Here is a 50,340-nt window from a genome sequence, read left to right as displayed (position 1 = left end):
CGGGGCACCTCGATGCCGGTGAGGACCTTGATGGCGGTGCGTGTGGACTCGGGCATGTCGGGGTCCAACGGCATACGCGGTTCCACCTTCCGGGCCGCCGCTACGCGAGGCACGAAAGTAGCACCGGCAGGTCCCGATGTGGAAGTAGTTGTGCTTGTGTTTCTGCTTCCGTCCCTATGTGTTGCCTTGTGTGCCTCCTGTCTGTGGTAGGTCCGCCTGGGCGCGCGTCTCCTTCGGAGGTGCCCCGCCCAGCGCTCCCGGGGCGCTGCGGACGGTTTGGCGGCGCTCGCCCTCCGTCGTCATTTCGCAACGGTTTTCCCTGAAAGGCGGGGGTGTTCGCATAGCGTTCCCTTTCAAGCGAGATGTTCTCCTGGTGAAGAGACAGATGAACCGATCGGATCCACACGGCGGCGTGGGGCGTACCGCCCTCGCGCTCGGGGGCGCGGACACCGACGGGTCGGAGGACCTTGTGAGCGGTCTCAGCGGTGGCGCCACCGCCGTCAGGCGAGGAACGGGCGTGAGCGCCACGACGGCCCCGTCCGGGGCGGGTCGGCGGCTCTCGGCCGCCGAGGGCAGAATCGCCAGGGCCGCCCTGGCGGAACTGCCGCGTGAGGGGCTGATCCTGCTCGACGCGGGGCCGATGGCGGAGCGGATCGCGTGGCTGCTGCCCGCCGGGTGCGGGCTGAACGTCCTGACCAACTCGGTCCCCGCCGCGCTGGGGCTGGCCTCGCGCCGCGACCTCTCCGTGCACCTGCTGGGGGGACACGTGAGCGCGGCGGCCGGGACCATGCCGGCCTCCGTGCGCCTGCTGGAGCAGGTCCATGTCGACGTGGCCTTCATGGTCGCCGACGGGGTGTCCCCGGGGCGCGGCCTGACCTGCTCGGACCCCGCGGAGGTGATGGCCAGGCGCGCCATGGTGCGCGCCTCGGACAGGATCGTGCTGCTGGCCGACCACACCAGGATCGGCAATGACCGCATCTCCCGGTTCGCTCGGCTGGATGAGGCGGACTGCCTCATCACCGACACCGGGACGGACCCCGACGCCCTCCGGGGGCTGCGCGGGCGGGGCCCCCGCGTGCTCGCGGTCTGATCGCTCGACCATGTCGGTGATGTCCGTTTGGGTGTTGTTTCACGTGTGTTCGTCGGAGTGATCCGACTGCGTGTCCCTTCTGAGTCCGATGTCCGGAAAGTCGACCGGATCACAGTCAAAGAGGGGCTCTGGGGGTTGTTGTGACAGGCAACTTCTCTATAAGCTCACGCAAAGACAGGTAAAAACACACTCAATACCACATTGTTTCGGTCAGGCCGAGAGCTCCGTCCCGCGCGGCTCCCCGGTCGTGCCAGCTCACGGCGGGCCGGAACCCGGACGGAAGAAGCGGCCTCCCGGGCGGAGGACCTCCCCGTCACCCTCCTCCGAAGGGAAAGGGCCCGCTCGCGCGGGCCGGCTCCGCCATGCACCAGCCCCCCTTCCCACGGCAGTGGAGAACGCACGAATGACGACAGCCGTAAGAAGAGCCGTCCGCGCCCGGAGCTGGACCGCGGTCGCGGGATGTTGCGCGGCCCTCGCCCTGTCGGCGGGTTGCGCCGCTTCCGGCGACGGGGTCCAGGCGGCGACACCGCCGCCTCCCGAACCCTCCCCGAGTGACGAGGAGGCCGCCGCGCTCGCCGCGTACACCGGCATGTGGGACACGGTCGTGGCCGCCTCCCACGAGGGAGGCGGGGTCCCCGCCGACCTGGAGGACCACGCGGCGGGCGGCGCGCTCGTGCTCATGAGCACCGCCCTGGAGGGCGCCCGTGCCGCGGGGGCGAAGGTCACCGGTGAACCCGTCCTCGACCCCAGCGTGGAGGTCGGGGGCTCCGACCGCGCGACGGTCGACGACTGCCTCGACGACTCCGACTGGAACCTCGGCGTGGGCTCCTCCACCGGGGAGGGACCGCGCCGTGTCGAGGCCACGCTCATACACGACGGACTCGCCTGGCGCGTGTCCGACCTGCGGATCTGGGAGGCGGGATCATGCTGAGACCCGTTCGACCCGCGGCCACGGCCGCGGTACTGACCCTGCTCATGGCGGGACTCCCCGCCACGGCCCACGCCGACGACGGCTCCTTCCTCGGGCAGGTCGAGTGCGGCACCTCCGGCGGCCTGGGCTGCTCGATCCTGCTGCGCTGGTGGAAGTCCCAGGGAGGCCAGCCGGGGTCCGGCGGCACCGGTGCCACCGACGGCTCCGGCACCCCGACCGGTTCCGGCGACGGGACCGACTGGAGTGCCGTCGACTGGAGCGCCGTCGACTGGGACGCGATCGACTGGTCCCAGGTGGACTGGGACGCCATCGACTGGGACGCCGTCGACTACGACGGAGACGGGGAGGCCCCCACCGACCCGGTCACCCTCATCCAGGAGTCCATGGCCGCCTTCGAACTGCCCCCGCCCCGGATCGCGACCTCCCCCGGAAACGAGTCGCTGGTCCTGGTCAACACCCCCGTGTGGCTGTGGGTCGAGTCCCAGGACTGGGAGGCCGCAGAGGCCTCCGCCGAGGTGCCCGGCTGGTCCCTCACGGTCACCGCCACCCCCACCGCGACCGTGTGGACCCTGGGCGACGGCACCGAGGTCCGGTGCGAGGGCCCGGGTACCCCCTTCGACCCGGCCGTGCACGACCCCGCCGCGGCCTCCCCCGACTGCGGACACGTCTACACCCTGCCCTCCGACAGCCGGCCCGGCGGCGTCTACGCCGTCTCCGTCGAGGTCGGCTGGGACGTGGGCTGGGAGTTCTCCGACGGGGAGGCGGGCGCGCTCGACCCGGTCACCACGGCCTCGCAGGTCGAACTCCGGGTGGCCGAATCCCACGGCCTGGTCACCGACACAGGCTCCCGATAGCAGCGAGAGAGACGACAGACGTGGTGGACACGAAGACGGCACCGGCGCCCGCGGCGCCCCCACGGACGGGCGACACCCCGCCGGTGCGGCTCCTGGGCAGCGGCCCCCGCCGGTGGCGGTGGCTGGTCCTGGCCCTGGTCCTGATGACCGTGGGCGCCCTCAGCGGCGTCCTGGCCCTGGAGCGGATGGACGACCGCAGGGGGGTGCTCGTCGCCGACACCGACCTGTCCGCCGGGCACGTGGTGACAGCGGAGGACCTGAGGGTGGCGCGGATCGCCGTCGCCGACGGCGTCTCCTTCGTCGGCGACGAGCGTATGGAGGAGGCGGTCGGCCAGACCCTCACCGTCCCGGTCGCGGAGGGCGGGATCCTGCCCGAGTCCGCGCTGGGCACCGAGGCGGCCTTCCCCGAACGGGACCGGGCCGTGGTCGGCGTGGCCCTGCGCCCCGGCCGCTTCCCCTCCTCCCTGGTCCCGGGCACGGCGGTCTCCGTCGTGGTCACCCCCGAGGAGGGCGCCACGGCCGGGGTGGAGGCCTACCGCGCCCTGGTGCGGAGCGTCCAGGCCTCCGCCGCCGACGACGGCTCCGTCACGATCGAGCTCGTCGCGGCCTCCACCGACGCCGCCGCCATCGCCTCGGCGGCCGCCGCCGAGCGGATCAGCGTCGTCCAGGTCAACCCCAGGGGAGACGCGTGATGCCCCGGACCGTGGCGCTCCTCTCCCTGGGCGGGGCACCCGGCGTCACCTGCGCGGCCATGGCGCTGGCCGCGGTCTGGCCGGGCGAGGCCGGGGCCGTCCTGGTGGAGGCCGACGCCTCGGGCGGCGACGTCGCCACCTGGCGGCGCCTCCAGCTCGCCCCGGGGCTGACCGGCCTGGCCGCGGCCGCCCGGCACGGCGGAGGCGCCGCCGACCTGGCCGCCCACACCCAGGTCCTCCCCGGGGGACTGGCCGTGTGCCCCGCGCCCGTCACCGCCGACCGCGCCGAGGGCGCGGTGCGCCTCCTCGCCCAGAACCCCGACGTGCTCGCCTCCGGAGACGGTCCCGCGGTCGTCCTGGACCTGGGCCGCCTGACTCCCGGCGCGGCCGCCTCCGGCCTGGCCGCGCGTGCGGACGAAGCCCTCCTGCTCGTCGCCGACGACCTCGCCCAGCTGCGCCGGGCCAAGGAGGCCGCCGAGCCCCTGGCCCGGAGCCTGCCGTGCCTGCGCACCGTCGTCGTCGGCGGCACCGGGGGCGTCCGCGAGATCGAGGGCGCACTGGGCCCGGACGTGTGGGGCAGGATCCCCTCCGACCCGCGCTCGGCGGCGTTCCTGCGCGGAGAGGCCAACCTGCGCAAGCCGCACCGCAGGCCGCTGCTGCGGGCCGCGGCGCGCCTGGCGGGCGACCTCGCCGGGGCCGCCGCACCCACCGACGCGGCCGCGCGGTCCGTCGCCGAGACGACGGGGGTCCCCGCATGAGCAGCGGACATGAGGCCGGCCTCGACATCACCGACGGCTTCTTCCTGGACACCGACCGGGCCCGGACCGTGGGCGAGCGGGTGGAGCGGATCACCGCCGAGGCCACCCGGCGGCTGAGCGAGGAGACGCGCGGAGCCCCCGAGGACACGCCCGAGGAGTACCGTGCCCGCGCCGAGCGCCTCATCGCCCAGATCCTCGACGAGGAGGCGGGCCGCGCCCTGGCCGAGGGCAGACAGGTGCTCGACGCCCCCACCGAGGCCTCCGTCGCCGCGGGCGCCCTGGCCCGGGTGTGCGGGCTCGGCCCCCTCCAACCGCTCCTGGACGACTCCGGGATCGAGAACATCAACATCAACGGCGTCCACGTGTGGGTGCGCCGCGCCGACGGCACCCGTGAACGGCACGACTCCCTCTTCGACGACCCCGAGGAGGTCGTCGCCCTGGTCCGGCGCCTGGCCGCCGAGTCCGCCACGGGGGAGCGGCGCTTCGATCCCGGTGCGCCCATCCTCGACATGCAGCTGCCCGGCGGCGAGCGCCTCAACGCCGTCATGGAGGTCTCCCGGCAGCCCGCCGTGTCCATCCGCCGCCACCGTTACGGCCGCACCACCCTCGAACAGCTCCGCGAGCTGGGCACGGTCGACGACACCCTGGTCGCCCTGCTGCGCGCGGGGGTGCGCTCCCGCCGCAACATGGTCATCACCGGCGGCACCGGCGCGGGCAAGACCACCCTCCTGCGCGCCCTGGCCGCCGAGATCCCGACCGACGAGCGGCTCGTCACCATCGAGGACGTCTTCGAACTCGGCCTGGACCGCGACCGCGTGGCCCACCCCGACTGCGTCGCCCTCCAGGCACGACCGGCCAACGTCGAGGGCGTCGGCGAGATCACCATCGCCGACCTCGTGCGCACGGCCCTGCGCATGTCCCCCGACCGCGTCATCGTCGGCGAGACGCGCGGCCACGAGACGGTGCCGCTGCTCAACGCCATGAGCCAGGGCAACGACGGCAGCCTCACCACCCTGCACGCCGCGAACTCCGCAGGGGCCTTCACCAAGATGGGCGCCTACGCCGCCCAGTCCGCCGAGCGCCTGCCCCTGGACGCCACCGCGTCCCTGGTGGCCGCCGCCGTGCACCTGGTCGTGCACGTGTCCGCCCTGCCCACCGGCGGGCGCATGGTCACGAGCGTGCGCGAGGTCGTGGGCGCCGAGGGGCAGAACGTGGTCTCCAACGAGGTCTACCGGCGCGGCCGCGAGGGCCCTCTGCCGGCCGCGCCGCCCAGCCCCGACACGCTCGACGTCCTCGCCGAGGCCGGGTTCGCCCCCGCTCTGCTGCACCCCGACACGGCGGGGTGGGCGCCGTGACGACACCCGTGCTCCTCCTGGCCGCAGCCGGGGCCCTGACCGGCGCGGGGGTGTGGCTGGCCCTGGCCTCGCTGGCCGCCTCCTCCTCCTCCCGGGCCTCACGGATCCCGCGGTGGCGCACCGTCCTGCTCGGCCGACAGCGGCCGCTGCGGCTGGCCGGGGCCGTCATCGGCGGTGTGCTCGTCTGGTTCGCCACCGGCTGGCCCGTGGCCGGGGTACTCGCCGCGGCGGGCTGCTGGTGGGGTCCCGCCGTGCTGGGGCCCGACCGCCGGCACCAGGAGCAGGTGACCGGTGTGGAGGCCGTCGCCGCCTGGACCGAGATGCTGCGCGACCTGATGGCCGGCGCCGCCGGACTGCACCAGGCCGTCGCCGCCACCGTGCCCATCGCGCCCGAACAGGTGCGCGAGCCGGTCGCCCACCTCGCCGAGCGGCTGCGGGCGGGCCAGCCCACGCAGGACGCCCTGCGCTCCTTCGCCGACGAGGTCGACAACCCCACCGCCGACCTGGTGGCCGCCGCCCTGGCCACCGCGGCCACCCGGCACGCCACCGACCTGGGCGTCCTGCTGGGCACGCTGGCCGAGGCGGCCCGTGAGCAGGCGGCGATGCTCGTGCGCGTGGCGGCGAGCCGCGCGCGGCTGCGCACCTCCACCCGGATCATCGTCGCCACGACCCTGGGCATGGCCGCGTTCCTGCTGCTGTTCAACCGCGAGTACCTGGACCCCTTCGACGGCTTCCTCGGCCAGGTGGTGCTCGCGGGCATCGGCAGCCTGTGGGCGGCCGCGCTGGTCTGGCTGGCCCGCATGTCCCGATTCGACCTGGGGCCGCGGGTGCTCGCGCCTGAGCCCGCCCCCGCTCGCACTCCGGAGGCCGCACGATGACCCCCGTCCTGGCCGCCGCGGCGGCGGGAGCCGCCGTCGGACTGGCCCTGTGGGCGCTGCTGGCCGCCCGCTGGGCGAGGCCCACACTCGCCGAGCGCCTGGCCGCGCCGCCCCCTCCTCGACCCGCCCTGGCCGCGGGGCCGGACACGGGCGTCCTGGCGCGCCTGGGAAGAGTCGGCGTCCCTCTCCTGGAGGGCTTCGGGATGCCGGGCCCCCGCACCCGGCGCGACCTGCGGGTGTGCGACCGCGAACCGTCCTCCTACCTCGCCGAGAAGTTCACCGGCCTGCTGCTGGGCCTGACCTTCCCCCCGCTGCTGGGCGGGACGCTCTCCCTGGCCGGGCTCCTGCCGTCCACCGGCGTGGCCGCGGTCATGTGGGCGCTGTTCGCCCTCGGGACCTGGTCCGCTCCCGACCTGTCCCTGCGCGACGAGGCGAACAAGCGCCGGGAACGGATGCGCCGCGCCCTGGCGAGCTTCGCCGACCTGGTCGTGGTGTCCCTGGCCGGGGGAGCGGGCGTCAACGGCGCTCTCACCGACGCCGGGGCCGCGGGCAACGGATGGGCCATGGCCCGTATCCGGGAGGGCCTGCGCGAGGCGGTGCTCATGCGACAGCCGCCCTGGACCGCGCTGCGCGACCTCGGTACGCGCTACGACACTCCCGAGTTCGCCGAGCTCTCGGCGAGCCTCCAGCTCGCCGGGGCCGACGGCGCGCGCATCCGCGGCTCCCTGGCCTCCAAGGCCAAGACGCTGCGCACCCAGTTCCTGTCCGAGATGGACGCCGAGGCCCAGTCCGCCACCGAGCGGATGAGCCTGCCGGTGGTCCTGCTCTTCACCGGGTTCCTGGTTCTGCTGGGCTACCCGGCGATGAGCCACATCCTGTTCAGCGCATGAGACCCCGACACACCCTGGAGACCTCCGATGAAACGCCTCACCGCCTACCTCAGCTCTCTGCTGCTCAGCCGCAGGGACGACGGCTACTCCACCGAGACGGTCATCATGACCGCGTTGCTGGTCGGTGTCGCCCTCGCGGCCGGTGCGGGCATCCTGACCTTCGTGAAGGCACAGGTCGACAGCCTCTCCGTGGAATGAGCGCGGGCCCTCTCCGGGACGACCGCGGCAGCGCCGAGATGGCCGTGGCCGCGCCCCTCCTCCTGCTCCTGGTCCTGCTCGTCGTCCAGACCGCGCTGTGGATGCACGGCGACCACGTCGCCGCGAACATCGCGCGCAGGACCGCCGAGCAGTCGCGCACCGCGGGCGGCGGCACGTCGGTTTCCGACGGGGCCGGCGGCTCCCTCCTCTCCGGCCTCGACGTCTCCGTCGACCGGGGGGACGAGGAGGTGCGCGTCGTGGTCGACGCGGAGGTGCCCAGCCTCATCCCCGGCTTCAGCTGGCCTGTGGGGCATGAGGCCTCCGTGCCCGTGGAGCGGTTCGTCCCCGCGGAGGCCGCCCCGTGAGCTCCGCGCACTCCACGGCCCGTGGGCGCGCCGACCACGGGTCGGCGTCGGCGGAGCTGGCGGTCCTCACTCCGGCCCTCCTGGCGTTCGCACTGCTCATGGTGTTCGCCGGGAGGGTGGTGGACGCGCGCGCCACCGCCGAGGAGGTGGCGCACTCCGCCGCGCGGGCGGCCTCCCTCGAACGCACGGTGGCCGCCGCGGAGACGACCGCCGAGGGTACGGCCGCCCGGTCCCTGGCCGAGCACGGCCTGGGCTGCGGCGACCACACCGTCACCCTCGACCACGGCGGGCTGCTCCCCGGGGGAGCGGTCACCGCCACGGTCGAGTGCCGCGTAGGACTGGACGGACTCACCGGCCTCGGCGTCCCGGGGACCTACACGGTCGCCGGGAGCGCCACGGTGGTCGTGGACGCCTTCAGGGGGCAGCCGTGAGACGTGCGGACGACAGGGGCCAGACCACGGCGTTCGTCGCCGTCATGGTGTCGGCCTTCCTGCTGTGCCTGGGCCTCGTGACCGACGGCGGAGGACTGCTGCGCGCCCGCGACGAGGCGGCGGTCCTCGCCCAGGAGGCCGCCCGCGCGGGAGCCCAGCAGCTCGACTGGGCCGCCTACCGCGAGGGCACGGACGAGGTCGCCCTCGACCCCTCGGCGGCGTCCGCCGCCGCGCGGTCCTTCCTCAGCGCCGCCGGTGCCGACGGGACGGTCGCGGTCAGCGGCGACACGGTGACCGTGACCTGCTCCGTGGCCTACTCCTTCACCCTGATGCCGCTGGGCGCGACCACCGTCGACGCCACGGCCACCGCACGTCCCCACACCCAGCCGACCCCCTAGCTCCCGTGAGGCGGACATGTCCCACATCCGACGGCTGAGCGCGGTCCTGCTCGCCGCAGCGGTCCTGACCGGTATCCCCTACCTGCTCCTGTGGCACCTGCCCTGGCCGGAGCTGCCGGATTCGTGGGCCGTGGCCGCGGCCCACCTGCGCGGCTGGCGGCTGCCGCCGGGCGTGTCCACCGCCCTGCTCGTCACCGTGCTGTGGGCGCTGTGGGGCCTGTACGCGGCGGGCCTGGCCGTGGAGACCCTCGCCCGCCTGCGCGGCGCCCCCCGGAGGCTGCGCCCCCTGGGGCCCCTCCAGGTCGTCGCGGCCGCCGCCGTGGGCACCGTGGCGGTCGCCCCGGCCACCGCGTTCGCCGACACGGCCGTCCAGCAGGAGGAGCGGGAGGCGGCCGGGGAGGAGGACGGCTCCGCTCCCTCCGCCCCGGAGGAGGCCGCGCCCGCGCAGCCCACCGAGCGGGTGCGCGCCGTCGCCGGTTTCGCCGTGGGATCGGCCGAACTCACGGACCAGATGCGGGAGGACCTGGCACCGGCGGCGGAGATGATCGCCTCCTACGGTGACCCCGACACGGCCGTCCGGATCACCGGTCACACCGATCCCAGCGGAAGTGCGTCGGCCAACCTGGAGCTGTCCGAGCGCCGGGCCCAGGCGGTCGCCGACCACCTCGGCGGACTCCTGGGCGAGGACGCTCCCGAGATCGCGGTGAGCGGTGCCGGGTCCGGCGAGCCCCGCGACGGGGGAGCCGCCGCCCAGCGCAGGGCGGAGGTCGCCTACACCGTCGTCCCCCAGCAGCCGACCTCCCTCCAGCCCCGGGCGGCGTCCGCCGAGGCCTCCGACGACGATCCGGTGGAGGCCTCGGTCGACACCGCCGAGGACGGCAGCGGGGTGATGGTCGTGGAGATCCCCGACGGCGCCGTCACCGGCGCGATGGCGTTCGCGGGCCTGGCCGGGGGCTACCTCCTGGGGCGGGGCGGTGCCCGCGTGCCCCGAGTCCGTCTGAGCCTTCCGCGCGTGCCGACGGTGTCCCGGCCGCGCCGCCTGGCCCTTCCGGCTCCGCCGCCCCGACCCGTCCCGGGGGAGGACATCGACGAACGGGTGACGGTGGAGCTCGACCACGTGCCCGGACTCGGGATCACCGGTCCGGGGGCCGTCGGCGCCGCCCGGCGCCTGATCGCCAACGCACTCGACCGCCTCGACCGCGATGCCGTGCGCGTACTGCTCACAGAGGCCGACGCCATCCGTCTGCTGGGTGAACGGGGGCGCGACCTGCTGCGCGCGCACCCCTGCGAGCCCGTGCGGATGGTCGGCACCATGGAGGAGGCCCTCACGATCCTCCAGCGCGAGCTGCACCGGAGCACCGGGGAGCCGCACCCGCCCCTGGCGCTGGTGGCCGCTCCCAGCCCCCGGCACGAGACCGCGCTCTCCGGCCTGCTGCTGCACGGGCAGCGCCGCGGCATCACGGCCGTGGTCCTGGGCCGCTGGCCGCTCGGCGGCAGCTGCGTCATCGAGGAGGACGGCCTCATCACCGAGACCAGTCCTCCGCTCAACCCCGTCTTCCACTACTCCTGGCCCGGTTCCACCGCCGACCAGGTCATGAACGCGGTCCGCGCCTACCGCCACTCCTCGCCCGCGCACGAGCGACCGGACGCGGCCCCGGCCGAGGCCCCGGGAACAGGGGCCGCACCGGCTCCCGAGGCGGCCGCGGAACGGTTCGAACACGTTCTGCGGATCCGTCCCCGTGCCGGGGAGCCGGAGGGAGCCGTGACCGAGGGATCCGCCCGGGCGCCCGCCCGGCCAGCCCGGGCCGGCGGTCCGGACGACCCACGTGAACCCGACCGGCCCGTCAAAACCGACCGGTCCGTCAAAACCGACCGGCCCGCGCTCACCGGCCGGATGGAGCGTCTGGAGAGGCTGGAGGGGAAGGAACGGCGGCTCCTCCGGGAGGAGGGAGGCGGCGGGCCTCCCGTCGCCGCCGAGAGGCCCGTCGCCACCGAGAAGGAGGGGACGCAGCCTTCCCGTCCCCTGGTCCGCAAACCCAAGAAGGCGGGACGGGGCAGGAACTGGAGGCCCAAGGAGGGCGGGTGAGGGCGCTCGCCCACTCCGCGCGACCGTGCCTCCCGGACCGACACGGGCATGGCGGCGCCCGTCCCGTTGGCGTCGGGGTCGGTAGGAGTGGGACCCTGGGTAGCCGCAGAGTGTTGACGTCCCGCAGACGGGACGAGGCACCAGCGTGGACCCGTGTGGAATCTTCCGGTACAAGGAGCTCGACCCATGACCCCGACCCCGACCCCAGCCGACGACACGACCGGTTTCTCCGGTCTGTCGCTACGGACCGAGCTTTTGGACGCGCTCTCCGCGCTCGGCTACGAGGAACCCACGCCGATCCAGCGCGAGGCCATCCCGCCCCTGCTGGAGGGGCACGACCTGCTCGGACAGGCTGCGACGGGGACGGGAAAGACCGCCGCCTTCGCACTTCCCATCCTCCAGCGGCTGCCTCAGGGCAACAGGGGTCCGGAACCGACGGCACTGGTCCTCGCGCCGACGCGTGAGCTGGCCATCCAGGTCTCGGAGGCGGTCCACCGCTACGGCCGGGTCCTGGGCGCGCGCGTCCTGCCGATCTACGGCGGGCAGCCGATCGGACGGCAGATCCGCGCCCTGGAGCGCGGGGTCGACGTCGTGGTCGCCACACCCGGACGTGCGCTCGACCACATGAGCCGGGGCACGATCTCCCTGGGGTCCCTGCAGATGGTCGTCCTCGACGAGGCGGACGAGATGCTCGACATGGGATTCGCCGAGGACATCGAGGCGATCCTCCAGGAGACGCCGGAGGACCGCCAGACGGTGCTCTTCTCCGCGACCCTGCCCAAGCGCATCAACACGATCGCCCAGCGCCACCTGACCGACCCGGTCCGGACCCAGGTCAAGGAGGCGACGGCCGCCCCGGGCGAGGCTCCGCTGGTGCGGCAGAGCGCCTACATGGTTCCGAGGGCGCACAAGCCGGCGGCGCTCGGGCGTGTACTGGACGTGGAGGCGCCCAAGGCCGCGATCGTCTTCTGCCGTACGCGTGAGGAGGTCGACGTCCTCACGGAGACGATGAACGGACGGGGCTACCGGGCCGAGGCGCTGCACGGCGGCATGAGCCAGGAACAGCGCGACCGCGTGATGGGGCGCCTGCGGAGCGGGACGGCGGAACTGCTCATCGCGACCGACGTGGCAGCGCGCGGACTCGACGTCGAGCAGCTCACCCACGTGGTCAACTACAACGTGCCCTCCGCGTCCGACACCTACGTGCACCGGATCGGCCGGATCGGCCGGGCCGGCCGCGAGGGCGTGGCCATCACCCTGGTGGAGCCGCGCGAGCACCGGATGCTCAAGACCATCGCCCGGGCGACCAAGAGTCGGATCCCGATCGAGAAGGTGCCGACCATCGCCGACATGCGGACCCGGCGCCTGGAGCTGACACGCGCCGCGCTGCACGAGAGCCTCCTGGAGGACGAGGGAGCTCTGGAGCACGTCCGCGTCGTGGTCGAGACGCTCGCCGACGAGTTCGACATCATGGACGTGGCGCTCGCCGCGGTGAAGCTGGCGCACGAGGCCGGCGGGCCCGCGGCCGACGAGGAGGAGATCCCCGAGATCACGGTCAGGCCCGAGCGGGAGCAGCGCGGCCGCCGCGAGGCGCCCGGACGCTCGGGAGGGCGCGGCCGTCCGTCGTCGGGCGGGATGACGCGCCTCTTCGTCGGCGCCGGGCGCAGCGCCAGGATCCGTCCGCAGGACCTGGTCGGCGCGATCGCCGGGGAGTCGGCCCTCCGCGGGCGCGACATCGGTGCGATCGAGATCGCCGACCGCTTCTCGCTGGTGGAGGTCCCCGAGTCCGCGGCCGACGAGGTGATCGCCGCCCTGAAAGGCAGCACCATCAAGGGGAAGAAGGCGGTCGTCCGCCGGGACGCGCGGTAGTCGGTCGGCGCGAGCGGCATGGACGCCGACCGCGTGGTACCCCGGCGGCCCTCGGCCGGTGCCCGTGGGCCCGGAGGCCTTCCCGGGTCAGCCGGTGCCGAGCACGGTCCGGTGGCGGGCGATGAGCTCCCCGTCCGGGGGCGGCCCCGGCCTGCCGGGGGCGCCCGTCGAGGGCCGTGGCGAGCGCACCCGGGGACACGTCCCACCCGGCCGCCGTGTTCGCCGTCCACGCGGGGTCGGCGACGGTGCTGGAGAGCCTGAGCACGCACTCGTCACCGTCCTCCTCCGGGGTCCAGCGCAGACCCTCCCCGGTGGTCAGGGCCGCCCAGACCGCTGACCGCGGGTGCTGGTGGCGGCGGGTGAAGTGCAGGGCGGGCGTGCCCGGAGCGCTCGTGTCGACGCGGACCCCGGCGGTCGTGGCCGCGGCCTCCCGTGCGGGCGGGTGGAGCCGAGGTAGCCGCCCGGACCGTCCAGCCTGTTCGCCCAGAACGCCCGGTACCGCGCGCCCCACCGGGCACGCTTACCGCGCGCCCCACCGGGCACGCTCCGGCGTTCTTCCGGCGGGGCGCGGCAGGTCAGTCGCTCAGCTCCGGTTTGCCGAACAGCACGGCGTAGCCGGAGGGGAGCTGGCTCAGGATGTGGTTGAGCTGGCCCCCGGTGATCCTGTCGGCCACGGTGGTGAGTACCGCGCTGGCGTCCCACTCCGCGGTCCTGGGGCGGGCGCCGGTGGCCGCCGCCACCCGGGTGAGGAACTCCTCGACCCCGAAGGACTCCGCGTCGAGGAGCTCTCCCTGCCGCACCGCGTCGCCGAGTTCGTCGGGGAGCTGGGCGACCAGGTGCTCGGCCCCGTTGGCCGGGAGCCGGGGCGCCAGCACACCGAGCACCGCCCGGCTCACCTGGTCGGCTTCCTCGCGGTCGGCGTACTCACCCAGCTCGCGGACCTCCTTCAGGAACGCGTCGTAGCTCATGTCGACCTCCTCGCCGCGTGTTGGCCGGTCACTGTCCAGGTCCCCTGCCCGCTCCCCGGGAAAGCGAACCTCCCGGGCCCGGCCGGGGTTCGGTCAGCTCCGGAGCACGGCCCCCGGCGGCCCCGTGTCCCGCCCCGTACGCGGCGGACCTCGGCGCCGTGTCCGAACTTCTGGGGGAGGGCGGCACTTCTGGGGGAGGGCGGCTACCGGGAACCGGCGATCGGGCAGGTGGCCGGAAGGGCCCGGGTGAGCAGGCCGGCCGCCCGGCCGGTCCGGGTATGTGTGCGTTCGGGGCATCGGGGTAACGCTCACCACAGGGCCCGCGCACGTTCGGTGAACTGCGCGGACGCAGGCGGCCGGGTACCGGCGGAGGACGCCTTCCCGGGCACCCGGAGTGCGGGGGACCCAACCACTCGGGAACCACGGACGACCGGTCCCGCGAGGCTTCGGCGGTGGTGTCCGCGCCGTCGTACCCCGCTCATCCGGGGCCGACCACCGGGCCCGTGAGCCCGTGCACCGCGACGACGCGACTGGGGTGAGGAACGTGTTCCGGAACCGGCGAGACGCGGGTGAGCGACTGGCCCGCGTGGTGGAAGGGCAGAACAAGCCGCACCCGCTCGTGCTGGCGCTGCCGCGCGGCGGTGTTCCCGTGGCGGAGCGCGTCGCCGAGAGTCTCGGAGTGCCGATGGACATCGTGGTCGTGCGCAAGATCCCCGTCCCCGGGAGCCCGGAGACGGCGATCGGCGCGACCACGGCCGAGGGGCCTCCGCTGTTCGACAGAAGGGCGCTGGACCTGCTGGGGCTCTCCGAGGAACGCCTGGCCGACATGGCCGGGGCGGAGCAGACGGAGGCGCGGCGACGGGTCCAGGCCTACCGCGGAGACGCACCGGATCCGGAGGTCGCCGAACGGGACGTCTTCGTGATCGACGACGGACTGGCGACCGGCATGAGCGCGCGGGCGGCCCTGGCCGCGCTGCGCGAACAGGGCCCCGCCTCCCTCGTGCTGGCCGTCCCCGTGGGGGCACCGGACGCGGTGCACGCGCTCGCCGACGTGTGCGACCAGGTCGTCTGCCTGGAGACGCCGTCGGACTTCGGCGCGGTCAGCCTGTGGTACGAGGACTTTCCGCAGGTCAGCGATGAGGAGGTGCTGGCCCTGCTGAACCGTGCCGGCACTGACGAAGGGAGAGCACCATGACCGCCCAGGACGTGATGGTACGGACCCCGGACGCGCGGCTCGACGGACAGCTGACCATGTTCCCCGGGGCGACCGCGGTCGTGGCCTTCGCGCACGGAAGCGGGAGCTCACGGCACAGTCCGCGCAACCAGGCCGTCGCCCGTGAACTCAACATGGCGGGGATCGCGACGCTCCTGCTGGACCTGCTCACCCCGGACGAGGAGCGCGTCGACGACGTGACCGCGCAGCAGCGCTTCGACATCGGCCTGCTCACCGGGCGGCTCACGGGAGCGGTGGACTGGCTGGCCTCCCACGAGGACACCGAGGGAGTGCCCATCGGCCTGTTCGGCGCCAGCACCGGAGCCGCCGCGGCACTGCGGACCGCCGCCGAGCGCCCGGACGCGGTCTCGTCGGTCGTCTCGCGCGGCGGCCGTCCCGACCTCGCCGGTACGGAGGCGCTGCAGCTGGTGCGGGCCCCGGCGCTGCTCATCGTCGGCGGCGCGGACAGCGAGGTCCTCAGGCTCAACGAAGAGGCGGCCGACCGGCTCGGCGGACCGAGCCGGATCCACGTCGTTCCCCAGGCCACGCACCTGTTCGAGGAGGAGGGCGCGCTGGAGGACGTGGCCGACGCCGCCGCCGACTGGTTCGCACGCATCATGGGTGAACGGGAGAGGTGAGCGGCGGGCCCGCCCGTGGGCCGCGCCGCACCGGATCCCGTGCCCCCGTTCCCGGGAGGACCGACATGACGACGGACAACACCGGAGAACCGGTACGCATCGACCCGGACGCGGTCCTGCCGCTGAACGGACCCCACTCGCTGGACCCGCTCATGGAGCGGATCGGTGACGCGCGGTACGTACTGCTGGGCGAGGCCTCGCACGGCACCGCCGAGTTCTACCGCTGGCGCGCACGGCTGACCCGGCGGCTGGTCGAGGAGGCCGGCTTCTCCTTCGTCGCGGTGGAGGGGGACTGGCCGGACTGCCAGGCGCTGCACTGCACCGTGGTGGGCGCGCAGGGGGCGCCCGAGGACCCGCGCGAGGCACTGGAGGGCTTCCGGAGGTGGCCGCGGTGGATGTGGGCCAACACCGAGGTCCTGGAGTTCGCGCGGTGGCTGAGGGCGCACAACCTGGAGCTTCCGCGGGAGCGGCGTGTGGGCTTCTTCGGTCTGGACGTCTACAGCCTGTGGGACTCGCTGTACGCGGTGCTGGGGTGGCTGCGCGAGAACATGCCCGAACAGGTGGAGCCCGCGCTGCGGGCCTACCGCTGCTTCGAACCCTACGGCGAGGACCCCCAGTCCTACGCCCAGGCGACGCGGCTGGTGCCCGAGAGCTGTGAGGCCGAGGTCGTCGACCTGCTGGCCGGGCTGCGCGGCCGGGCGCGGACGCAGGGGGCCGTCGACGACGGCCTCGCCGACTTCGCCGCGCGCCAGAACGCCGAGGTGCTCGCGGGGGCCGAGCAGTACTACCGGTCGATGGTGCGCGGAGGGCCCGACTCGTGGAACGTCCGCGACCACCACATGGCCGACACGCTCGACCGTCTGATGGAGCACCACGGCCCGCGGGCCAAGGCGGTGGTGTGGGAGCACAACACCCACGTCGGCGACGCACGGGCCACCAACATGTCCTCCGCGGGCATGGTCAACGTCGGACAGTTGGCACGTGAACGCCACGGGGAGGAGGCGGTCCTCGTCGGCTTCGGCACCTACGAGGGCCGGGTGGTCGCGGGCAGGTCGTGGGGCGCGACTCCGGAGCCGATGCCGGTCCCCGCGGCACGCGAGGGAAGCGTCGAGGACCTGCTGCACCGGTCGGTCGGGGACTCGGACTCCGCGGCGGGGCTGATGATCCTCTCGGGGGAGGGGGCGGTCCACCCGTTCCAGGAGGGGAAGGTGCTCCCGCACCGCGCCATCGGTGTGGTCTACCACCCGGGACGCGACCGGCGGGGGAACTACGTCCCGACCGTCATGGAGGAGCGCTACGACGCCTTCGTGTTCGTCGACCGGACCCAGGCGCTCGTCCCGCTGCACCCGGTCGAGCCGGACTCGGTCGAGGAGGAGACCTGGCCCACGGGGCTGTGATCCGGGCTCCCGGATCCCGCCGTCCGTCGGAGGGCGAGCGGTTCGAGAGCGCCGCCGAATGCGATACAGTTTCACCTGTTGGCGGCGCCGGAGACGGTGTCCGCGCGACGGACGGGACGTAGCGCAGTTTGGTAGCGCACTTGACTGGGGGTCAAGGGGTCGTGGGTTCAAATCCCGCCGTCCCGACAGAGAAGTAGCAGGTCGTAGAGGGGTCCGCCCGAGGGCGGGCCTCTTTCTGCGTTCCATGTGGGGTGGAAGTGGGGCTGCGACCGGGGCATGTGGGCCGTCAGCCCACGTCGTTGAGGATGTCGTCCATGGCCTTGGCCGCGGAGCGGCGCACCGGCCTCCGTTGGCGGTGGTAGACGCGTTCGGTGGTGTCGCCCCCGTCGTCCGGCGGCGGGACCGTGCCTCCCGGGCCCCTTCGGCTCTCGTCGGCGCCCTGACGGAAACCCAAGGTGATCAGTCGTACTCGAAAGGTACGCATAGGAGGGTTGACGCCGAAAAACCGCTACTTTACGATGCATGAACAATTACGAAGCGTGTTCATGATATTCAACGACAACCGCTGGCGCCACCCCCACTCCACGGCGCATGACCCCCTTGCGGAGTTCTCGTGCACGCACTTCCCGAGATGCTGGTCGTCGGCACCGGACGCTTTTCGCGTGCGCGGAATGTTAGCGCTAACAATCTGCGTTTCCCCATAGTTCCGCCGCGTCCGGCCCCGTGACCTCGGCGCTTTCGGACACCTGCCCGGTACCGATTCCGACCTCGTGGTCCACCGACCCGGCCCCGACACTCCTCACACCCCCCGACCGAGCCCGAGGAGGCTTTCCCATGACCGAACACCCGAGCACCCCCTCCGTGCCCCCCACACCCCTCTCACGCCGCAGGCTGCTGGGTGCCGCTCTGGCGACGGGAGCACTGGCCGCGGCCCCGGCCGGTGTCGCCGCGGCCGCCGCCTACCCCGGCCCCGGCCACGTGACCGGGGACGTTCGGATGCACGACCCGTCCTTCGTCAAACGGCCCGACGGCGGCTACCTGGTCGCCCACACCGGCAACGAGGTGGCCCTGAAGACCTCGGCCGACCGGACCGCCTTCAGCGACGCCGGCGTGGCCTTTCCCGGCGGCGCCCCGTGGACCAGTCCCTACACCGGCGGTGCGCGCAACCTGTGGGCGCCGCACCTGTCCCACCACAACGGGCGGTACCACCTCTACTACTCCGCCTCCACCTTCGGCTCCAACCGGTCGGCGATCTTCCTGGCGACCAGCGCCAGCGGGCACTCCGGAACCTGGCGTGACGAGGGCCTGGTCGTCGAGTCGTTCACCTCCGACGACTTCAACGCCATCGACCCCCACCTGCAGGTGGACGACCAGGGCCGCTGGTGGCTGGCGTTCGGCTCGTTCTGGTCGGGGATCAAGATGGTGCGCCTCGACCCGGCGACCGGTAAGCGCTACGACGGCGCCCTGCACGCGATCGCCGGCCGCGGCGGCGGCGCCATCGAGGCTCCGACCCTCTTCCACCGCGGCGGCTGGTACTACCTGTTCGTCTCCTTCGACCTGTGCTGCCGCGGGGCCGACAGCACCTACCGCGTCATGGTCGGCCGCTCCAGGAGCATCACCGGCCCCTACCGGGACCGTGCCGGCGCCGCCATGACCTCGGGCGGCGGCACCGAGGTCCTGGCCGGCCACGGCGGCGTCCACGGCCCCGGGCACCAGGACGTCTTCGCCGACACCGACAGCGACATCCTCGCCTACCACTACTACGCCGACGACGGCACGGCGCTGCTGGGAGTGAACTGGCTCGGCTGGGACTCCTCCGGCTGGCCCCACGTGCACTGACACCGGTCCCGGTCCCCGGGCCCGTCCGTCCGGTCCCGGGCCGCCGTCGGGCTGACCGACGCCCTCACCGGCCTCCGGCCCGCCCCGGTCACCGATCCCGGCGCGGGCCGGTCGGGGGCCCGCGCTCCGAGAACCCGTAGGCCGAGGCCGTCGACACTCCTCCACGGTCCACGGTCACGGACCGGTGCGGCGCCCGCGGCGCCGAACGCCCCCCGACCCCGCCACCGTGAGTACGGGGAGGCCGCGTGGTCCGCGCCGCCCGGCGGGCGGCGGATGCACCGGATCCGGTCCTTCAACGTGGTGGTATGTGACCCGATACCCTTTTCGGGTGGGTCGGTTGGGGGAAAGGATGACCGATATGGACGTCCTGCGCAGGAACAACGTCACAATCACCGGTGTCGCCGACGGGCCGGTGGTCGTGCTGGCCCACGGATTCGGCTGCGACCAGAACATGTGGCGCCTCGTCGTCCCGGCCCTGGCCGAGCGGTATCGGGTGGTGCTGTTCGACTACGTCGGTTCCGGAGGGGCGGACCCCTCCTCCTGGAGCGAGGAGAGGTACTCCACCCTGGAGGGCTACGCCCAGGACGTGGTGGAGGTCTGCCGGGAACTGGAGCTGGACCGGGCGGTGTTCGTGGGGCACTCGGTCAGCGCCATGGTCGGCGTTCTGGCCGCGCGGGCGGTGCCCGAGCGGATCCGGGCGCTGGTGATGGTGGCCCCCTCACCCCGCTACATCGACGACGAGGGCTACCGCGGAGGCTTCACCGCGGGAGACATCGACGAACTGCTGGACTCGCTGGAGTCGAACTACCTGGGCTGGTCATCGGCCGTGGCACCCATGATCATGGGCACTCCCGAGCGGCCGGAGCTGGAACAGGAACTGACCGACAGCTTCTGCGCCACCGACCCCGACATGGCCCGGGTCTTCGCCCGCACCACCTTCCTGTCCGATAACCGCGCGGACCTGGGAGAAGTGGAGGTCCCGACGCTGGTCCTGGAGTCCGCCCGGGACCTCATCGCCCCGCGCGAGGTCGGCGCCTTCGTCCACAGCGCGGTCCCCTCCTCCCGGCTGGTCACCCTGGACGCCACCGGCCACTGCCCGCACCTGAGCGCGCCGCGGGCCACCACGGCGGCGGTACTGGACTTCCTGGAGGACCTGTGGCCCGCCGGGTGAGAGAAGGGCCCGAGCCGCTCGGGGCCGACGCGGAGGCGGCCCTCGCCGCACTGCCGGAGGACAGCGCCGAGGAACTCTACGAATCCGCCCCCTGCGGGTACCTGTCGACGCTCATGGACGGCACGATCGTCAGGATCAACGGCACGCTGCTGGAGTGGCTCGGCCTGGAACGCGAAACCGTGGTGGGACGTATGCGCTTCGCCGACCTGCTCACCGTGGGCGGCAGGCTCTACCACGAGACGCACTTCGCGCCCCTGCTGCACATGCGGGGCGAGGTCAGCGGCATCGCCCTGGAGATGAGGACCTCCGACGGCAGCCGCCTTCCGGTGCTGGTCTCCTCCGTCGTCAGACAGGGCGGAGGAGGTAGTCCGTCGCTGATCCGCGCCACCGTCTTCGACGCCACCGACCGCCGCTCCTACGAGGAGGAGCTGCTGCGCCGCCGCAGGGAGGCCGACCAGGCCCGCGCCGAGGCGGAACAGGAGCGCCTGCGGGCCGAGGCCGACCGGGCCCGCCTGACGGAGGCGCTCGCCGTCCTGCGGAAGTCCTTCCTGCCCGACACCCTGCCCGACGTACCGGGTATGGAGACGGCCGCCTACTACCACACCGCCTCCCCCGACCAGTTGGGCGGCGACTTCTACGACCTCCTCCCCCTCGGCGACACACGCTGGGTGTTCTTCCTCGGCGACGTGTCCGGCAAGGGCCCCGAGGCCGCGACCCTGACCTCCCAGAGCCGCTACGCCCTGCGCGCCGCCGCCCTCCACTCACCCGAGCCGGCCGACGCCCTGGCCACGCTGAACACCGTCCTCCTGGACCGCTACGCCGACAACGGCGACCCCCGCTACTGCACCGCCGTCTTCGGCGTCCTCGAACCCGGCGGCGACACCGGCCGCGCCCGTGTCCGCCTCGCCTCCGGCGGCCACCCTCCAGCCCTGGTCGTGCGCGCCGACGGACGGGCCGACTTCCTGCCCACCCCCGGCGGGATGCTCGTCGGCGTACTGCCCGACGCCCACTTCGCCACCACCGGGACCACCCTCGCCCCCGGCGACACCCTCCTGCTCTACACCGACGGCCTGACCGAGGCCCGCACGGGGCCCGGGAGCGACTCCCTGTACGGCGAGGACGCCCTGCGCTCCTTCGCCGCCGACCACGCCCCCTCCACGCCCGGCGACATGGTCAACGCCCTGACCGAGCTGCTGCGGGGATTCGGCGACGGCCTCGGCGATGACACCGCCCTCCTCGCGTTCGGCGTCCCCGCCTCCCGTCCGGTGACGGACACCCCGCCAGGGAAGCCCTGAGACCTCACCCGCCGGGCGGCGGCCCCTCCGGAGCCGGGCCGCCGGGAGGTGTGCGCGGACCCGCGTCGCCGTCGCCGTCCCCGTCCGGTGAGGGGCCGCCCTCCTCCTCGAAGCCGGCTTCCACCCGCTCGACGCCCCCGCCGCTGTCCAGCAGGGGATGCTCCTCGACCTCGTAGCGCCTGATGTAGATACTGAGGAACGCCTGCAGGCTCGCGCCGATGGGGAGGGCGAGCAGCGCGCCCGGAGCGCCCATGATCGCCATGCCCGCGAGTACCGAACCGAACGCCACCGCCGGGTGCATGTCGAGCGTCCTGGCCGTGATGCGGGGCTGCAGCAGGTAGTTCTCGAACTGCTGGTAGACGATGACGAACGCGAGCACCCACACGGCCTGCCACGGGCCCTGCAACAGTGCCACCAGCACGGGGACGGCACCGCCGATGTAGGTGCCGATGGTGGGGATGAACTGCGACAGCACCCCCACCCACAGCGCGAGGGCGAACGCGAACGGGATGTCCAGGACCACCAGGACCAGGTAGTGCGCGACAGTGCAGACCAGCGCCATGAGAGCCCGGGAGTAGAGGTAACCGCCCGTCTTGGCGATCGCGATCTCCCACGCCCGCAGCACCTCGCGCTGGGTGCGCGGCGGCAGGACCGAGCAGGTCACGCGGCGGAAGCGCGGCCCGTCGGCGCACAGGTAGAAGGTGAAGAGCGCGATCGTCAGCCCGTTGAACAGCATGGCCAGGACCGTCGTCCCGGCTCCCCAGACGTTGTTGGCGATGCTCGTCGCGTACTGTTCGACCAGCCCGCTCGCGCTGGAGACCTCCTCGATCAGGTTCGTGGGGGAGAAGGACGTGTCGAACGTGGTGTTGACCCAGTTCAGCGCGGCGCGTGTCATTCCCGGCAGCTCGTCGGCGAACGCCAGCACCTGCCCGATCAGCATCGAGCCGAGCAGGCTGAGGAAGGCGAGGACCGACAGCAGTACGAGAGTCATCACCGTTCCCGTGGCCGGACCGCGCGGCCACCGGCGCTGGTGCAGCCAGTTGACCGCGGGTTCCAGCGCCAGCGCGAGGAACAGCGAGATCAGCAGCAGCACGATGATGCTCTGCAGCTGGAGGAACAGCCACAGGGCGATACCGAAGGCCGTGACGACCCACATGGTCAGCATCAGCGCCCGGGGAAGCCACCTCGGCACGGTGCTTCCCTGCTCGGGGCGCGGAGTCCGGTGCGATTCCGGTGGAGTGCTCGTGCGCAAGCTGGAACTTCCTTCTCTCAGCGGCCCTCGGGGCCCTTCCCGCGTACGGCGGACGATATCCGGTCCCTCGGGGGTGGAACCGCCATGTGGACGTCCGACACGGTCGGGGCGCGGACGCGCTCCGCCGGAGCCCTCCCGTCCAGCGGACCCACATCACAAGAACAGCATTAGGTATATGACGGTTAGATCTCGTATTGTCTCCTGTGCACCCGCCGACCCGTAGGCACCTTCCCGTTGGTGCCGTGCGATGGGCGAACCGGCGCCGGGCTCCCCCCAGCCCCGCCTCACCACCCTCTTGCCCCTCGCTCGTCGGGCTCGTTCGCGGTACGACCCATGGAGCTCGCATGAACCGGAACTTCCTCCCCTCACCGACCGACGCCTCGTCCCGTCGGGGCGTGCGTTCGGGCGCGGCGACCCTCGCGCTGGCCCTGGCCGCCGTCCTCGTCGCGCCGTCGGCCGCCCACGCCGCGCCCGACGACGCGGACATCGACGACCTCAACGGGAGGGCGGAGGAACTGGAGGAGACCTACGAGGGCGAACTCCTCCAGTACAACGAGATCAAGGAACGCGCCGAACAGGCGAAGGAGGAACTGGAGGAGGTCGATGAGGAACTGGAGGGGTCCCGCTCCAGCGTCGTCCAGATCGCCGCCAGCCAGTACAAGAGCTCAGGTCTGGACCCCACGCTGGAGGTGCTCTTCACCGCCTCCCCCGAGGACCTGTTCCAGGACACCGCCACCATGGAGCAGTTGGGACGCCAGCAGGCCGGCCAGATCTCCGAGCTCGTCCAGCTCCAGGAGGAGAGGCAGGAGGTCTCGGAGGAGGCCGACAAGGAGCTCTCCGAGGCCGAGGAGCTGATCGACACACTGGAGGAGGAGCGCGACGAGGTCGAGGAGGCCATCGAGCGCTACGAGGCCGAACAGGTCCCCGAGGAGCCGGAGGAGCCGGAGGAGCCCGCGGCGCCGTCGGGCGGGAGCACCGGCGGCACCGTCCCCGAGAGCCTCAAGGGGTGGGGCTTCGACGGTGCGACGCCGCGCATGGCCGCGATCCGCGACGAGATCATCCTCAACGTCGGCTCCCCCTACGAGGTGGGCTGCGCGCGCAGCAGCAGCGACGACCACGGGACGGGGCAGGCCTGCGACTTCATGGTGTCGGTGATCGGCACGCACCCGAGCGCGCAGAACCGGGCGACCGGGAACGCGATGGCCCAGTACGCGATCGACAACGTGGACCGTCTCGGCGTCAAGTACGTGATCTGGGAACAGCGGATCTGGCACTCGACCAACCGCCAGTGGGTGGCGATGAACAACCGCGGCAGCGTCACGGAGAACCACTACGACCACGTGCACGTCTCGTCCTACTGACGCCCGGCCTCCCGAGACGGGCTCCCCGCCGTTCGGCTCCCGCGCGCGGGGCCCCGCCCGCCCCGGGCCGGTCGGTCGCCGCGACCACCGCGTCCGAAGGGGAGGAGCGCGGTGCTCACGGCTCCACAGCCCCGAAGAAGGCCGCGCGGGCCCGCTCCCCGACCTCGCGCAGCGAGACGGGATCCGCGAACTCCGTGTGGGTACCGGCACTGCCGCAGGCGAACGCGCCCGCCACGGCCCCGGACAGGACGCACTCACCGATTGCCCGGTCCTCCAGGTAGGAGTACAGGAACGCCGCGACGAAGGCGTCGCCCGCACCGTTGCTGTCCACGACCGGGCGTTCGGGGGGTGCCGCCGGGTAGTGCCTGGGAGCGGGCTCCCCGCGCACCAGTACGTGGCAGCCCCGCTCGCCGTCGGTGGCGACGGCGACCCGTGCCCGCCCACGGTCGACGATGCCGTGCAGCACGTGGGGAACGCGGTCGCGGATCGCCGCGGCGCTGAGGAACACCAGGTCCGAGCGCAGCGCGTAGGAGAGGTGGTGCGGGTTCTCCCCGTCCCAGTCGTGCAGGTCCGTGGAACTGGAGAGGCCGAGCGCCTCGACGTCCTCGTACATGTCCCTGTTGTGGCCGATGATGGACATGTGTACGTGCCGGGAGCGTTCCAGGTGGGGCAGGTAGAAGGCGCGGGGCAGGCGCAGGTCGGCCGGGTGGCGGCCGTCGTAGAAGGAGAAGCGGCGTCCCCCGGGGTCCACCAGGTTGATGCCCCGGGGCGTGCCGTGCGCGGAGACGACCCGGCTGAAGTCGAGGCCGATCCCGGCGTAGGCGTCCAGGACCATCCGGCCCTGGGCGTCGTCCCCCAGGAAGTCGATGAACTTGGTGGACGTCCCCAGGGTGTGGCAGCCGACCGCCACTCCGTTGCCGGTGTGGGCGACGTAGTCGTGCACCGGCGGGACACCCGCGGAGTCGCCTTCGGGGACCTCCAGGGCGTCGACGCGGACGATGGTGTCCACGCCGGCCCCTCCGGCGACCAGGACGTCGTACCTCGGGTCGTTCATGAGCTCCGCTCGTTTCTCTCGGGCCTGACGGGCACGTGCCGCGGGGGTGCGCGCGTCAACGAATAGAGTCCCCCGTATGCAGATCCCGACCGACGGGGAGATCCGCTCCCTGCACCTGGAGCACGCGCCCACACGCGAAGCCTTCGACCTTGTGTACACGCACTGCCGGATCGTGTGCGAACTGGCCGAGCACATCGTCCGCGCCGACTCCCTTCCTCTGGACGTGGGCCTGGTACGGGCGGGCTGCCTCCTGCACGACATCGGGGTGTACCGCCTCTTCGACGGATCCGGAGAGCTCGACCGCGCGCGGTACGTGCGCCACGGGGTGCTCGGACACGAACTGCTGGCGGAGGAGGGCTACCCCGAGGCGCTGTGCCGGTTCTGCTCGTGCCACACGGGGGTGGGCATCACCAGGGACGACGTGCACATGCGGGGCCTGCCGATCCCGGTCGACGACTACCTTCCCGGGACGCCTGAGGAGGAGGTCGTCATGTACGCGGACAAGTTCCACAGCAAGGCGGATCCGCCGGTGTTCCTGACCGCGGGGGCCTACACGCGCAAGGTGAGCGGGTTCGGGCCGGACAAGGCCGCGCTGTTCGGGGCCATGGTGGAGCGGTTCGGCGAACCCGACGTGGCGGGGATCGCCCACGGGTACGGGCACACGGTCCTCGACTGATCTCCTCTCCCCCTCCGGCGCGGATCCGCGCCCTCGCGTGTCCCTCCCCGGATCCGGCCCCGCCCCCTCCTAGCCTGAGAGCCGGTGTGGACCGTGGTTCCGACGGCGACCGCCGAGGACGGGCAGACGCGCCTCGGCGGGGGAGGGGGAGCGCATGGACTCGTTCGGGCCGGTGCTCGTCCTCGCCGGGATCGCGGCCGCGCTGGTCCTGGGCCTCTACGCGCTCTCGGCGGCGGTACGCCTGCGGCGGACGCCCGTGTCCTGCGAACCGTTCCTGTCGGGCGCGGCCGTGACCGAGCACGCGGTCTCCCGGTACCACGTGCGCTGGTACACGGTGACACTGCTCTTCCTGGCCTTCGACATGGAGATGGTCTTCATGTACCCCTGGGTGCTCGTCGTGGCGGACAAGGGGGCACCCGCCGTCGTGGAGATGTTCGCCTTCCTCGCCGTCCTGGTCGCGGCCGTCGTCTACGCGTGGCGGGAGGGGGCGTTCCGGTGGACGTGACCGGATGGCTGCTGCGCCGCGCCGCCCCGTGCGCCTTCGTCGTCACGGCGATCGGCGGTACCGGAGCGCGGCTGGCCGTGGAGAGGGCCGTGCGCGAACGCGGCTGGCGTCAGGCGCTGGCCCCCGCCGAGGCCGACCTGCTGGTGGTGTGCGGCCCCGCGGACCCCGAGCTCGACGAGATGCTGGACCGGGTCTGGGGACAGATGCCCGGTCCGCGCGCCCGCGCGCGTGTCCCCTCCCCGGAGCGGGCGGTCGCGGCCCTGGAGCGCGCCCGCGCCGACCTGCTCGACGTCGCCGCCCAGCGCCGCGACGCCGACGAGCGCGACCGGGCCGCACGCGAGCGGGCCGAGGCCGCCGGTGAGGAGCACATGCCCGGCGGCCTGCCCATGGCGGACCGGGGCGAGGACCGCGACGGCCTGGCACTCGACCAGCTGCACCTCGCCCTCGGCCCGGCCCTGGCCGACTGGCCCGCCGGGCTGTCCCTGCGGGTGGTGCTCCAGGGGGACGTGGTGCAGGAGGCACGGGTCCACCTCGTCGGGGCACGGAAGGGCCCCTCCTTCTGGGACGCGCCTCGGGACGTGCCTCGGGACGGGCCGCGCGCCGCCGAGCGGAGCCCCGGGCGCCCGTGGACCACGGCGGCGTCCGCCCTGGACGCGGCGCAGCGCCTGCTGTCCGTGGCGGGCTGGCCCGCCGCCGCCCTGACGGGACGCCGACTGCGCGACGCGTTACTGGAGTCCGACACCGGTCCGGGTACCGGGGCGGAGCTGCGCCGCTGGCTGCGCGGGGTGCGCCGCTCGCGCCTGCTGCGCTGGGCCACCGACGGTCTCGGAGCGGTCGGAGACCACGCCCCCGAGGAGCTGCGCGGCGACGTCACCGACCGCTGGTCGCGCTGGCTGGAGCGGATCGAGACGGCGGTGGAGCCCGGCCGGTCCGCCTCCGCCCCGGTCCCCGCCCCCGGCACCGCCCGGGCGGCCCTGGACCTGGTGCCCGAACTCGTCGTCGGCCGGGAACTGGCGGCGGCACGGCTCATCGTGGCCTCACTCGACCCCGACACCGAGGCCGTCGGCGCCCGCGTCCCGGAGCGTGACACGTGAGCGGGGCCGCGCCGCTGTGGACCGTCCTGCTCGTGCCCGTGCTGCTGTTCGCCTTCGGCTACGGCGCCGCGGCGGGGACGGCGGCGCTTCGCGCGCGGGCCGCGGGAACCGCCCCGGCGGCGGGGCTGACCGCCCCGGCGCGGGAGTCGGCCCGACTGCTCGTGCAGCGGCGCAGGACGATCCCCGGCGCGGACACGCTGCTGTGGCGGCTGGGAGGCGCGCTGGTTCCGGTGGCCGCCGTCCTGGCGGCGCTGGTCGTCCCGCTCGGCTCGATGGCGGTCGGCGACCTGTCCGTCGGCGTCGTGTGGTTCAACGCCATGGAGGTGGTGCTCTGGGCAGCGCTGTGGATGCTCGGCTGGGGAGCCGACTCGGCCTGGGGCCTGGTCGGGGGCTACCGGTTCCTCGTCCAGGGGCTCTCCTACGAGCTGCCGCACATGTTCGCCCTGACCGCCGCGGCCCTGGGCGCGGGCTCGCTGCGCGTGAGCGACGTCGTCGCGGCCCAGGAGCAGGTCTGGTTCGCCGTCCTGATGCCCGCGGCCTTCGCGGTCTACCTCGTCTCGGCGCTGGCCATGGCCTTCTGGGGCCCCTTCGGAACGCCCGTGGGGCGGGACCTGGCCGGGGGAGCGGCCGCGGAGCTGTCGGGGGTGGACCTCCTGGTCCTTCGCGCGGGGCGGTACGTGTTCCTCGCGGTGGTGGCCGCGATGGCGGTACCGCTCTTCCTGGGCGGCGGCGCGGGCCCGCTCCTGCCCGGCTGGGCGTGGACGCTGGTCAAGACGGCCGGGGTCGTGGCGCTCCTGGTCTGGCTGGGGCACCGGCTGCCCGCGGTGCGGATGGACCGGTTCACCGAGGTGGGCTGGGTGGTCCTCGTCCCGGTGACCCTCCTGCAGGTCCTCGTGGTCGCCGTGTTCGTGCTGACGCGTTAGGGGGAGCAGTGACCGAGACGGTGGTGTTCGCGGTCTGCGCCGTGTGCGCGGTCGCGTCCGGTGCCGCGGTGTTCGTGGTGGACTCCATGGCCAGGGCGACCTTCGCGCTGCTGGCGTCCTTCCTCCTCACCGCCGCGGCGATCCTGCTCCTGGGCCTGTCCTACCTGGGCGTGCTGGTCGTCCTCATGATGATCATGGAGATGATGGTGATGGCCGTCTTCATGATCATGTACATGATGAACCCGGCCGGGCTGATGCCGATGACCATGGTGCACAACAAGGCCGGCTCCCTGGTCGTGTCCGTGGGGGTGTTCCTGCTGCTGGCCGCGGGGGCCGTGTTCGTGCCCTGGCCCGAGCGGACGGGCGAGCCCCCCGCCGACCCCACGCTCGCTCTGGGCGAGGCGGTCATGGGGGAGCACATGCTCGTCATGATGCTCGTGGGCCTGGTGCTGTTCGCGACCATGGTGGCCGCCACCGTGCTCACCACGCACCGGGGCCGCTACGAGCGCTACGGCGACGACCTGCGGCGCGAGAGCCCCGACGACCCGATCGGCGGTGGGCTCGACCGATGATCCTGGAGGCGTACCTTCTCCTGGCGGCCGCGCTGTTCTCGGTGGGGCTCTTCGGCGCGCTCAGCCAGCAGTCCGTGGTCATGGTGATGATGGGCCTGGAGCTGATGGTCAACGCCGTCATCGTCGCCGCGGCGTCCCTGTGGTTCTTCGTCTCGCCAGAGCGGGCCGACGGGCAGGTCCTGGTCCTGGTCGCCGTCACCGCGATGGCCGTGGAGATGGCGATGGGCTTCGCCGTCACCACGGCCATCTTCCGCGCGCGCGACGTCGACATGGTCGACATGGCCGCGGACCTCGGGGACGGTGGCGACCGGTGACGGCCTCCCTGTGGGCGCTGGTGGGCCTGCCCGCCGCGGTGGGCGCGGTCCTGCTGGTGGCGGGCAGGCGCGCCGATCCGGTCGCCGCGCCCTGCGCCGTCGCCGCCGCGGGCCTGACGCTGGTCGCGGCCGGCGCCGCGGCGGTGTTCCGGCCGGGCATGTCCGTGCCGATGCTCGCGGGCATCCCCGCGGGCCTGGCCGTGGACGGCCTGTCGGCGGTCGCGGTGCTCACCGTGGCCGCCGTCGCCACGGCGGTCGTCCTCTCCGCCTCGGCCGAGATGGGGACCGACCAGGCACGCGGCCGCTTCTTCGGCCTCATGCTGCTCTTCACGGCGGCGATGCTCACCACCGTGACCGCCACCGACCTGTTCACGCTGCTCGCGGCGTGGGAGGTCATGGGCGCCCTCTCCTACGCCCTCATCGGCTACTGGTGGGGCGAGGCCTCCCGCGTCCGCTCGGCGGCGCTGGCCTTCGTCACCACGCGGACCGGGGACCTGGGCCTGTACCTGGCCGCCGGGGCGGCCCTGGCCGGGGGCGCCGGCGCGCTCCAGCTCTCCGGCCTGGCAGCCCTGGACGGCGGCTGGCGGGACGCGGCCGTGGCCGGGGTGGTCCTCGCCGCGCTGGGAAAGTCCGCGCAGCTGCCGTTCAGCTTCTGGCTCTCGCACGCGATGGCCGGTCCCACACCGGTCTCGGCCCTCCTGCACTCGGCCACGATGGTCGCGGCGGGGGGCTACCTGCTGGTGCGGACCGAACCCGCGCTGGCGGCCACGGCGTGGGCGGGTCCGACCCTGGTCTGGGCCGGCGCGGTCACCGCGCTGCTGCTGGGGGCGGTGGCCTTCCACCAGCCCGACCTCAAGCAGCTGCTGGCCGCCTCGACCTGCTCACAGCTGGGCTTCGTCGTCATGGCGGCGGGCGCGGGCAGCGTGGGCGGGGGGATGCTGCAGTTCACCGCGCACGCCGCGGCCAAGAGCCTGCTGTTCCTGTGCGCCGGGATGTGGCTGGCCGCCCGGGGCACCCGGGAACTGGGCGGTCTGCGCGGAGCCGCGCGCCGACGCCCCCTGGCCGGGGCGGCCTTCACGGTCGGCGCCCTGGCGGTCGCCGGGCTGCCCCCGCTTCCGCTGTGGACGGCCAAGGACGAGGTGCTCGCCGCGGCGCTGCGCCTGGGGCCCGCCCCGTACGCGGCGGGTCTGGCGGCGTCGGCCGTGGGCGCGGCCTACGCCGCTCGGGCCCTGGCCGCGGTCTGGTCCCCGGCGCCGGAGGGGGAGGGCGGTGCGTTCCGGCGCGGCCCCGACCACCGGTGGTCCCCGTCCGAGGCACTGCCGCCGGCCGCGCTGGCCGCCGCCACGGTGGGGCTCGGCGTCCTGGTCCTTCCCGCGGCGGCGCGGTGGTGGCGCGCGCTGCTGGGAGCCGTGGGCGAACCGGCGCCCCCGGCATGGGAGACGGCGGTGTCCGGCCTGCTGGCCGCCGCGGTGCTCACCGCCACCTGGTGGGTGTGCGCACGCGGCCGTGCGGAGGCCGTGCCCGGCAGACGGTGGCTGGGCGGCTGGCTCGGCCTGGAGACGGCGGCCATCACCCTGCTCGTCAGGCCCGTGACGGCGCTCGCCCAGGCCCTGGCCGCCTTCGACGACCGGGTGCTCGCCCGGGGCGTGCGCTCCTGCGCGGGCGGGGTGGCACGCGCCGCTGACCTGGCCCGGAGCCGGGGCGAGAGGGGGGCCGACGGAACGGTGCGCGCGGTCGCCTCCGGTGCGCGGACCCTGGCCGCGTGGGCGCTGCGCCCCCAGACCGGACTGCTGCACCAGTACTACGTCCAGGCCGTCATCGCACTCGTCGTCCTGGCCGCCGTCGTCGTCCTGATGAGGTGAGGCGTGCTCTCCGTCGTCGTGTTCCTGCCCCTGGCCGCGGGCCTGGTACTGCTGGTCCTGCCGCGTCCGCGCGACGGGACGGTGGCTCGGACCTGGGTCGCGGCGTCGGCACTGGACCTGGCACTCGTCATCGGCCTGTGGGCGTACCACCCGTCCGCCTCCGGCTCCCCGGGAGCGGTGACCGGCCCCCTGGCCTACGAGGAACGGGTGCTCTGGATCCCCAGCGTCGGCGCCTCCTACCACGTCGGCGTCGACGGGCTCTCCCTGCCGCTGATGGCCATGACGGCGGTGCTCTTCCTGGCGTGCGCGGTCCACTCCCTGCGCCAGCGCGTGCGCACCCGCGCCCACGCCGTCCTCTTCCTGTTCCTGCAGACGGTCTCGACGGGGCTGTTCTGCGCGCTGGACCTGCTGCTGTTCTTCGTCTTCTTCGACCTGTCCATCGTCGGGATGTACTTCGTCATCGCGGGCTGGGGGCACGGGAGGCCGGCCCGTTCGGCGCTGCAGTTCTTCCTCTACACCTTCTTCGGGTCGCTGGCACTGCTGCTGGGCTTCATCGGCCTGTACGTGTCCTCCGATCCCCGCACCTTCGACATGGTGGAGCTGGCGGGCCAGACCCCGCTGGAGGGCCGGGAACCGGCGGGCGGACTGGTGCTGCTGGCCATCGGCGTGGGGCTGGCCGTCAAGACGCCCACGGTCCCCTTCCACACCTGGCTGCCTCCGGCGCACACCGACGCGCCCGCGGCCGGGTCGGCGATCCTGGCCGGGGTCCTGCTGAAGATGGGCACCTACGGGTTCGTGCGCATCGCGATGCCGATCCTGCCGGGCGCCTGGAGCGACCACGCGATGGTCATCGTGGTCGTCGGTGTGGTCTCGGTCCTGTACGGCGCGCTCGTCGCGCTCGCCCAGACCGACTTCAAGCGCATGGTCGCCTACACCTCCGTCAACCACATGGGCTACATCATCCTGGGGCTGGGCGCCGCCGGCCTGGCCACGGGCGCGCAGTCCGGCGCGGCGTCACTGGCGATCACCGGCGGGGTCACGCAGATGGTCAGCCACGGCCTGCTCACGGGCGCGCTGTTCCTGCTGGCCGGTGTGCTGCACGACCGGGCCGACACCTACGACATGGGCTCCTACGGCGGCCTGGCCGCGAGGGCCCCGCGCTTCGCCGCCCTTGCGGCCGTGGCCTTCTTCGGCTCCCTGGGACTGCCGGGCCTGTCGGGGTTCATCGCCGAGTTCCAGATCTTCGCGGGCAGCCTCGGCCCGGTCCCGGTGGCCACGGCGCTGGCGCTGCTGGGCATCCTCATCACCGCGGCCCTGTTCCTGCGCGCGCTGCGGCGACTGTTCCTGGGAGGACCGGGACCGTGCACGGACCGCGTCGGCGACCTGTCCGCACGGGAGTCCGCCGCGATCGCGCCGCTCCTGGCCCTGGCCGTCCTCATCGGCCTCCTGCCCCGCTTCCTGCTCGACCGCGTCGAACCCGCGGCCCGGGCCCTGGCCGCTCTGGTGTCCGGGTGAGCGGCATGGAGGGAGTCGACCCGCTCACCCTGCTGCCCGAGCTGATCCTGGCGCTCGCCGCGGTGGGCGCGCTCCTGCTCGGGAGCTGGACGCCCCGGCGCCGGCAGGGGCGCGTCCGCCTGTGCGTGACCGCGGCGCTGCTGGCCGCGCTGGCCGCCACGGTCGTGGCGGCGGCGACCGGGACCGGGTCGGACTCGGGCGGCCACACCGTGGACACCGCCACGCACGCGGTGCGCGTCGTGGTGCTCGTGGGCGTCCTGGCCACGGTCCTGCTGGCCGCCGACACCTTCGCCTCCCACCCGCGGGAGTCGGAGTTCCACGTCCTGCTGCTGCTCGCGGCCCTGGGCGCGGTGGCGCTGGCGGGCGCGAACGACCTGCTGGTGCTCTCCGTGGCCTACCTCCTGGCGAGCATCCCCCTCTACGCGCTGGTCGGCTTCGCCAAGGACGCCACGGGGACCGAGGCGGCGCTGAAGTTCTATCTCCTGGGCGCCCTGTCGGGGATCCTGCTGCTGACAGGGGCCACCCTGCTGCTCGGGGCGGGCGGCACCACCGGCTACGCGGGTCTGGCGGACGCTCTGCCCGAAGCGCCGCGCGCCCTCGTGGCCGCCGGTGTCGTCGCGGTGCTGGCGGGGCTGCTGTTCAAGGCCGGGGGAGTGCCCGTCCACTTCTGGGTGCCCGACGTCGCCGAGGGCGCCCCGGCACCCGTGGCCGCCTTCGTCACCACCGTGCCCAAGATCGGCGCGCTGGTGGCCCTGTACCGGTTGGGCGACCAGGTGCTGGCCGGGGCCGCGCTGGACTGGGCGCCGCTGGCCGCGCTCCTGGCCGCGGCGTCGATGACCCTGGGCAACCTGGGCGCCTTCCTCCAGACGGACGCGCGGCGCCTGCTGGGCTACTCCACCATCAGCCAGGTCGGCTACCTGCTGATGGCCGCGGCCGCGGTGGAGGGCCGGGCGGAACCGGTCCAGCCGGGGCTGCTGTTCTACCTGTGCGCCTACACGGCGGCCAACCTCGGGGCGTTCGCGGTCGTGTGCGCCCTGCGGACCCGGACACTGCGGGACCACGCGGGCCTCTTCCGCGACCATCCCTGGCTCGCGCTGAGCCTGGTCGTGTGCCTGCTCGGCCTCGTGGGCACCCCGCCCACGGCGGTGTTCGTCGGCAAGCTCGCCCTCTTCACCGCGGCGCTGGAGGCGGGCCTGGGCTGGCTCATGGTGCTGGCCGCCGTCAACACCGTCGCCAGCCTCTTCTACTACCTGCGCTGGATCCTGCCCCTCTTCCGCGCCTCCGGGGAGCCGTCGGAGGAGGGCGGCCGGCCGGAGTCCCCGGGCCGGTGGAGCACGGGCGTGGCCGTCACCGCCGCGGCCGCCTCCCTGGGGCTGGGCGTCGCGGCGGGCCCGGTCCTGGGCCTTTTGTAGCGGGCCGTACCGGACCGACGCGGTGGCCCGGCCCGGGTGGACTCCGCCGAGGCCCGGGGTGGACACTGCTGCCGTGGTCAAAGCAGCGAATGGGGAGTCCGTGCTGTCCCGGGTGGTGCGCGTCCTGGAGGCCTTCGACTCCGAGCACCCGACACTGCGGGTCTCCCAGATAGCGCGGCGCGCCGGCCTGCACGTGGCCACCGCCTCCCGCCTCGTGGAGGAACTGGTGCGGCACGGGTGGCTGGAGCGCGGTCCCGACCGCCACGTCCGCGTGGGCGTGCGCATGTGGGAGGTGGCCGTGCGCTCCTCGCCCGCCCTGGGCCTGCGCGAGACGGTCGGACCGTTCATGGAGGACCTGCACGCGGTGGTGGGCCAGCACACCCAGATCGGCGTCCTCCAGGACGAGGAGGTCCTGTTCGTCGAGCGCCTCTCCGCCCCGGGCGCGGTCGTCAACGTCACCCGGATCGCCGGACGGCTGCCGCTGTACGCCTCCTCCTCGGGCCTGGTCCTGCTCGCCCACGCCCCCGCGCCGCTCCAGGAGCGGATCCTGGCGGGGCCCTTCCACGCCTACACCGCGAACACGGTCGCCGACGCCCGGCGCCTGCGCTCCCTGCTGGCCGAGATCCGCAGGTCCGGCTACGTGCTGTCCCGGGGGTTCATCGACGAGGAGACGGCCGGTATCGCCGCCCCCGTACGCGACTCCACCGGAGCGGTGGCCGCCGCGCTGTCGGTGGTCGTGCCCAACGACGAGCGCGCCGTCCTCGCGGTCCCGGCGGTACGCACCGCCGCGCGCTCCGCCTCCCGTGCCATGGGCGCCTGAGGGCGCCGGGGCGTGTCCGGCGGATACACACCCCGCTCCCTCCGGCCCGGGAGCAGAGTCCTTCTCTCAAACAGTGAGAAGCTTCTGGTGGAGCCGGTCACACGTGGTGCATCGTCGACACACCCGGGTTCCCAGGGGCGGCGGCCGACACCGCACCCGCCCGGACCGCGGGGGCGCCGCCGACCGCGCTCGCGGGGGCGGTCGGACCGAGGCCCTCAGCGCCGCCCGCCGCCACGACGACACGCCGCGCGTTCGGGGCTTCCCTCCCGTGCGCGTGCGCCGAAGCACCAGGAGGAGAAACGACCGTGCGCACCCAGGTCGCCATCATCGGAGCGGGCCCGGCCGGGCTGCTCCTGTCCCACCTGCTCGGACTCCAGGGGATCGACTCGGTCCTCATCGAGCGCCAGACCGCCGACCACGTCCGCTCACGGGTCCGGGCCGGAGTGCTGGAGTCCGGGAGCGTGGAAGTCCTCACCCGGGCGGGTGTGGGGCGGCGGCTCGCCACCGAGGCCGACGAGCACCGCGGCGTGTACCTGCAGTGGCCGGGCGAGCGCCACCACATCGACTTCACCGAACTGGTCGGCAGGTCGGTGTGGATCTACGGGCAGACCGAGCTGACCAAGGACCTCATGGACGCCCGTGAGAAGGCCGGCCGCCCCGTGTTCTACCTGGCCTCCGACGTCACGCCGCACGGCGTCGACACCGACCGTCCCCACGTCACCTTCACCGACGCCGACGGGCGGCACCAGCGGGTGGACGCCGACGCGGTCGTGGGCTGCGACGGCTTCCACGGCCCCAGCCGCCGGGCCGTTCCCGCGGCACGGCAGCGGGTGTGGGAGCGCACCTACCCGTTCGCCTGGCTGGGTGTGCTCGCCGCCGTCGCCCCCTCCACCGACGAGCTGGTCTACGCCTGGCACCCCGACGGGTTCGCCATGCACAGCATGCGCTCGGCCACCGTCAGCCGCCTCTACCTCCAGGTCCGGCCCGACGAGGACATCGGCGAGTGGAGCGACGACCGGATCTGGGAGGCGCTGACCACCCGTCTGGGCGCGGGCATGGAGGACTGGGAGCTGCGCACCGGCACCATCACCGAGAAGAGCGTGCTCCCGATGCGCAGCTTCGTCACCACACCCATGCGCCACGGCCGCCTCTTCCTGGCCGGGGACGCCGCGCACATCGTCCCGCCCACCGGGGCCAAGGGCCTCAACCTGGCGATCGCCGACGTCACCCTGCTCGCCGAGGCCCTCACCGCCTGGCTGCGCGACGGCCGGGAGGACCTCGCCGACGCCTACTCCGACACCGCCCTGCGCCGGGTCTGGCGGTGCACCCACTTCTCCTGGTGGATGACGACCACGCTCCACCGCCACGGGGACGACTTCGACGCCCGCCTGCAGCTCTCCCAGCTCCAGCGCGTCATCGACTCCGAGGCCGCCGCCACCGAGTTCGCCCACAACTACGCCGGACTGCCCATCAGCTTCGGTTGAGCCGACCCGGTCCCCGGCGGTGTCCCGTGAGCGCCGCGCGGTCCCCGGCGGTGCCCCGTGCGCGTCGCGCTGTTTCCGGCGCCGCGGTCCGTCGGGCCCCGCGCGCGGCCGTCGCGCGGATAGCATGTGCAGCCGCGACAGAGATTCACCCGAGCTCGAAGGGAGCAGGGATGAGGGCGAACGAGATCCCCACCGAGGAGATCAAGCGGGCACCGGCGGCCTTCACAGACCGGGTCACCGCGGACGGCCGCTTCGGTCGCCCCGCCGAGCCGGGCCGCTACCGCCTGGTGATCAGCCGCGCCTGCCCCTGGGCGCACCGGGTCGTCATCACGCGCAGGCTCATGGGCCTGGAGCGGGTCATCTCCCTGGCCGTCACCGACCCCCGCCAGGAGGTCATCGAGGGCGACCCGCACTGGGTCTTCACCGAGGAGACCGGGAGCCCCGGCGGCAAGGACCCCGTCCTGGGCATCCACGCCCTGCGCGAGGCCTACCTGGCGCGCGATCCCCACTACACCGGCGGGGTCAGCGTTCCCGGCCTCGTCGACGTGGACGACGGACACCTGGTCTCCAACGACTTCGACCAACTGGTCAAGGACATGGCCACCGAGTGGGGCGCCCTGGTCAGGGAGGACGCCCCGGACCTCTACCCGGAGGCGCTGCGCGGGGAGATCGACGCCGTGTCCGGGGAGGTCTACACCGACCTCAACAACGGCGTCTACCGGGCCGGGTTCGCCCCGGACCAGGAGCACTACGACGCCGCGGTCACCGACGTGTTCGCCAGGCTCGACGCGCTGGAGGAGCGCCTGTCCACCCGGCGTTACCTGGTCGGTGACTCCGTCACCGTGGCCGACATCGGGCTCTTCCCGACCCTGGTGCGCTTCGACGCCGCCTACCACGGCCACTTCAAGTGCAACATCCGCAAGCTGAGCGAGTACCCGGCGCTGTGGGCCTACGCCCGCGACCTGTTCCAGACGCCCGGGTTCGGCGACACCACGAACCTGGACCACGTCCGCACGCACTACTACTGGGTCCACACGGCGATCAACCCGACGCGGATCATCGCCGCCGGTCCCGACCCGCGCCGCTGGCTCACCGCCCACCACCGTGAGGAGATGGGCGGCGGCCCCTTCGGCGCGGGTGCCGCCCCGGGCCCGGTCCCGGCCGGTGAACGCGTCCCCGACCTGGCCTGACCCGCCCCGCAGAGCACGGGCGTGCCCGCCCGGGGATCCGCGCCGCCACCGCACGGGACCCCGGGGAGGGGGATGGCCGTCCCTACCGGGCGGCCCTTCGGGGGCGGCGGGCGAAGCCCGGCGCGTGCTCGGGCCGGATCCCCTTCCCGATGAGGTAGGCGGGCACGAACGACAGCCAGGGCGCGAGCTCCAGGGCCGCCAGCACGGGCTTGGGCGGGCCCAGCCGCTCCCCCCTGACCATCGGATCGGCCAGCCCGCGGTGCATGAGGCGCTGCAGCGCCTGGACGGCGGCGGTCGGCAGGATCCGCCTCCTGCGGACCGCGGCCAGGTGGCGGGAGGTGAGCGAACGCTCGCGCAGCGGTCGGGCCAGCAGCGTCGCGGAGGCGACGGCGTCCTGTACGGCGAGGTTGATGCCCACACCGCCGACGGGGGACATCGCGTGGGCCGCGTCGCCGATGTACAGCAGGCCCTCCGCGTGCCAGCGGCGCAGCCGGTTGAGGCGCACGTCCAGGTGCTTGACCTCGTCCATGGACGCCAGGGACCCGACCCGGTCGGCCAGCTCCGGCATGAGTTCGGCGATGTCCCGGCGGAAGGCCTCGATCCCGCGTGCGCGCAGTTCGGCGTCGATGCCCTTGCGCCCGATGTAGGCGAGCTGCAGGTAGTCCTCGCGCGGAATCACCAGGGCGAACCGGCCCAGGCCCGCACGCGGGGTCAGTGCCGTGCGGTCCTGCGGCTCGCGGGGCAGCCGGAACCACCACGCGTCGATCCCCACGGGGAACTCACGGGGCACCAGGTTCATCTCGCGGCGGGCGAGTGACCCCCGGCCGTCACAGGCCACGGTCAGGTCGGCGCGGACCTCCCCCTCGCCCTCCGGACCCCGGTAGCGCACCCCCGCCACCCGGCCGGACTCGCGGACGAGCCCGGTCACCTCGGTGCTCATCCGCAGGGTGAAGGCCGGCTCCTCGTGACCGGCCTCGGCGATGAGGTTCAGGAAGTCCCACTGCGGGACCATCGCGATGTGGGGATGGGAGAGGGAGCGCCGCAGCCGCCGGAAGTCGGCGATGGTCACGGTGCGGTCGGCGCCGACGGGGAAGGCGGCCTCCTCCAGCCTGCTCTGGGGCAGCTCGGCGAACCGCTCGTACAGGCCCAGCTCCTCCAGCAGCTCCAGGGTGGAGGGGTGCACGGTGTCCCCGCGGAAGTCCCGCAGGAAGTCGGCGTGCTTCTCCAGCACGGTGACCCCGACGCCGGCGCGGGCCAGCAGCAGGCCCAGCACCATTCCGGCGGGGCCGCCGCCGGCGATCACACACGTCGTACTCTCACTCATCGCGACTCCAGGCTCGTGTTCGGGTGGTCCGGGTGGGACGGCCCCTCCGGGACCGCGGCGGTGCGCAGGAACGCGTCGGCGAAGACCGAACAGACCTCCTCCGCCTCGGGGAACTCCACACCCGGGACCCTTTCCAGTGCCGGGCGCAGCATGAAGTGCACGGCGAGCGGACCGAGCAGCTGTTGCATGAGCAGGGGGACCGGCAGGTCGCGGATCCGGCCCGCCGCGACCTCCTCGGCCAGCCATCCGCCCAGCCCGGCGAGCAGGCGGGGGAAGAAGAACCGGGCGAGCATGTCGACGGTGGGCCCCTCGGGACGGGCGAACACGTCGGCGAGCATGGCGGGCAGCACCCGGGGCTCGCGGCCGAACCCGCGGCCCAGCAGGTGGTGGATCCCGTGGACCCGCGCGGCCAGGTCCTCCTCCGGCCCGGCGAGGGCCGCCTCCAGGTCCAGGATGGGGCTGTAGCGCTCGAAGATCGCGCGGAGCAGCTCGTCGCGGCCGCCGAAGGTCGCGTAGAGGCTGTGCACCGAGCACCCGGCGGAGGCGGCGACCGCCTCCAGCGTGGCCGAGCCCAGGCCCTGCTCGCTGACCAGACGGGCCCCGGCCTCGATCGAGCGCTCCCGCACCGGAGGCCGCCCGCCCGGGTCCACGCCCGAGGCGCGCACCGCCCCGTCCAGCGCCCGGCGCGAACCGCCCACGCGGCGCAGCAGGGTGCTGCGGGAGACGCCCGCCTCCTCCGCGATGGCGACCAGGGGCACGTCGGCCACGTCCTTTCCCCGGCTCTCCGCGGCGCGAAGGGCCGCGTTCACGAGGTCGGCCGGGACGGGTGGGTTGCTTGGTTCTGACATCATTACCAAGGTAACACGTAATCGAGTTCCAGAAAAGGAGGAGTGCCTCACGGGAGCCCTCCGCCACCCCGTACGCTTTCTCCCGAACCAGCTCAGAGGGGAGCGCAGTGCCACCTGTCATCGGAATCTCCACCTACGCCGAGCAGGCACGATGGGGCCGGGTCTGGGACATGGCCGCGGCCCTGCTGCCGCGTGCCTACGTGGACGCCGTCGCCGCCTCCGGGGCCGTCCCGGTGCTGCTGCCCCCGGTCACCGGCGCGGCCGGCGCGGCCGGTGCGGTGGACCGCCTGGACGGTCTGCTGCTGGCGGGCGGTGGCGACATCGCCCCGGACCGCTACGGCCAGGGCGCCGGGGAGCACACCGCCGGGGTCCAGGGCGTGCGGGACTCGGCCGAGAGCGACCTGCTCGCGGGCGCACTGGCCCGGGGCATGCCGGTGCTGGGCGTGTGCCGGGGGATGCAGCTGCTCAACGTGGCCCGGGGCGGCAGCCTCCACCAGCACCTGCCCGACGCGGTGGGCCACGACGGACACCGCCAGAGGCCCGGGGTGTTCGACGGCCATCCGGTCACCGTCGACGCCGACTCGCGCCTCGCCCGGATCCTCGGCCGGACCCGGCTGGAGGTGCCCACCTACCACCACCAGGCCGTGGCCGGCCTGGGAGAGGGAGTGGTGGCCACGGCCTGGGCCGACGACGGAACCGTGGAGGCCGTCGAGTACGCCGCCGACGACCGGGTCGTCGGCGTGCAGTGGCACCCGGAGATGGGGGAGGACCCCACCCTGTTCGGCTGGCTCACCGAGCGCGCCGCCGCCTTCCACGCGGGGGGACGGCCCACCGCCCGCACGGCCCGGTGAACGGGGACCCCCACCCGCGGGTGGGGGAGACCACGCCCGGGAAAAGCCCGGACCGACGGGCTCCCACGGTGGGGTGTGCCCTAGTGTTGGCCGCCGGGGGAGGCTTTGTGGACAACGAGTGGTTCGAGCGTCGCACCTACCGGTCCTCGGACTGGACGGTCGATCGCCTGGTCGAACTCAAACGGCGGCGGGGAAGCACGATCAGCCTGGTGATCCCGGCGCGCAACGAGGCGGCGACCGTCGGCGGCATCGTCGCCCGGGTCCGCGCGGAGCTCCAGGAGGAGGCGCCCCTGCTGGACGAGATCGTCGTCATGGACTCCGACTCCACCGACGACACCGGCGCCCGCGCACGCGCCGCCGGGGCCGTCGTCCACCGCGTCGGCGAGGTGCGCCCCGAACTGGGCCACCACCGGGGCAAGGGCGAGGCCATGTGGAAGTCGCTCTTCGCCACCTCCGGCGACGTCATCGCCTTCATGGACGCCGACCTGGTCGAGTGGGACACCCACTTCGTGTCCGGGCTGCTCGGCCCGCTGCTCACCGAACCCGGCGTGAGCCTGGTCAAGGGCTTCTACGACCGGGTGCTGGACCGGTCGGGCACGGCCGGGAAGCCCCACGGCACCGGTGGCGGACCAGGCACCGAGGGCCCAGAGGAGACAGCGGCCTCCCACGAGGGCGGCCGGGTCACCGAACTCGTGGCCCGCCCCACCATCGCCCTGCGCTGGCCCCAGCTGTCGGGCGTGGTCCAGCCCCTGTCAGGGGAGTGGGCCGTACGCCGCGAACTGTTCGAGCGGCTCTCGGTGCCCACCGGCTACGGCGTCGAACTCGCCGTGCTGGTCGACACCGCCCTGCGGTACGGCGTGGACGCCGTCGCGCAGGTGGACCTGGGCCGCCGCGCCCACCGCCACCAGTCGCTGCGCGGCCTGGGCGCGATGGCCACCGAGCTGCTCGCGGTCGCCGACCGCCGGGCCGGGATCGACCACGGCACCGACGCGGTCCGGATACGCCAGTTCGGCGACGGGGAGCGGCGCGGACAGCAGCTGGACACTACGGTCCACATCGTGGAGCGCCCACCGGCGGCCGAGGTCGGCGCCGGGGACACGGAGGTCCTGGAGGGAGTGGTCGGCCGGTGCTGAGACTGCGCGGTCGGGAGTACGACGCGGACACCACGCTGGTCATGGCGATCGTCAACCGCACCCCCGACTCCTTCTACGACAAGGGCGCCACCTGGGACGGCGGGGCCGCCCTCGAACGCGTGCGCGGGGTCGTGGCCGAGGGCGCCGACATCGTCGACATCGGCGGTGTCAAGGCGGCGCCCGGCGAGGAGATCGGCGCCGAGGAGGAGAAGCGCCGCATCGTGGACTTCGTGGCCGCCGTCCGTGCCGAGTTCCCCCACCTGGTCATCAGCGTGGACACCTGGCGCGCGTCCGTGGGCCGGGCGGTGTGCGAGGCCGGGGCCGACCTGCTCAACGACGCCTGGGGCGGCTACGACCCGGAGTTGGCCGAGGTCGCCGCCGAGTTCGGCGCGGCCCTGGTGTGCACCCACACCGGCGGGGTCACCCCGCGCACCCGCCCGCACCGGCCGCACTACGGGGACGTGGTGCGCGAGGCCATCGACGACACGGTCGCCCAGGCCGAGCGCGCGGTGTCCCTGGGCGTGGACCCGGCGTCGGCGATCATCGACCCGGCGCACGACTTCGGCAAGAACACCTGGCACTCCCTGGAGCTGACCCGGCGCCTGGACGAGATGACCGCCACCGGCCGGCCGGTACTGGTGTCGCTGTCCAACAAGGACTTCGTCGGCGAGACCCTGGACCTGCCGGTGGGGGAGCGCCTGACCGGCACGCTCGCGGCGACCGCCGTGTGCGCCTGGCACGGCGCGCAGGTCTACCGGGTCCACGAGGTGACCGAGACCCGCCAGGTACTCGACATGGTCGCCACCATCCGGGGAGTCCGTCCCCCCGCACGGGCCGTTCGGGGACTGGCGTGAGGAGGTACGCGTGATCGTCGCAACCGCCGTCTGCCCGCACCCGCCGCTGCTGATGCGCGAGCTCAGCGGAGGCCAGGACGTGGCGGCCGAACTGCGCACGGAGTGCGAGTCGGCCCTGGAGGCGTTGGCCGCACGCTCCCCGGACGTGCTGGTCGTCGTCGGCGGGCACGACTCCTCGGGGAGGCGCACCGAACGGCTCGTCCCGGTCCGCGGGTACGGCGGCACGGGAGAGCGGGTCCCCCCGGAACGGACGCTGCCGCTGAGCCTGGGCGTGGCTCGGCGACTGCTCGACTCGGCCGGGTACCGCGGGCGCGTGGAGATGGCCACCGTGGCCTGGGACGCCTCCGCGGCCGAGGCGGAGGCGCTGGGCCGCCGTGTCGCCGACCGCGCCGAACGGGTCGCCCTGCTCGTCATGGGCGACGGCAGCGCCCGGCGCGGCACGAGGGCGCCCGGGCACCTGGACGAACGCGCCTTCGGCTTCGACGAGGAGGTCCGCCGCTGCCTGTCCGAGGGAGACCGGGCGGGCCTGCTGCGTCTGGACCCCGTCCTCGCCGCCGACCTGATGGTGGCGGGCCGGGCCGCGTTCCAGGTCATGGCGCACGCGCTCGCCGCGACCGGAGACCCGGTGGGGCCGGAGGTGCTCTACGCCGACGACCCGTTCGGGGTCATGTACTTCGTGGCGGTGTGGCCGTGCGGCTCCTTCTGAACGACGCCGTCCCCGGGGCGGGCTCCCCGGGGGACGCGCTCGACGCCTCCGCCCTGGAACGGCTCTACGTCTACCCCGACCGGCCGTGGCTGCGCGCGAACATGGTCGCCACCCTGGACGGTGCCGCCGCGGGCAACGACGGGCGTACGGGAAGCATCAACACCCCCGCCGACCAGGTGGTGTACACGCTCCTGCGCGACCTGGCCGACGTGGTGCTGGTCGGCGCCGGCACCGCCCGCGTCGAGGGCTACCGGCACACGCGTCCGCGCACCCGTGACCTGCTGTCCCGTGCCGTCGCCGAGGGGCGCGCCGCCCATCCGGAACTGGCCGTGGTCAGCGCTACCGGCCGGGTGCCGCCGCTGTTGGCCGACAGGGCCGAGGACGGCGGCGGGGTGCTGCTGGTGACCTGTGGGGCGGCCGGAGCCGAGGCCCTCGGCCGCGCGCGCCACGCGCTGGGGGAGGACCGCGTGCTGGTGTGCGGTGACCAGAGCGTGGACCTGCCCGCCGCCGTCGCGGCCCTGTCCGACCGCGGGCTGCCCCGGATCCTGTGCGAGGGCGGGCCCCGCCTGCTGGCCGACGTGGCCGCCGCCGGCCTGCTCGACGAGCTGTGCCTGACGGTCGTGCCGCTGCTGGCCGGAGGGCTCGAACAGCGCATCGCGGTGGGCACGGCGGCCGACCACGCCCTCGTGCCCGGCGTGGTGATCGAGTCCGGGGGCACCCTCCTGCAGCGCTGGCTGCGTTCCGGCGCCTGAGCGGGGAACCGGGCGTGCTCAGCCCCGGGGAGGACTCCCGGCGGCCCCCGCGGTGTCCCCGGAACCGCCGGTCAGGGAGGCCAGCGCGAAGTCGGCGAGCGGGAACGCGTGCTCGTCCGCGTGCTCCCGGGTGTGCTCGCGCCGGTGGGGGTCCACGGACATGGCGTGCACCAGGACCGCCCCGTACAGCGCCTCACCGAAGGGTCCCGTGTCGGTGCCCGGGGCCAGCTCACCGCGTTCGACGGCCCGTCGCGCCATGTCCGCGACCCCGTCGCGGTGGGCGCGCACGAGCTGTTCGCGGAAGGACGCGAAGGCCTCCAGGCCCGTGGCGGCGTCCACGGCCACGCGCAGGGTGACCCGTCCGGCCGGGGCCAGGAAGTGGTCGAGCAGCGCCGCCGCCAGCGCGCGTGCGTCGCCGCGCAGGCTGCCGGTGTCGGCCGGGACCGGCAGCCGGGGGTGCTCCCCGATGGCGTCGGCGAGCAGGCGCTCCTTGGTGGGCCAGCGCCGGTAGAGGGCGGCCTTGCCGACCCCGGCCCTGCGGGCCACCCCGTCCAGGGTGAACGAGGCCCAGCCCGCCCTGCCGTACTCGGCCCGTGCCGCGGCCAGTGCCCGCGGTGTGAGGCTGGGGTCGCGTGTGCGCCCCCGTCCCGTCCTCGGTGGTGTCGTCCTCTTGCTCCTTCGTGCTCGCTCGCCCATGCGGCACGTTATGCCCACACTGCCGCCGATGAAAATGCACGGCTCCGCGGGCGCCTTCCGCGACCGGGGCGGAGACGCCCGCGGGGACCGGTCAGGGCGTGCACCGTGCCGCCCGGTCCTCGGCGATCGCCAGCATCTGCTCCTGGCGCCGCTCCACGTCGGGCTGCTCCGGGCGCGCCACGTGGTGCAGCTCCCTGCGGCGGCCGTGCCGACTGGCCAGGGCCACCGACGCCGACCGCCGCATGCCCAGCGCCTCGCCCTCGGACGCCAGGGCCCCGCGCACCCGGCGCCGGTAGGCGTACCGGACCGTGAAGTACACCGCCATCGTGGTCAGGAAGACCACGGCGACCTTGAGGAGCATGCCCGGGAGTCCGCTCAGCAGCGGCGAGTCCACCAGCCAGTGCAGCGCCATCGCGAGCACCACCAGGGCGGCGGCGCCGATCGCGCGGCGCGTGCCGGGCCGCCACGCCGCGGCGGCCAGCAGACCCACCGCGGTGCCCGCGATCGCCGACATCGCCCAGTGCGAGCCCAGACCGGCCAGGCCCACACGCAGGATGAACGTCTGCACCACCGGCACCACGCCGCCGGTGCCGCCCGACTGGACCACCGCGTTCATCGAGTAGATGACGTTCTCCGAGACCTCGAAGCCCAGGCCGGCCAGGGAGCCGATCGCGAACCCGTCCACCGGGCCCCGCACCGCGCGGGGGAAGGCCACCGCGACCAGCACGATCCCGGCCAGCTTGAGGACCTCCTCGTTGAGCGGGGCGGTCAGCGCGGGGCCCCAGACCCCGGAGAAGGCCAGCCCCAGACCCTTGGCCCAGATCGACGACAGGCCGTCGTTGGCCAGGACCCCGGCGGCGGGCGCGGCGGTCAGGCCCCAGGCCACCGCGGTCAGGGAGGCGTTCAGGGCGGGGGCACGCACCGGGCGGATCCGGCGCAGCACCCAGAACCCGAAGGCCAGCGTCACCGCTCCGAGGAGCACGGCCAGCGCCGCCTCGGAGGAGAAGACGCGCGCCAGCCCCGCGAACTGCAGCGCCAGGAAGACCAGTCCCGCCGCGCACAGCACGACGACCAGCACGAGCGCGGCCAGCGACGGCAGCCGCTGGCCGCGCTCGGGCCGCCCGTCCGGGGCCCGGTCGGCGGCGTGCCCGCGACCGGGCCCGCCCCGGTGGGCCCTGCGCGGAGACGGCACCGACCCCCGGTCGGTCGCGCCCGGTGCGCTCGGCTCCTCGGATCCGTGGTTCACGAGTCCTCCCTGGTGAAGGACACCGTGCGGACGACGTCGGCGACCGCGGCGATGTCGGCCGTGGTCGCCTCGCGCCCGGCGAGGGTCATCTCCACGGCCATGCGTCTGTTGGGAGAGGGGTAGACCACAGCGGTGCCGCGCCGGGAGCCGCTCTCCAGGGTTCCGGTCAGCCCGTCGTCGCCGTCACGGGTGGAGATGGCCTCCGGCTCGCTCAACCGCGCCGACGCCTCACCGGCGCGGACGAGGCGGCTCATGCCCTCCCACAGTTCCCTGGTGCTGGGCGGCGGCGAGGCCGCGGGTGTGACCGAGTTGAGCGTCAGCTCCACGGGACCGCGGTGGAAGCGGTAGGTGTGTCCGGCCTGGCTGGCACCGGTGTTCAGTGACCATCCCTCCTGGGGGAAGGTCAGGGACGCCTGGTAACCGCCCCCGGATCCCACGGGCACGGGGTCGTCGGAGGAGACGGACTCGGAGCCGGGCAGCAGCGCGTTGACCAGCGGCCAGGCCACCACCAGCAGGGCGACGGCTCCGGCGGCCACACCCAACGGCACCCAGTTGCTCCGTGGACCGCGCCGTCGCGTGCGCGGATCCCCCTCGGTCGCCTCCGCCATGACGCCCCCTCCGTCGCGTGGTGATGGCCCGTCCGGCAAGCGAAACACCCGGGGATGGGCACGTCGGTGGCGCAGCGTCGACTTGGCACACGTTTACGACGATTTCACCATTCCGTAGTGAGGACGCCCGTGCGCGACCTGTGGCTGGCCACCGACGGTCCCGGTGAACTGTCCCGCTACGCCCGCGCCAGCGGCCCCGACACCGAACAGGTATGGCGGGGCCTGGTCTCCGTCGTCGAGCGCCTCCGGGACGGGGCGCGGCCGAGCGCTCTCTGACCCCGTTCCGGCGCATCGGCGGGTCGTGTCCGGCCTTCCGGCCCCGCGGTCGGTATCGTTCTCATAACTCGAAGCGACCGAAAAGGGATGTTGTCGGAGCCCACCCGTCCGGCGCCCCGGTCGACCGCCACACCACGGATCCGACCAGGCCATGGAGCGATCATGAAACTGCCTCTCAGAACGCGCGATCTGCCCCTGCGCATCGCCACGGGCGCGTACGTCCTCAACTCCGGGCTGGACAAGCGCGGCGCCGACGAGGAGACCGCCCAGGGGGTCCACGGCATGGCGGCGGGCGCCTACCCCTTCCTCAAGGACGTGGACCCCGTCACCTTCACGCGGCTGCTGTCGACCGCCGAGATCACCCTGGGCGCCGCCCTGCTGCTCCCCGTCGTCCCCAGCCGGATCGCCGGCGCGGGCCTCACCGCGTTCGGGTCGGGCCTGGTCGGCCTGTACCTGCGCACCCCGGGAACGCGTCGACCCAACAGCCTGCGTCCGACGGAGCAGGGCCTCGCCCTGGCCAAGGACTCCTGGCTGGTGGGGGCCGGACTCAACCTCCTGCTGGGCGGTGACGCCGACCGGGGCGCCACCCGCCGCAACCACCGCGGCCGCGGCCTCCGCCGCCCGTCGCTCACCGGCCGGGGCTGAGCGCGGGCACGAACACCCGCAGGGCCGCGCGCCGCTTGGTGAAGACGACCGTCTCCGATCCCTCCATCACCTCGCCGTCCACGGCCAGCAGCCTCGGCTCGCCCCTGATGGCCAGCGACAGCCCCGTGGTCAGCCGCTCCGAGTAGCCCTCACCGCGCGAGAACCGGCCCAGCAGCACGTCCGAGAGGGCGCGCAGCCGGGGAAAGGGCTCCCGGGCGGTGAGCACCCGCACGTCCAGCCATCCGTCGTCCAGCCGCTCGCGCAGCGCGGGCACCCGGGCGTGCGTGCGGTACTGGCAGTTGCCCACGAACGCCCACCACACCTTGGTCGGCTCGCCGTCCACCACCGCCGCGGTCGGGCTCACCTCCAGCAGGTCCCGCCACAGGGCCAGCGCGAACGCGGGCCACTTGCCGATCCGGTCCGCCCACCGGTCGCGCCGGTGCACCATACGCGGGTAGGAGCCGAACGACGCGGTGTTGAGGAAGGTCCGGCCGTCCACCTCACCCACGTCCACCCGGGCCAGCTGCCGGTCCGTGAACGCCCGCAGCGCGACGTCCACCGAGGTCAGCCCCAGGGTGCGGGCGAAGTTGTTGAGGGTGCCGTCCGGCAGGACCAGCAGCGGCCGGTCGTGTTCGAGGGACGCGTGCGCCCCGGCGTTGACGGTGCCGTCGCCGCCCGCCACCGCCAGGACCTCGGAGGTGCGCGCCGCCTGGTCCATGACCGCCGCCACGTCGTCCTCCGCGGACAGCGGGAGGATCCGCGCCTTGGGCAGCGTCCGGGCCACCCTGCTCGTGACGTCGGTGACGGGCAGGGAGGGCACCGCGCCCGCGGCGGAGCGCGGGTTGACCACCACCGTCATCCCGGAGCCCTCGGGGTCCACGTCCGCCTCCCCCTCGGGCACCGCGCCCGCGCCGAAGAGCAGCTCGGGGCGGTGCGGCACCACCATCCGGGCGAGCAGGGCCGCACCGGAGCCGATGGCCATACCGGCGAGCACGTCACCGGGGTAGTGGACGCCGCTGTGCACGCGGGAGAACGCCACCGCGCCCGCCATGGTGACGGCCAGCGCGGCCAGCGGCCGGGGCGCGTCCGACATGATCCCGCCCGCGTAGGCCACCGCGGCGGCGGTGTGCCCGGAGGGGAAGGAGGTACTGGGATAGGAGCGGTAGGGGGAACGCGCCCGCGGCACGGCCGAGTTGTCCGGACGGGACCGGTTGGACAGCTGTTTGACCACCGCGGAGACGGTGTTGGCGGTCCCCGCGGCCAGGATGGCGCGCAGGGCGGTGCGCCGTAGCCGGGGCCCGCCCGTGGCAGTGAGGGTGGCGGACATCAGGAACCAGGGCGCCATGTTGTCGGTCGCCTGCACGAACTTGGGCGTGTAGGGGTCCAGGATGGGCGGCCCCATACCGGTCACCCGGTCGTAGACCTTCTTGTCGACCTTCTGGAGGCGTCTCTTGAGGCTCATCGACCCAGAGTGTGGCGAGTGGGGTCAGATGTCCACAAAGACGCGCCCCCGGGTGGGTCTTCGTGGTGGCGGTCACACCGGTCCGCCCCATACGCCGTGGTCTTGTACCCACAGCGGGTCTGGAGCGCTTGGGGTCGAGTGGCTGTCGCAACAGACACTAGGAACCACCGCGTTGGACCTCGCCATGAGTACAAGATCACCGGGGTCGGGGCCTCGCACGTCACACCGGCGGCGCTTCCGGCCGGCCCACTAGACGGAGGGGATCTGGCCGCCGTCCACCCGCACCACCGAACCGGTGACGTAGGCGGCCTGCCGGCTGGCCAGGAACGCGGCCACCGCCCCGTACTCCTCGGGCCTGCCGTAGCGCCGGGCGGGGATACCGGCGCGGGCGTCGCTCTCGACCTCCTCCAGCGGACGGCCCTCGCGCTCGGCGCGGGCGCGGTCCAGCGAGTCCGTGCGCGGGGTGGCGATCCGTCCGGGCACGATCACGTTCGCGGTCACCCCGTCCGCCGCGACCTCGGTGGACACCGTCTTGGACCAGGAGTGCAGCGAGGCCCGCAGGCTGTTGGAGACGCCCAGGTTCGGGATCGGCGTGATCGGACCGGACGAGGTGCTCGTGATGATCCGTCCCCAGCCGCGCTCGCGCATCCCGCCGACCACGGCGTCGGTGAGCCGGATGACCGGCAGCACCATGGCTCCGTACATGTCCTTCCAGAGCCCGGCGTCCTGCCCGAGCGCGGGGGTGGGCGGCGGGCCGCCGGTGTTGTTGACCAGGATGTCCACCGGGCCCAGCTCCTCGGCCGCACGCCCGGCGATCTCGGGCGCCCGCCCGTGGTCGGCCAGGTCCCAGGTGAGGGCCAGCGCGGAGACGCCGTGCTCGGCGCACGCCGCCGCGGTCGCCTCCAGGCGCTCCTCGCTGCGTCCGGTGACGGCCACGTGCACGCCCTCGGCCGCCAGGGCGACGGCGATGGCCCGCCCCAGACCGGAGCTGGCGGCGGTGACCAGCGCGACCCTTCCCGTGATTCCCAGGTCCATGTCCCTCCTCAGGTTGGCTAACCGGTGCACACGGCATCCTGGCAGCACACCGGCTCCGCCGGGAAACCCGGGAGGGCCGCGCCCCCGCACACGCGCCGGACCGGTCAGCCCTCGCCGGGCACCACCACGGCGCGGCCGAAGACCTCCCCCTCCTCCAGCTTCCGGTAGGCGTCCAGCGCCTCGTCCATGGAGAACCGCTCGACCTCCGGGCGGATCTGCCCGGCCCGGTACATGTCCACCACCTCCCACAGTTCCCCCACCGTGCCCCAGTAGGTGTTGGTGACGTAGGACTCGTACGGGTTGGTGAAGAACGAGAACTGGTGCGTGCCGCCCGCGATCCCCACCACGGTCAGCCGTCCGCCCTGGGCCATCACCGCGGCCGCCGTGGTGATGGTCGGAGAGGCGCCGACGAAGTCGAAGGCCGCGTCCACACCCCGGCCGCCGGTGACCTCGCGGATCTCCTCGACCTGCCGCTCACCCGTCCCCACGGTGATCGCGCCGTGGGCCTCGGCCTCGGCCCGGGCCTCCTCCTTGAGGTCGGTGGCGATCACCGT

52 protein-coding genes and 1 tRNA gene (1 of these 53 cut by a window edge) are annotated in these 50,340 nt (G+C 73.8%); 41 read left to right on the top strand and 12 right to left on the bottom strand.

Annotated features, from left to right (window positions below; all coding sequences use genetic code 11):
• The first annotated feature begins 517 nt into the window (after nucleotides 1-517).
• The 14 genes from FYX01_RS21875 to FYX01_RS21815 all read left to right on the top strand — a co-directional run bounded on the left by FYX01_RS21875 (nucleotide 518) and on the right by FYX01_RS21815 (nucleotide 12,795).
• Nucleotides 518-1,090, top strand: a complete 573-nt coding sequence (locus tag FYX01_RS21875) for a DeoR/GlpR family DNA-binding transcription regulator (protein ID WP_150244344.1) — start codon at nucleotides 518-520, stop codon at nucleotides 1,088-1,090.
• A 403-nt stretch (nucleotides 1,091-1,493) separates the two neighbouring features.
• The gene (locus tag FYX01_RS21870; protein WP_150244342.1) at nucleotides 1,494-2,021 is read left to right on the top strand and encodes a hypothetical protein; all 528 of its coding nucleotides are present in this window, start codon (nucleotides 1,494-1,496) and stop codon (nucleotides 2,019-2,021) included.
• Complete coding sequence (locus FYX01_RS21865; RefSeq protein WP_150244340.1) at nucleotides 2,015-2,875, top strand: hypothetical protein; 861 nt, start codon at nucleotides 2,015-2,017, stop codon at nucleotides 2,873-2,875. Before FYX01_RS21870 ends, FYX01_RS21865 begins: the two co-directional genes overlap by 7 nt.
• Nucleotides 2,876-2,895: 20 nt before the next feature.
• On the top strand, nucleotides 2,896-3,567 hold the full coding sequence (locus FYX01_RS21860; RefSeq protein ID WP_150244338.1) for an SAF domain-containing protein: 672 nt from the start codon (nucleotides 2,896-2,898) through the stop codon (nucleotides 3,565-3,567).
• Nucleotides 3,567-4,325: a CpaE/TadZ family protein gene (locus tag FYX01_RS21855; protein ID WP_150244336.1), complete on the top strand. Its 759-nt coding sequence runs from the start codon at nucleotides 3,567-3,569 to the stop codon at nucleotides 4,323-4,325. Before FYX01_RS21860 ends, FYX01_RS21855 begins: the two co-directional genes overlap by 1 nt.
• Nucleotides 4,322-5,680, top strand: coding sequence for a TadA family conjugal transfer-associated ATPase (locus FYX01_RS21850; protein ID WP_150244333.1), 1,359 nt, complete (start codon nucleotides 4,322-4,324; stop codon nucleotides 5,678-5,680). The genes FYX01_RS21855 and FYX01_RS21850 overlap by 4 nt, the downstream gene beginning before the upstream one ends.
• Nucleotides 5,668-6,558, top strand: coding sequence for a type II secretion system F family protein (locus FYX01_RS21845; RefSeq protein WP_150244331.1), 891 nt, complete (start codon nucleotides 5,668-5,670; stop codon nucleotides 6,556-6,558). The genes FYX01_RS21850 and FYX01_RS21845 overlap by 13 nt, the downstream gene beginning before the upstream one ends.
• Nucleotides 6,555-7,448 carry a type II secretion system F family protein gene (locus FYX01_RS21840; RefSeq protein WP_223830592.1) on the top strand — a complete coding sequence of 298 codons (894 nt, stop codon included), beginning with the start codon at nucleotides 6,555-6,557 and terminating at the stop codon, nucleotides 7,446-7,448. The genes FYX01_RS21845 and FYX01_RS21840 overlap by 4 nt, the downstream gene beginning before the upstream one ends.
• Before the next feature lie 27 nt (nucleotides 7,449-7,475).
• Nucleotides 7,476-7,646, top strand: coding sequence for a hypothetical protein (locus FYX01_RS26315; protein WP_190394435.1), 171 nt, complete (start codon nucleotides 7,476-7,478; stop codon nucleotides 7,644-7,646).
• A gap of 38 nt (nucleotides 7,647-7,684) precedes the next feature.
• On the top strand, nucleotides 7,685-8,011 hold the full coding sequence (locus FYX01_RS21835; protein WP_150244363.1) for a TadE/TadG family type IV pilus assembly protein: 327 nt from the start codon (nucleotides 7,685-7,687) through the stop codon (nucleotides 8,009-8,011).
• Complete coding sequence (locus FYX01_RS21830) at nucleotides 8,008-8,442, top strand: TadE family protein (protein ID WP_150244329.1); 435 nt, start codon at nucleotides 8,008-8,010, stop codon at nucleotides 8,440-8,442. Before FYX01_RS21835 ends, FYX01_RS21830 begins: the two co-directional genes overlap by 4 nt.
• Complete coding sequence (locus FYX01_RS21825) at nucleotides 8,439-8,840, top strand: pilus assembly protein TadG-related protein (RefSeq protein ID WP_150244327.1); 402 nt, start codon at nucleotides 8,439-8,441, stop codon at nucleotides 8,838-8,840. The genes FYX01_RS21830 and FYX01_RS21825 overlap by 4 nt, the downstream gene beginning before the upstream one ends.
• A gap of 16 nt (nucleotides 8,841-8,856) precedes the next feature.
• Nucleotides 8,857-10,926 carry an OmpA family protein gene (locus FYX01_RS21820; RefSeq protein ID WP_223830591.1) on the top strand — a complete coding sequence of 690 codons (2,070 nt, stop codon included), beginning with the start codon at nucleotides 8,857-8,859 and terminating at the stop codon, nucleotides 10,924-10,926.
• A gap of 186 nt (nucleotides 10,927-11,112) precedes the next feature.
• Nucleotides 11,113-12,795, top strand: coding sequence for a DEAD/DEAH box helicase (locus tag FYX01_RS21815; protein WP_150244325.1), 1,683 nt, complete (start codon nucleotides 11,113-11,115; stop codon nucleotides 12,793-12,795).
• A 575-nt stretch (nucleotides 12,796-13,370) separates the two neighbouring features.
• Here the strand turns inward: FYX01_RS21815 and FYX01_RS21805 are convergent.
• The gene (locus tag FYX01_RS21805) at nucleotides 13,371-13,763 is read right to left on the bottom strand and encodes a DUF2267 domain-containing protein (protein ID WP_150244323.1); all 393 of its coding nucleotides are present in this window, start codon (nucleotides 13,761-13,763) and stop codon (nucleotides 13,371-13,373) included.
• Between the two features lie 544 nt (nucleotides 13,764-14,307).
• Between FYX01_RS21805 and FYX01_RS21800 the strand changes: the two genes are divergently transcribed.
• The 4 genes from FYX01_RS21800 (at nucleotide 14,308) to FYX01_RS21785 (ending at nucleotide 17,197) form a co-directional block, all read left to right on the top strand.
• Nucleotides 14,308-14,958: a phosphoribosyltransferase gene (locus FYX01_RS21800; RefSeq protein ID WP_150244321.1), complete on the top strand. Its 651-nt coding sequence runs from the start codon at nucleotides 14,308-14,310 to the stop codon at nucleotides 14,956-14,958.
• Entirely contained in the window at nucleotides 14,955-15,614 is a 660-nt protein-coding gene (locus FYX01_RS21795; RefSeq protein ID WP_150244319.1) for a dienelactone hydrolase family protein, read from the top strand. The genes FYX01_RS21800 and FYX01_RS21795 overlap by 4 nt, the downstream gene beginning before the upstream one ends.
• Nucleotides 15,615-15,679: 65 nt before the next feature.
• On the top strand, nucleotides 15,680-17,011 hold the full coding sequence (locus FYX01_RS21790; RefSeq protein ID WP_150244317.1) for an erythromycin esterase family protein: 1,332 nt from the start codon (nucleotides 15,680-15,682) through the stop codon (nucleotides 17,009-17,011).
• A 112-nt stretch (nucleotides 17,012-17,123) separates the two neighbouring features.
• Nucleotides 17,124-17,197: transfer RNA gene (locus FYX01_RS21785), tRNA-Pro, on the top strand.
• 100 nt (nucleotides 17,198-17,297) lie between these two features.
• Here FYX01_RS21785 and FYX01_RS21780 read toward each other — a convergent pair.
• Nucleotides 17,298-17,495: a hypothetical protein gene (locus FYX01_RS21780; RefSeq protein WP_150244315.1), complete on the bottom strand. Its 198-nt coding sequence runs from the start codon at nucleotides 17,493-17,495 to the stop codon at nucleotides 17,298-17,300.
• A 350-nt stretch (nucleotides 17,496-17,845) separates the two neighbouring features.
• Here FYX01_RS21780 and FYX01_RS21775 point away from each other — a divergent pair, with 350 nt between their 5' ends.
• From FYX01_RS21775 to FYX01_RS21765, 3 genes are all read left to right on the top strand, one after another.
• Nucleotides 17,846-18,850: an arabinan endo-1,5-alpha-L-arabinosidase gene (locus tag FYX01_RS21775; RefSeq protein WP_150244313.1), complete on the top strand. Its 1,005-nt coding sequence runs from the start codon at nucleotides 17,846-17,848 to the stop codon at nucleotides 18,848-18,850.
• A gap of 358 nt (nucleotides 18,851-19,208) precedes the next feature.
• Nucleotides 19,209-20,021, top strand: a complete 813-nt coding sequence (locus tag FYX01_RS21770; RefSeq protein WP_150244360.1) for an alpha/beta fold hydrolase — start codon at nucleotides 19,209-19,211, stop codon at nucleotides 20,019-20,021.
• Nucleotides 20,018-21,316, top strand: a complete 1,299-nt coding sequence (locus tag FYX01_RS21765) for a PP2C family protein-serine/threonine phosphatase (protein WP_223830590.1) — start codon at nucleotides 20,018-20,020, stop codon at nucleotides 21,314-21,316. The genes FYX01_RS21770 and FYX01_RS21765 overlap by 4 nt, the downstream gene beginning before the upstream one ends.
• A 4-nt stretch (nucleotides 21,317-21,320) precedes the next feature.
• On the opposite strand, the gene FYX01_RS21760 is transcribed toward FYX01_RS21765, so the two are convergent.
• Nucleotides 21,321-22,508 (bottom strand): AI-2E family transporter, encoded by a 1,188-nt coding sequence (locus FYX01_RS21760; RefSeq protein ID WP_394350497.1) that lies wholly within the window; start codon nucleotides 22,506-22,508, stop codon nucleotides 21,321-21,323.
• A 404-nt stretch (nucleotides 22,509-22,912) separates the two neighbouring features.
• On the opposite strand from FYX01_RS21760, the gene FYX01_RS21755 reads away from it, so the two are divergent.
• Nucleotides 22,913-23,929: a coiled-coil domain-containing protein gene (locus FYX01_RS21755; RefSeq protein WP_150244309.1), complete on the top strand. Its 1,017-nt coding sequence runs from the start codon at nucleotides 22,913-22,915 to the stop codon at nucleotides 23,927-23,929.
• Nucleotides 23,930-24,044: 115 nt separating this feature from the next.
• Here the strand turns inward: FYX01_RS21755 and FYX01_RS21750 are convergent, their stop codons facing one another.
• Nucleotides 24,045-24,983 carry a carbohydrate kinase family protein gene (locus FYX01_RS21750; RefSeq protein WP_150244307.1) on the bottom strand — a complete coding sequence of 313 codons (939 nt, stop codon included), beginning with the start codon at nucleotides 24,981-24,983 and terminating at the stop codon, nucleotides 24,045-24,047.
• Nucleotides 24,984-25,059: 76 nt separating this feature from the next.
• Between FYX01_RS21750 and FYX01_RS21745 the strand changes: the two genes are divergently transcribed.
• The 12 genes from FYX01_RS21745 (at nucleotide 25,060) to FYX01_RS21690 (ending at nucleotide 37,350) form a co-directional block, all read left to right on the top strand.
• Nucleotides 25,060-25,659, top strand: coding sequence for an HD domain-containing protein (locus tag FYX01_RS21745; protein ID WP_150244305.1), 600 nt, complete (start codon nucleotides 25,060-25,062; stop codon nucleotides 25,657-25,659).
• A gap of 154 nt (nucleotides 25,660-25,813) precedes the next feature.
• A complete protein-coding gene (locus tag FYX01_RS21740) occupies nucleotides 25,814-26,164 on the top strand; it encodes an NADH-quinone oxidoreductase subunit A (RefSeq protein ID WP_150244303.1) in 351 nt (116 codons plus the stop codon).
• Nucleotides 26,155-27,258, top strand: coding sequence for a hypothetical protein (locus FYX01_RS21735; protein ID WP_150244301.1), 1,104 nt, complete (start codon nucleotides 26,155-26,157; stop codon nucleotides 27,256-27,258). Before FYX01_RS21740 ends, FYX01_RS21735 begins: the two co-directional genes overlap by 10 nt.
• A complete protein-coding gene (locus FYX01_RS21730; protein WP_150244299.1) occupies nucleotides 27,255-28,181 on the top strand; it encodes an NADH-quinone oxidoreductase subunit H in 927 nt (308 codons plus the stop codon). The genes FYX01_RS21735 and FYX01_RS21730 overlap by 4 nt, the downstream gene beginning before the upstream one ends.
• 8 nt (nucleotides 28,182-28,189) lie before the next feature.
• Entirely contained in the window at nucleotides 28,190-28,753 is a 564-nt protein-coding gene (locus FYX01_RS21725; RefSeq protein WP_150244297.1) for an NADH-quinone oxidoreductase subunit J, read from the top strand.
• Entirely contained in the window at nucleotides 28,750-29,067 is a 318-nt protein-coding gene (locus FYX01_RS21720) for an NADH-quinone oxidoreductase subunit NuoK (protein WP_150244295.1), read from the top strand. The genes FYX01_RS21725 and FYX01_RS21720 overlap by 4 nt, the downstream gene beginning before the upstream one ends.
• The gene (locus tag FYX01_RS21715; protein WP_150244293.1) at nucleotides 29,064-30,929 is read left to right on the top strand and encodes a proton-conducting transporter transmembrane domain-containing protein; all 1,866 of its coding nucleotides are present in this window, start codon (nucleotides 29,064-29,066) and stop codon (nucleotides 30,927-30,929) included. Before FYX01_RS21720 ends, FYX01_RS21715 begins: the two co-directional genes overlap by 4 nt.
• Before the next feature lie 3 nt (nucleotides 30,930-30,932).
• Complete coding sequence (locus FYX01_RS21710) at nucleotides 30,933-32,444, top strand: complex I subunit 4 family protein (protein WP_150244291.1); 1,512 nt, start codon at nucleotides 30,933-30,935, stop codon at nucleotides 32,442-32,444.
• Nucleotides 32,445-32,449: 5 nt separating this feature from the next.
• Nucleotides 32,450-33,856, top strand: coding sequence for an NADH-quinone oxidoreductase subunit N (locus FYX01_RS21705; RefSeq protein ID WP_150244356.1), 1,407 nt, complete (start codon nucleotides 32,450-32,452; stop codon nucleotides 33,854-33,856).
• 73 nt (nucleotides 33,857-33,929) lie between these two features.
• Nucleotides 33,930-34,676, top strand: a complete 747-nt coding sequence (locus FYX01_RS21700) for an IclR family transcriptional regulator (protein ID WP_150244289.1) — start codon at nucleotides 33,930-33,932, stop codon at nucleotides 34,674-34,676.
• A 305-nt stretch (nucleotides 34,677-34,981) separates the two neighbouring features.
• Nucleotides 34,982-36,160: a 4-hydroxybenzoate 3-monooxygenase gene (locus FYX01_RS21695; protein ID WP_150244287.1), complete on the top strand. Its 1,179-nt coding sequence runs from the start codon at nucleotides 34,982-34,984 to the stop codon at nucleotides 36,158-36,160.
• A gap of 170 nt (nucleotides 36,161-36,330) precedes the next feature.
• Nucleotides 36,331-37,350, top strand: coding sequence for a glutathione S-transferase family protein (locus FYX01_RS21690; protein ID WP_150244285.1), 1,020 nt, complete (start codon nucleotides 36,331-36,333; stop codon nucleotides 37,348-37,350).
• A gap of 82 nt (nucleotides 37,351-37,432) precedes the next feature.
• Here FYX01_RS21690 and FYX01_RS21685 read toward each other — a convergent pair whose 3' ends face one another.
• Both FYX01_RS21685 and FYX01_RS21680 read right to left on the bottom strand, forming a co-directional pair.
• A complete protein-coding gene (locus tag FYX01_RS21685) occupies nucleotides 37,433-38,674 on the bottom strand; it encodes an FAD-dependent oxidoreductase (protein ID WP_150244283.1) in 1,242 nt (413 codons plus the stop codon).
• Nucleotides 38,671-39,525: a TetR/AcrR family transcriptional regulator gene (locus tag FYX01_RS21680; RefSeq protein WP_150244281.1), complete on the bottom strand. Its 855-nt coding sequence runs from the start codon at nucleotides 39,523-39,525 to the stop codon at nucleotides 38,671-38,673. The genes FYX01_RS21685 and FYX01_RS21680 overlap by 4 nt, the downstream gene beginning before the upstream one ends.
• A 104-nt stretch (nucleotides 39,526-39,629) precedes the next feature.
• On the opposite strand from FYX01_RS21680, the gene FYX01_RS21675 reads away from it, so the two are divergent.
• The 5 genes from FYX01_RS21675 to FYX01_RS21655 all read left to right on the top strand — a co-directional run bounded on the left by FYX01_RS21675 (nucleotide 39,630) and on the right by FYX01_RS21655 (nucleotide 43,818).
• Nucleotides 39,630-40,373 carry a gamma-glutamyl-gamma-aminobutyrate hydrolase family protein gene (locus tag FYX01_RS21675; RefSeq protein WP_150244279.1) on the top strand — a complete coding sequence of 248 codons (744 nt, stop codon included), beginning with the start codon at nucleotides 39,630-39,632 and terminating at the stop codon, nucleotides 40,371-40,373.
• A 107-nt stretch (nucleotides 40,374-40,480) separates the two neighbouring features.
• Complete coding sequence (locus tag FYX01_RS21670) at nucleotides 40,481-41,506, top strand: glucosyl-3-phosphoglycerate synthase (RefSeq protein ID WP_150244277.1); 1,026 nt, start codon at nucleotides 40,481-40,483, stop codon at nucleotides 41,504-41,506.
• Nucleotides 41,500-42,360, top strand: coding sequence for a dihydropteroate synthase (gene folP, locus FYX01_RS21665; RefSeq protein ID WP_150244274.1), 861 nt, complete (start codon nucleotides 41,500-41,502; stop codon nucleotides 42,358-42,360). The genes FYX01_RS21670 and folP overlap by 7 nt, the downstream gene beginning before the upstream one ends.
• A 10-nt stretch (nucleotides 42,361-42,370) precedes the next feature.
• A complete protein-coding gene (locus FYX01_RS21660; RefSeq protein WP_150244272.1) occupies nucleotides 42,371-43,066 on the top strand; it encodes a class III extradiol ring-cleavage dioxygenase family protein in 696 nt (231 codons plus the stop codon).
• A complete protein-coding gene (locus FYX01_RS21655; protein WP_150244270.1) occupies nucleotides 43,045-43,818 on the top strand; it encodes a pyrimidine reductase family protein in 774 nt (257 codons plus the stop codon). Before FYX01_RS21660 ends, FYX01_RS21655 begins: the two co-directional genes overlap by 22 nt.
• A gap of 18 nt (nucleotides 43,819-43,836) precedes the next feature.
• On the opposite strand, the gene FYX01_RS21650 is transcribed toward FYX01_RS21655, so the two are convergent.
• From FYX01_RS21650 to FYX01_RS21640, 3 genes are all read right to left on the bottom strand, one after another.
• Nucleotides 43,837-44,514 (bottom strand): TetR/AcrR family transcriptional regulator, encoded by a 678-nt coding sequence (locus FYX01_RS21650; RefSeq protein WP_150244267.1) that lies wholly within the window; start codon nucleotides 44,512-44,514, stop codon nucleotides 43,837-43,839.
• A 91-nt stretch (nucleotides 44,515-44,605) separates the two neighbouring features.
• Nucleotides 44,606-45,760 carry a PrsW family intramembrane metalloprotease gene (locus FYX01_RS21645; RefSeq protein ID WP_150244265.1) on the bottom strand — a complete coding sequence of 385 codons (1,155 nt, stop codon included), beginning with the start codon at nucleotides 45,758-45,760 and terminating at the stop codon, nucleotides 44,606-44,608.
• Nucleotides 45,757-46,368 carry a hypothetical protein gene (locus tag FYX01_RS21640; protein WP_150244263.1) on the bottom strand — a complete coding sequence of 204 codons (612 nt, stop codon included), beginning with the start codon at nucleotides 46,366-46,368 and terminating at the stop codon, nucleotides 45,757-45,759. The genes FYX01_RS21645 and FYX01_RS21640 overlap by 4 nt, the downstream gene beginning before the upstream one ends.
• A 117-nt stretch (nucleotides 46,369-46,485) precedes the next feature.
• Between FYX01_RS21640 and FYX01_RS26310 the strand changes: the two genes are divergently transcribed.
• Nucleotides 46,486-46,644: a hypothetical protein gene (locus FYX01_RS26310; protein WP_190394434.1), complete on the top strand. Its 159-nt coding sequence runs from the start codon at nucleotides 46,486-46,488 to the stop codon at nucleotides 46,642-46,644.
• 162 nt (nucleotides 46,645-46,806) lie between these two features.
• Nucleotides 46,807-47,289 carry a hypothetical protein gene (locus FYX01_RS21635; RefSeq protein WP_150244261.1) on the top strand — a complete coding sequence of 161 codons (483 nt, stop codon included), beginning with the start codon at nucleotides 46,807-46,809 and terminating at the stop codon, nucleotides 47,287-47,289.
• Here the strand turns inward: FYX01_RS21635 and FYX01_RS21630 are convergent.
• The 3 genes from FYX01_RS21630 to FYX01_RS21620 all read right to left on the bottom strand — a co-directional run.
• Nucleotides 47,273-48,751, bottom strand: a complete 1,479-nt coding sequence (locus FYX01_RS21630; RefSeq protein WP_150244259.1) for a bifunctional phosphatase PAP2/diacylglycerol kinase family protein — start codon at nucleotides 48,749-48,751, stop codon at nucleotides 47,273-47,275. The genes FYX01_RS21635 and FYX01_RS21630 overlap by 17 nt on opposite strands.
• A gap of 249 nt (nucleotides 48,752-49,000) precedes the next feature.
• Nucleotides 49,001-49,786: an SDR family oxidoreductase gene (locus tag FYX01_RS21625; protein ID WP_150244257.1), complete on the bottom strand. Its 786-nt coding sequence runs from the start codon at nucleotides 49,784-49,786 to the stop codon at nucleotides 49,001-49,003.
• Nucleotides 49,787-49,890: 104 nt separating this feature from the next.
• A protein-coding gene (locus FYX01_RS21620; protein ID WP_150244255.1) for an NAD(P)-dependent alcohol dehydrogenase crosses the window boundary here: on the bottom strand, nucleotides 49,891-50,340 show its 3' portion. Its footprint extends 600 nt past the window's final position; 450 of the gene's 1,050 nt are visible here — the last part of the coding sequence; its start codon lies beyond the right edge, outside the window — the gene reads right to left on this strand; the stop codon is at nucleotides 49,891-49,893.

It is taken from the genome of Nocardiopsis quinghaiensis (genome assembly GCF_008638365.1).
Taxonomy (GTDB): domain Bacteria; phylum Actinomycetota; class Actinomycetes; order Streptosporangiales; family Streptosporangiaceae; genus Nocardiopsis; species Nocardiopsis quinghaiensis.
The sequence above is the reverse complement of the archived record's forward strand: the minus strand, read 5'-3'. Positions and strand labels throughout refer to the sequence as shown.

Coding starts and splice junctions, on each gene's coding strand:
- FYX01_RS21640 (WP_150244263.1), bottom strand. CDS start 46,368: ATGGCGGAGGCGACCGAGGGGGATCCGCGCACGCGACGGCGCGGTCCA.
- FYX01_RS21705 (WP_150244356.1), top strand. CDS start 32,450: ATGGAGGGAGTCGACCCGCTCACCCTGCTGCCCGAGCTGATCCTGGCG.
- FYX01_RS21795 (WP_150244319.1), top strand. CDS start 14,955: ATGACCGCCCAGGACGTGATGGTACGGACCCCGGACGCGCGGCTCGAC.
- FYX01_RS21775 (WP_150244313.1), top strand. CDS start 17,846: ATGACCGAACACCCGAGCACCCCCTCCGTGCCCCCCACACCCCTCTCA.
- FYX01_RS21635 (WP_150244261.1), top strand. CDS start 46,807: ATGAAACTGCCTCTCAGAACGCGCGATCTGCCCCTGCGCATCGCCACG.
- FYX01_RS21865 (WP_150244340.1), top strand. CDS start 2,015: ATGCTGAGACCCGTTCGACCCGCGGCCACGGCCGCGGTACTGACCCTG.
- FYX01_RS21770 (WP_150244360.1), top strand. CDS start 19,209: ATGGACGTCCTGCGCAGGAACAACGTCACAATCACCGGTGTCGCCGAC.
- FYX01_RS21855 (WP_150244336.1), top strand. CDS start 3,567: ATGCCCCGGACCGTGGCGCTCCTCTCCCTGGGCGGGGCACCCGGCGTC.
- FYX01_RS26315 (WP_190394435.1), top strand. CDS start 7,476: ATGAAACGCCTCACCGCCTACCTCAGCTCTCTGCTGCTCAGCCGCAGG.
- FYX01_RS21745 (WP_150244305.1), top strand. CDS start 25,060: ATGCAGATCCCGACCGACGGGGAGATCCGCTCCCTGCACCTGGAGCAC.
- FYX01_RS21720 (WP_150244295.1), top strand. CDS start 28,750: ATGATCCTGGAGGCGTACCTTCTCCTGGCGGCCGCGCTGTTCTCGGTG.
- FYX01_RS21685 (WP_150244283.1), bottom strand. CDS start 38,674: ATGAGTGAGAGTACGACGTGTGTGATCGCCGGCGGCGGCCCCGCCGGA.
- FYX01_RS21820 (WP_223830591.1), top strand. CDS start 8,857: ATGTCCCACATCCGACGGCTGAGCGCGGTCCTGCTCGCCGCAGCGGTC.
- FYX01_RS21625 (WP_150244257.1), bottom strand. CDS start 49,786: ATGGACCTGGGAATCACGGGAAGGGTCGCGCTGGTCACCGCCGCCAGC.
- FYX01_RS21815 (WP_150244325.1), top strand. CDS start 11,113: ATGACCCCGACCCCGACCCCAGCCGACGACACGACCGGTTTCTCCGGT.
- FYX01_RS21805 (WP_150244323.1), bottom strand. CDS start 13,763: ATGAGCTACGACGCGTTCCTGAAGGAGGTCCGCGAGCTGGGTGAGTAC.
- FYX01_RS21650 (WP_150244267.1), bottom strand. CDS start 44,514: ATGGGCGAGCGAGCACGAAGGAGCAAGAGGACGACACCACCGAGGACG.
- FYX01_RS21835 (WP_150244363.1), top strand. CDS start 7,685: ATGGCCGTGGCCGCGCCCCTCCTCCTGCTCCTGGTCCTGCTCGTCGTC.
- FYX01_RS21755 (WP_150244309.1), top strand. CDS start 22,913: ATGAACCGGAACTTCCTCCCCTCACCGACCGACGCCTCGTCCCGTCGG.
- FYX01_RS21690 (WP_150244285.1), top strand. CDS start 36,331: ATGAGGGCGAACGAGATCCCCACCGAGGAGATCAAGCGGGCACCGGCG.
- FYX01_RS21630 (WP_150244259.1), bottom strand. CDS start 48,751: ATGAGCCTCAAGAGACGCCTCCAGAAGGTCGACAAGAAGGTCTACGAC.
- FYX01_RS21680 (WP_150244281.1), bottom strand. CDS start 39,525: ATGATGTCAGAACCAAGCAACCCACCCGTCCCGGCCGACCTCGTGAAC.
- FYX01_RS21850 (WP_150244333.1), top strand. CDS start 4,322: ATGAGCAGCGGACATGAGGCCGGCCTCGACATCACCGACGGCTTCTTC.
- FYX01_RS21840 (WP_223830592.1), top strand. CDS start 6,555: ATGACCCCCGTCCTGGCCGCCGCGGCGGCGGGAGCCGCCGTCGGACTG.
- FYX01_RS21750 (WP_150244307.1), bottom strand. CDS start 24,983: ATGAACGACCCGAGGTACGACGTCCTGGTCGCCGGAGGGGCCGGCGTG.
- FYX01_RS21870 (WP_150244342.1), top strand. CDS start 1,494: ATGACGACAGCCGTAAGAAGAGCCGTCCGCGCCCGGAGCTGGACCGCG.
- FYX01_RS21790 (WP_150244317.1), top strand. CDS start 15,680: ATGACGACGGACAACACCGGAGAACCGGTACGCATCGACCCGGACGCG.
- FYX01_RS21780 (WP_150244315.1), bottom strand. CDS start 17,495: ATGCGTACCTTTCGAGTACGACTGATCACCTTGGGTTTCCGTCAGGGC.
- FYX01_RS21740 (WP_150244303.1), top strand. CDS start 25,814: ATGGACTCGTTCGGGCCGGTGCTCGTCCTCGCCGGGATCGCGGCCGCG.